Source organism: Facklamia sp. P9177 (genome assembly GCF_050409585.1).
Classification (GTDB): Bacteria; Bacillota; Bacilli; order Lactobacillales; family Aerococcaceae; genus Facklamia.
This window is the reverse complement of record NZ_JBNUPE010000005.1, coordinates 1-57671: the sequence shown is the minus strand read 5'-3', so window position 1 is coordinate 57671 and position 57671 is coordinate 1. Positions and strand designations below refer to the sequence as shown.

Annotated in this window: 60 protein-coding genes and 1 riboswitch (1 of these 61 running past the window's edge); of the genes, 17 read left to right on the top strand and 43 right to left on the bottom strand. The window is 37.2% G+C overall.

The annotated features are described in order from the left end of the window. The 26 genes from mfd to uvrA all read right to left on the bottom strand — a co-directional run. Positions 1 to 104, bottom strand: the 5' portion of a protein-coding gene (mfd, locus tag ACQV18_RS03990; RefSeq protein ID WP_428875355.1) for a transcription-repair coupling factor. The gene continues 3463 nt to the left of window position 1, outside the view; 104 of the gene's 3567 nt are visible here — the first part of the coding sequence; its start codon is at positions 102 to 104; its stop codon lies off the left edge, out of view. 60 nt (positions 105 to 164) lie between these two features. Beyond that, complete coding sequence (pth, locus tag ACQV18_RS03985; RefSeq protein ID WP_428873208.1) at positions 165 to 731, bottom strand: aminoacyl-tRNA hydrolase; 567 nt, start codon at positions 729 to 731, stop codon at positions 165 to 167. Positions 732 to 837: 106 nt separating this feature from the next. Continuing rightward, positions 838 to 1065, bottom strand: coding sequence for a Veg family protein (locus ACQV18_RS03980; protein ID WP_428873206.1), 228 nt, complete (start codon positions 1063 to 1065; stop codon positions 838 to 840). Positions 1066 to 1178: 113 nt separating this feature from the next. After that, positions 1179 to 2006 carry a 16S rRNA (adenine(1518)-N(6)/adenine(1519)-N(6))-dimethyltransferase RsmA gene (rsmA, locus tag ACQV18_RS03975; RefSeq protein ID WP_428873343.1) on the bottom strand — a complete coding sequence of 276 codons (828 nt, stop codon included), beginning with the start codon at positions 2004 to 2006 and terminating at the stop codon, positions 1179 to 1181. A 49-nt stretch (positions 2007 to 2055) separates the two neighbouring features. Continuing rightward, positions 2056 to 2631: a ribonuclease M5 gene (gene rnmV / locus ACQV18_RS03970; protein ID WP_428873205.1), complete on the bottom strand. Its 576-nt coding sequence runs from the start codon at positions 2629 to 2631 to the stop codon at positions 2056 to 2058. Continuing rightward, entirely contained in the window at positions 2631 to 3416 is a 786-nt protein-coding gene (locus ACQV18_RS03965) for a TatD family hydrolase (protein WP_428873203.1), read from the bottom strand. The genes rnmV and ACQV18_RS03965 overlap by 1 nt, the downstream gene beginning before the upstream one ends. Positions 3417 to 3525: 109 nt before the next feature. After that, complete coding sequence (metG, locus tag ACQV18_RS03960; RefSeq protein WP_428875184.1) at positions 3526 to 5562, bottom strand: methionine--tRNA ligase; 2037 nt, start codon at positions 5560 to 5562, stop codon at positions 3526 to 3528. Positions 5563 to 5681: 119 nt separating this feature from the next. Next, complete coding sequence (locus tag ACQV18_RS03955) at positions 5682 to 7106, bottom strand: NlpC/P60 family protein (protein WP_428873201.1); 1425 nt, start codon at positions 7104 to 7106, stop codon at positions 5682 to 5684. Between the two features lie 194 nt (positions 7107 to 7300). Next, positions 7301 to 8569, bottom strand: coding sequence for a tyrosine--tRNA ligase (tyrS, locus tag ACQV18_RS03950; protein ID WP_428891960.1), 1269 nt, complete (start codon positions 8567 to 8569; stop codon positions 7301 to 7303). 65 nt (positions 8570 to 8634) lie between these two features. Next, a complete protein-coding gene (locus ACQV18_RS03945) occupies positions 8635 to 8814 on the bottom strand; it encodes a hypothetical protein (protein WP_428891961.1) in 180 nt (59 codons plus the stop codon). 10 nt (positions 8815 to 8824) lie between these two features. Next, a complete protein-coding gene (locus tag ACQV18_RS03940) occupies positions 8825 to 9511 on the bottom strand; it encodes an NAD(P)H-dependent oxidoreductase (protein WP_428873197.1) in 687 nt (228 codons plus the stop codon). 128 nt (positions 9512 to 9639) lie between these two features. Continuing rightward, on the bottom strand, positions 9640 to 10728 hold the full coding sequence (locus ACQV18_RS03935) for a hypothetical protein (protein ID WP_428892614.1): 1089 nt from the start codon (positions 10726 to 10728) through the stop codon (positions 9640 to 9642). Between the two features lie 61 nt (positions 10729 to 10789). Continuing rightward, positions 10790 to 12202, bottom strand: a complete 1413-nt coding sequence (locus ACQV18_RS03930) for an ATP-binding protein (protein ID WP_428873194.1) — start codon at positions 12200 to 12202, stop codon at positions 10790 to 10792. A 2-nt stretch (positions 12203 to 12204) separates the two neighbouring features. Further along, positions 12205 to 12915 carry a response regulator transcription factor gene (locus tag ACQV18_RS03925; protein ID WP_428873193.1) on the bottom strand — a complete coding sequence of 237 codons (711 nt, stop codon included), beginning with the start codon at positions 12913 to 12915 and terminating at the stop codon, positions 12205 to 12207. A 185-nt stretch (positions 12916 to 13100) separates the two neighbouring features. Next, a complete protein-coding gene (locus tag ACQV18_RS03920) occupies positions 13101 to 13517 on the bottom strand; it encodes a single-stranded DNA-binding protein (RefSeq protein ID WP_428873191.1) in 417 nt (138 codons plus the stop codon). 72 nt (positions 13518 to 13589) lie between these two features. Next, on the bottom strand, positions 13590 to 14510 hold the full coding sequence (whiA, locus tag ACQV18_RS03915) for a DNA-binding protein WhiA (protein ID WP_428892613.1): 921 nt from the start codon (positions 14508 to 14510) through the stop codon (positions 13590 to 13592). A gap of 32 nt (positions 14511 to 14542) precedes the next feature. After that, entirely contained in the window at positions 14543 to 15577 is a 1035-nt protein-coding gene (locus ACQV18_RS03910; protein ID WP_428873189.1) for a gluconeogenesis factor YvcK family protein, read from the bottom strand. After that, positions 15549 to 16475, bottom strand: a complete 927-nt coding sequence (gene rapZ, locus ACQV18_RS03905) for an RNase adapter RapZ (protein ID WP_428873188.1) — start codon at positions 16473 to 16475, stop codon at positions 15549 to 15551. Before rapZ ends, ACQV18_RS03910 begins: the two co-directional genes overlap by 29 nt. 142 nt (positions 16476 to 16617) lie before the next feature. Beyond that, positions 16618 to 18336 carry a phospho-sugar mutase gene (locus ACQV18_RS03900; RefSeq protein ID WP_428875180.1) on the bottom strand — a complete coding sequence of 573 codons (1719 nt, stop codon included), beginning with the start codon at positions 18334 to 18336 and terminating at the stop codon, positions 16618 to 16620. A 141-nt stretch (positions 18337 to 18477) separates the two neighbouring features. Then, positions 18478 to 19422: a thioredoxin-disulfide reductase gene (gene trxB, locus ACQV18_RS03895; protein WP_428873186.1), complete on the bottom strand. Its 945-nt coding sequence runs from the start codon at positions 19420 to 19422 to the stop codon at positions 18478 to 18480. 1 nt (position 19423) lies between these two features. Continuing rightward, positions 19424 to 20476 carry an NAD(P)H-dependent glycerol-3-phosphate dehydrogenase gene (locus ACQV18_RS03890; RefSeq protein WP_428892612.1) on the bottom strand — a complete coding sequence of 351 codons (1053 nt, stop codon included), beginning with the start codon at positions 20474 to 20476 and terminating at the stop codon, positions 19424 to 19426. Positions 20477 to 20486: 10 nt separating this feature from the next. Then, positions 20487 to 21320: a prolipoprotein diacylglyceryl transferase gene (gene lgt, locus ACQV18_RS03885; RefSeq protein ID WP_428875177.1), complete on the bottom strand. Its 834-nt coding sequence runs from the start codon at positions 21318 to 21320 to the stop codon at positions 20487 to 20489. Beyond that, positions 21313 to 22254, bottom strand: coding sequence for an HPr(Ser) kinase/phosphatase (gene hprK, locus ACQV18_RS03880; protein ID WP_428873183.1), 942 nt, complete (start codon positions 22252 to 22254; stop codon positions 21313 to 21315). Before hprK ends, lgt begins: the two co-directional genes overlap by 8 nt. Before the next feature lie 122 nt (positions 22255 to 22376). Next, complete coding sequence (locus ACQV18_RS03875) at positions 22377 to 22670, bottom strand: PspC domain-containing protein (RefSeq protein WP_428892611.1); 294 nt, start codon at positions 22668 to 22670, stop codon at positions 22377 to 22379. Next, positions 22670 to 24415 carry a DUF4097 family beta strand repeat-containing protein gene (locus ACQV18_RS03870; protein WP_428892610.1) on the bottom strand — a complete coding sequence of 582 codons (1746 nt, stop codon included), beginning with the start codon at positions 24413 to 24415 and terminating at the stop codon, positions 22670 to 22672. The genes ACQV18_RS03875 and ACQV18_RS03870 overlap by 1 nt, the downstream gene beginning before the upstream one ends. A 188-nt stretch (positions 24416 to 24603) precedes the next feature. Next, a complete protein-coding gene (gene uvrA / locus ACQV18_RS03865; protein ID WP_428875175.1) occupies positions 24604 to 27450 on the bottom strand; it encodes an excinuclease ABC subunit UvrA in 2847 nt (948 codons plus the stop codon). A 196-nt stretch (positions 27451 to 27646) separates the two neighbouring features. Between uvrA and ACQV18_RS03860 the strand changes: the two genes are divergently transcribed. The 3 genes from ACQV18_RS03860 (at position 27647) to ACQV18_RS03850 (ending at position 29831) form a co-directional block, all read left to right on the top strand. Continuing rightward, positions 27647 to 28333 carry a phosphoribosylaminoimidazolesuccinocarboxamide synthase gene (locus tag ACQV18_RS03860; RefSeq protein WP_428873179.1) on the top strand — a complete coding sequence of 229 codons (687 nt, stop codon included), beginning with the start codon at positions 27647 to 27649 and terminating at the stop codon, positions 28331 to 28333. 191 nt (positions 28334 to 28524) lie between these two features. Then, a complete protein-coding gene (locus tag ACQV18_RS03855; RefSeq protein ID WP_428873178.1) occupies positions 28525 to 28851 on the top strand; it encodes a PadR family transcriptional regulator in 327 nt (108 codons plus the stop codon). Between the two features lie 2 nt (positions 28852 to 28853). Continuing rightward, a complete protein-coding gene (locus ACQV18_RS03850; RefSeq protein ID WP_428873177.1) occupies positions 28854 to 29831 on the top strand; it encodes a permease prefix domain 1-containing protein in 978 nt (325 codons plus the stop codon). 187 nt (positions 29832 to 30018) lie between these two features. On the opposite strand, the gene ACQV18_RS03845 is transcribed toward ACQV18_RS03850, so the two are convergent. The 5 genes from ACQV18_RS03845 to ACQV18_RS03825 form a co-directional block, all read right to left on the bottom strand. Then, the gene (locus ACQV18_RS03845; protein ID WP_428873176.1) at positions 30019 to 30462 is read right to left on the bottom strand and encodes a pyridoxamine 5'-phosphate oxidase family protein; all 444 of its coding nucleotides are present in this window, start codon (positions 30460 to 30462) and stop codon (positions 30019 to 30021) included. Positions 30463 to 30490: 28 nt separating this feature from the next. Beyond that, positions 30491 to 31348 carry a hypothetical protein gene (locus ACQV18_RS03840; protein WP_428875171.1) on the bottom strand — a complete coding sequence of 286 codons (858 nt, stop codon included), beginning with the start codon at positions 31346 to 31348 and terminating at the stop codon, positions 30491 to 30493. A 131-nt stretch (positions 31349 to 31479) separates the two neighbouring features. Next, positions 31480 to 31815: a PTS lactose/cellobiose transporter subunit IIA gene (locus tag ACQV18_RS03835; protein ID WP_428875170.1), complete on the bottom strand. Its 336-nt coding sequence runs from the start codon at positions 31813 to 31815 to the stop codon at positions 31480 to 31482. 1 nt (position 31816) lies between these two features. Further along, the gene (locus ACQV18_RS03830) at positions 31817 to 32134 is read right to left on the bottom strand and encodes a PTS sugar transporter subunit IIB (protein WP_428873173.1); all 318 of its coding nucleotides are present in this window, start codon (positions 32132 to 32134) and stop codon (positions 31817 to 31819) included. A gap of 243 nt (positions 32135 to 32377) precedes the next feature. Further along, entirely contained in the window at positions 32378 to 33703 is a 1326-nt protein-coding gene (locus ACQV18_RS03825; protein WP_428873172.1) for a DUF2254 domain-containing protein, read from the bottom strand. Between the two features lie 353 nt (positions 33704 to 34056). Between ACQV18_RS03825 and ACQV18_RS03820 the strand changes: the two genes are divergently transcribed. The 4 genes from ACQV18_RS03820 to ACQV18_RS03805 all read left to right on the top strand — a co-directional run bounded on the left by ACQV18_RS03820 (position 34057) and on the right by ACQV18_RS03805 (position 36919). Then, positions 34057 to 34305: a biotin/lipoyl-containing protein gene (locus ACQV18_RS03820; protein ID WP_428873171.1), complete on the top strand. Its 249-nt coding sequence runs from the start codon at positions 34057 to 34059 to the stop codon at positions 34303 to 34305. Continuing rightward, positions 34306 to 35232: a lipoyl synthase gene (lipA, locus tag ACQV18_RS03815; protein WP_428873170.1), complete on the top strand. Its 927-nt coding sequence runs from the start codon at positions 34306 to 34308 to the stop codon at positions 35230 to 35232. Between the two features lie 6 nt (positions 35233 to 35238). After that, positions 35239 to 36240: a lipoate--protein ligase gene (locus tag ACQV18_RS03810; protein ID WP_428873169.1), complete on the top strand. Its 1002-nt coding sequence runs from the start codon at positions 35239 to 35241 to the stop codon at positions 36238 to 36240. A gap of 91 nt (positions 36241 to 36331) precedes the next feature. Beyond that, positions 36332 to 36919, top strand: a complete 588-nt coding sequence (locus ACQV18_RS03805; protein WP_428892609.1) for a pyridoxamine 5'-phosphate oxidase family protein — start codon at positions 36332 to 36334, stop codon at positions 36917 to 36919. A gap of 57 nt (positions 36920 to 36976) precedes the next feature. Here the strand turns inward: ACQV18_RS03805 and ACQV18_RS03800 are convergent, their stop codons facing one another. The 5 genes from ACQV18_RS03800 to ACQV18_RS03780 form a co-directional block, all read right to left on the bottom strand. Next, entirely contained in the window at positions 36977 to 37594 is a 618-nt protein-coding gene (locus ACQV18_RS03800) for a DUF5052 family protein (RefSeq protein ID WP_428875165.1), read from the bottom strand. A gap of 84 nt (positions 37595 to 37678) precedes the next feature. Next, positions 37679 to 37897, bottom strand: a complete 219-nt coding sequence (locus tag ACQV18_RS03795; RefSeq protein ID WP_428875164.1) for an LOG family protein — start codon at positions 37895 to 37897, stop codon at positions 37679 to 37681. 146 nt (positions 37898 to 38043) lie between these two features. Next, positions 38044 to 38406 (bottom strand): TIGR02328 family protein, encoded by a 363-nt coding sequence (locus tag ACQV18_RS03790; RefSeq protein WP_428892608.1) that lies wholly within the window; start codon positions 38404 to 38406, stop codon positions 38044 to 38046. A 36-nt stretch (positions 38407 to 38442) separates the two neighbouring features. Continuing rightward, positions 38443 to 38595: a tryptophan-rich sensory protein gene (locus ACQV18_RS03785; protein WP_428892607.1), complete on the bottom strand. Its 153-nt coding sequence runs from the start codon at positions 38593 to 38595 to the stop codon at positions 38443 to 38445. A gap of 562 nt (positions 38596 to 39157) precedes the next feature. After that, positions 39158 to 39298: a hypothetical protein gene (locus ACQV18_RS03780; RefSeq protein WP_428892606.1), complete on the bottom strand. Its 141-nt coding sequence runs from the start codon at positions 39296 to 39298 to the stop codon at positions 39158 to 39160. Positions 39299 to 39850: 552 nt separating this feature from the next. Here ACQV18_RS03780 and ACQV18_RS03775 point away from each other — a divergent pair. After that, positions 39851 to 40219, top strand: a complete 369-nt coding sequence (locus tag ACQV18_RS03775; protein ID WP_428875159.1) for an ArsR/SmtB family transcription factor — start codon at positions 39851 to 39853, stop codon at positions 40217 to 40219. Then, positions 40209 to 42353, top strand: coding sequence for a heavy metal translocating P-type ATPase (locus ACQV18_RS03770; protein ID WP_428892605.1), 2145 nt, complete (start codon positions 40209 to 40211; stop codon positions 42351 to 42353). Before ACQV18_RS03775 ends, ACQV18_RS03770 begins: the two co-directional genes overlap by 11 nt. 81 nt (positions 42354 to 42434) lie before the next feature. Here the strand turns inward: ACQV18_RS03770 and pabB are convergent, their stop codons facing one another. After that, the gene (gene pabB, locus ACQV18_RS03765; protein ID WP_428892604.1) at positions 42435 to 44453 is read right to left on the bottom strand and encodes an aminodeoxychorismate synthase component I; all 2019 of its coding nucleotides are present in this window, start codon (positions 44451 to 44453) and stop codon (positions 42435 to 42437) included. Between the two features lie 174 nt (positions 44454 to 44627). Further along, a riboswitch (THF riboswitch) is annotated at positions 44628 to 44721 on the top strand. A gap of 67 nt (positions 44722 to 44788) precedes the next feature. Here pabB and aroB point away from each other — a divergent pair. The 7 genes from aroB to ACQV18_RS03730 are packed head-to-tail and all read left to right on the top strand — an operon-like array spanning position 44789 to position 51451. Beyond that, positions 44789 to 45829 (top strand): 3-dehydroquinate synthase, encoded by a 1041-nt coding sequence (aroB, locus tag ACQV18_RS03760; RefSeq protein WP_428892603.1) that lies wholly within the window; start codon positions 44789 to 44791, stop codon positions 45827 to 45829. Continuing rightward, positions 45830 to 47101 (top strand): 3-phosphoshikimate 1-carboxyvinyltransferase, encoded by a 1272-nt coding sequence (locus tag ACQV18_RS03755; RefSeq protein ID WP_428892602.1) that lies wholly within the window; start codon positions 45830 to 45832, stop codon positions 47099 to 47101. Beyond that, positions 47091 to 48203, top strand: a complete 1113-nt coding sequence (gene aroC, locus ACQV18_RS03750; protein ID WP_428874357.1) for a chorismate synthase — start codon at positions 47091 to 47093, stop codon at positions 48201 to 48203. Before ACQV18_RS03755 ends, aroC begins: the two co-directional genes overlap by 11 nt. A 26-nt stretch (positions 48204 to 48229) precedes the next feature. Next, positions 48230 to 49516, top strand: a complete 1287-nt coding sequence (locus ACQV18_RS03745; RefSeq protein ID WP_428892601.1) for a shikimate kinase — start codon at positions 48230 to 48232, stop codon at positions 49514 to 49516. Next, positions 49482 to 49940, top strand: a complete 459-nt coding sequence (gene aroQ / locus ACQV18_RS03740; RefSeq protein WP_428882207.1) for a type II 3-dehydroquinate dehydratase — start codon at positions 49482 to 49484, stop codon at positions 49938 to 49940. Before ACQV18_RS03745 ends, aroQ begins: the two co-directional genes overlap by 35 nt. Before the next feature lie 15 nt (positions 49941 to 49955). Then, the gene (gene aroF, locus ACQV18_RS03735; RefSeq protein WP_428892600.1) at positions 49956 to 50726 is read left to right on the top strand and encodes a 3-deoxy-7-phosphoheptulonate synthase; all 771 of its coding nucleotides are present in this window, start codon (positions 49956 to 49958) and stop codon (positions 50724 to 50726) included. Beyond that, positions 50708 to 51451: an aminotransferase class IV gene (locus ACQV18_RS03730; RefSeq protein WP_428882208.1), complete on the top strand. Its 744-nt coding sequence runs from the start codon at positions 50708 to 50710 to the stop codon at positions 51449 to 51451. The genes aroF and ACQV18_RS03730 overlap by 19 nt, the downstream gene beginning before the upstream one ends. A 19-nt stretch (positions 51452 to 51470) precedes the next feature. Here ACQV18_RS03730 and ACQV18_RS03725 read toward each other — a convergent pair whose 3' ends face one another. The 6 genes from ACQV18_RS03725 to ACQV18_RS03700 all read right to left on the bottom strand — a co-directional run bounded on the left by ACQV18_RS03725 (position 51471) and on the right by ACQV18_RS03700 (position 56729). Next, entirely contained in the window at positions 51471 to 51695 is a 225-nt protein-coding gene (locus tag ACQV18_RS03725) for a hypothetical protein (RefSeq protein ID WP_428874362.1), read from the bottom strand. Between the two features lie 144 nt (positions 51696 to 51839). Then, positions 51840 to 52040: an MgtC/SapB family protein gene (locus tag ACQV18_RS03720; RefSeq protein ID WP_428892599.1), complete on the bottom strand. Its 201-nt coding sequence runs from the start codon at positions 52038 to 52040 to the stop codon at positions 51840 to 51842. Next, the gene (locus ACQV18_RS03715) at positions 52022 to 52165 is read right to left on the bottom strand and encodes a hypothetical protein (protein WP_428876269.1); all 144 of its coding nucleotides are present in this window, start codon (positions 52163 to 52165) and stop codon (positions 52022 to 52024) included. Before ACQV18_RS03715 ends, ACQV18_RS03720 begins: the two co-directional genes overlap by 19 nt. A gap of 132 nt (positions 52166 to 52297) precedes the next feature. Then, positions 52298 to 52432, bottom strand: a complete 135-nt coding sequence (locus ACQV18_RS03710) for a hypothetical protein (RefSeq protein WP_428875185.1) — start codon at positions 52430 to 52432, stop codon at positions 52298 to 52300. A 1166-nt stretch (positions 52433 to 53598) separates the two neighbouring features. After that, positions 53599 to 55341, bottom strand: coding sequence for a C69 family dipeptidase (locus ACQV18_RS03705; RefSeq protein ID WP_428892598.1), 1743 nt, complete (start codon positions 55339 to 55341; stop codon positions 53599 to 53601). A 221-nt stretch (positions 55342 to 55562) separates the two neighbouring features. Next, on the bottom strand, positions 55563 to 56729 hold the full coding sequence (locus ACQV18_RS03700; RefSeq protein ID WP_428892597.1) for a polysaccharide deacetylase family protein: 1167 nt from the start codon (positions 56727 to 56729) through the stop codon (positions 55563 to 55565). Between the two features lie 261 nt (positions 56730 to 56990). On the opposite strand from ACQV18_RS03700, the gene ACQV18_RS03695 reads away from it, so the two are divergent. After that, positions 56991 to 57467, top strand: a complete 477-nt coding sequence (locus ACQV18_RS03695) for a hypothetical protein (RefSeq protein WP_428892596.1) — start codon at positions 56991 to 56993, stop codon at positions 57465 to 57467. Positions 57468 to 57671: the final 204 nt, after the last annotated feature.

Sequence of the window (57671 nt, the reverse complement as noted above, 5' to 3'; positions counted from 1 at the left end):
CTACCATCTAGACCCGTCACTAAATGAGGAAGATTAGAATTATTTGCTTTATTTATAGTATTTATACTTTGATCAAAGGCTGCCGTTTGCAACTTATCTAACATCAAATCTCTCCTTATACATCCAACACAAAAACATGAAGCAGGGATATCCTTACTCCATGATTATTTTCTATTATAAAAATTCATTACTTCACTGTAAGGTTTTCCACCAACCCAGTCTGTTAAAGCATTCGCTGCATGATCAATTGCTTGAGTAACAAGTGGTAAGCTGTCCTTATCAAAAGGAGCTAAAACATGATCAATGACCTTCCAACCTGCTTGTGGACGGCCAATCCCAACTCTTATACGCTTAAAGTCATTCGTTCCAAGCATATGAATAATCGATTTCATGCCATTATGCCCACCGGCAGAACCTTTTTCACGAAGGCGAATACGACCTGGTTCGAGATCTAAATCGTCATAGACTACTATTAAATCCTCTACCGCAATACCATAATAAGACATTAAGGGTAAAACAGCTTGTCCCGAATTATTCATATAGGTAAAGGGTTTAACTAATAAAATCTTATCTGATTGATTCCGCCAAATGGTAAAATCTGCATCAAATTTTTGATCAGTAAAGTTTAAGCCTTCTTTATCTACTAAACGATCGATTGCTTCAAAGCCAGCGTTATGTCGCGTATTGGCATAACGTTCACCTGGGTTACCGAGACCAACAATCATTTTCAAGAGCGACACCTCCATAAGATATACAATTAATTATACCATAGCTTGCATCACAAAATAAGAAAGAGCCTTACTCAATAACAAGTAAGCCTCTTTAAAACTTGAAAGTTTAAAATTCGATTTCAACCGCATTAGTTAATATGTCTCGATAAGAAAATGATACACGATCCACATTGTCTTCCTCATCTAAGTCAACAATAAAAATTGACCGATAAGTTTCAGCAAGTGTTCCACGACGCTCTCGTTTCTTCTTACGCCCCATTTGAACAGTTACAACAATCTCTTCTCCAACTCTTCCATCAAGCATTGACTTGATTTCAATCAGGTCTTTTGGCATCTTATCACCTCATACCATATTATATCACAAATTCTTAAATTTTACAATATAACATAAGTAAGAATAACTTGCAATGTATTATCGTCTAACATTATCGTCTAACAATTATTCTATCAATTTCTTTCACTTAAAATGTTAAAAAGCTTAATAAACTCATCCAAATTTAATGTTTCAGCGCGACGGCTAGGTAAAATATCCGCCTTAGCAAAGCAACTTTCTAAGTAAGTTGCTTCTTGATTGGGATAATAAACTTTTAAATTATTCCACAGGGTTTTTCTACGTTGTTTAAAGCAAGCTTGAACAAACTGTTGAAATGACCTACTGTTTTTAAAGTTGTGAGATGGATTTTCTAAGCTCGTTAATTTTAACACAGCAGAATCGACATTGGGTCTGGGCATAAAAACAGTGGGAGGGACAATAAATGCTAATTCCGCTTTCATTTGAAGCTGAATAGCCACTGTTAGTGAATTATAAGCTTTGGTTCCTACTTGCGCAGTCATGCGCTCAGCTACTTCCTTTTGCATCATCATGACTAAAGAATCAAAGGACAACTGGCTAGCTAGTAAATGCATAATGATAGGCGTCGTAATATAATAAGGTAAATTAGCGACCACCACTAAGCGTTTACTTTGGTGTAAGTAAGCATAATCTGATTGACTAAAATCAACTTTTAAAATGTCTCGATGAATAACTTCAACGTTTTCATAGGGAGATAGGGTATCTTGAAGAATATTTACAAAACGTTGATCTATTTCAAATGCCAACACTTTCTTAGCAGATAAGGCCAAAAACTCTGTCAGAGCACCTATTCCTGGACCTATTTCGATAACGGTTGTTTCTGAATCAATCTCTGCTACTTCTACTAACCTTTGTAGAATTTGAGGCTCTACTAAAAAGTTTTGCCCTAAACTTTTCTTCATTTTTATATCATACTGCTTCATAATCGAACTTGTACGACTGGGTGTTGCTATTAGTTTATGATCAATATCTTTATTCACTTTCTTCCCTCCTTTTTAAATAAGCTAGTATCTCTTGACGACTTACTTGGTACTTAGCCAATTGCTTTTGTAACTGCTTAGCGTTAACGTGTCCTAAATTAAAATGATTAGCTACTGTCTGCCTTAAAACATTGGCTTGCTCTGTTCCAGCTAGACCCATAGCCACCAGTTCTGCCATGGGTATCGGTTTTAATTCTTTTTGAGGCGACATCTTTGTTACTTTACTTAAGGCTGCTTGAATATCGGCTGCACTGGCATGTTCAATTCCCAAAGAATCTTTTTTACGATGTGAATTTGCAGCTTCTTGACTTAAAAAAGCTTCTTTAACGCTTGGAATTTGAGTACGAATAATTCTGCGAATGCGCTCGCCAGGATAATCAGGATCAGTAAAGACTATTACGCCAAATTGCTTATTAGCTTCTTCAATTCGGCTGAGGATTTCTTGATCAATGGCCGACCCATTGGTTTCAATCACTTTAATACTTGGGCCAAAAATCTGATTAAGACGTTGGGTATCAGATCGACCTTCTACTACCACCACTTCGGTGGGCACTTCTATTTCTTTCATTAAGCTTCCTCTTCTGGTTGCCAATTAAATAGCTTAAAGGCGTTTTCACTTGTTATCCGGGCAACTTCTTCGACGGAAAGGTTTCTAACTTCAGCCAACTTTTCCGCTACATACTTAACGAAAGCTGGTTCATTTTGCTTTCCTCTCATTGGAACAGGGGCTAAGTAAGGAGCATCTGTTTCGATCAATAGTTTATCTAGTGGTGTAATGGCCGCAGCTTGACGGACATCTTCCGTCTTTTTAAAAGTGACCACCCCACTAAAAGATAAGTGCATACCTAAATCTAAAAAGCGCTTCGCCTCCTCAGGTCCTTCTCCAAAAGAGTGCATAATTCCCCCAGCTGCTGGAAGCCCTTCTTCCTTAAGAATTCGGTAGCAATCTTTGGTTGCTTCGCGATTATGAATAGTAATTGGTAGATTATGTTCCTTGGCAATGGCTATTTGCCTTCTAAAGACTTTAGCTTGAATATCTTTGGGAGAGGTATCCCAATGATAATCCAAACCTATTTCACCTAACATTTTGACACGATCTAATTCTAACCACTTATGTAAATCGTCTTCAAAAGCTTGATCATAATAAATGGTTTCGGTGGGATGACAACCTACCACACTAATCAAATGCTTATGCTCTTGGCTAAGCGTTAGACTGCGCTCGATGGTAGGACGATCAAAACCAACAACTGCTAAAAAACCGACGCCTGCTTCTTTAGCTCTTTGTAAATATTCTTCTTCTTTCCCATGAAATTGGGAGACATTTAGATGAGTGTGTGTATCAAATAATTTCATTTTTTCCTCTCCAATCTTTTGTTATTTTAACATAACTCGTTCTTTTCAAACAGATAGGCTCATTAAACATAAAAAGGACAAGTGCGAATACTTGTCCTTTTTATTCTTTTTACCCAATCAGTGAACCATTTTTGGCTTGATCTGGGGCAAAAACTAAATGTAAATCTTTGCCACTTTCAGCAGATAAAATCATACCTTGACTAATATGACCCATCATCTTTCTCGGTTTAAGATTTGCCACAACCAAGACTTTTCTGCCAATTAACTCTTTGAAATCCGGATAGTATTTTTTAATACCCGATAAGATTTGACGATGACCTTGGTCACCTGCATCCAGTCTAAAGCGTAACAACTTATTGGAGCCTTCTACTTCGTCGACATCAATAACTTCTGCTACTTTAATTTCAGTTTGAATAAAATCATCAAATGCTACTTCTGCCGTTTCAGCATAGCTTAACTGAATTGCTTCCGGGTCCCAGTCAGGATCAGATACTGTTAAATTAGCTGAAGAAATATCCTTTTGACTTTCAAGAGACATGGCTTCTTGTAAATAAGTAATCTCTTCTTCCACTTCCAAACGAGGAAAGATAGGAACACCTTTTTTAATTACCTGCGCATTTTCTGCAAATTGACCAAAAACTAGATCGCTTAAATTAGCGTTTATTTCTTCCTCAACACCCAATTGTTTGAAGATTTCCAATGGAGCCTGTGTCATAAAAGGTCTTAATAAATGACCGATGATGCGTAAGCTTTCTGCCAAATGGAACATTACAATGGCTAAACGATCTGTTAATTGTGAGTCTTTTGCTAAATTCCAAGGTTCAGTTTGATCAATATACTTGTTAGATCTAGAAACAATCGCCATTAAGGCGTCAATCGCTTTATCAAAAGCCATTAATTCCATTTTTTCATGGTATGCTTCTAAATGATCTGTTAAATAATTAGTGAACTCTTTATCCAAATCATTTTGTGACTGCAAAACTTGCTTGTTAGGTACGGCACCTTGGAAGTATTTATTAATCATCGCAACAGTACGGTTGAGCAAGTTTCCTAAGTCATTGGCTAATTCAGTATTGATGCTTTTAACGAAGTCTTCTGGTGTAAATACAGAATCACTCCCCAAACTCATCCCTCTTAAAAGATAGTAACGAGTCGCATCAAGACCATATCGTTCAATCAAAATCTCTGGGTAAATCACATTCCCTTTGGATTTAGACATCTTGCCATCTTTCATGACAATCCAACCATGGGCATAAATACGTTTCGGTAAAGGAAGATCTAAAGCCATTAATAAGGCGGGCCAATAAATCATATGGAAGCGCGAAATATCTTTGCCTAAGACGTGAATATCCGCAGGCCAAAACTTTTTAAAAGCTTCATCATTATCGCTACCATAACCTAAAGAGGTGATATAATTAGATAGTGCATCAATCCATACATAAACAACATGTTTAGGATTTGTCTTCACTGGGATTCCCCAACTGAAGGAGGTCCTTGATACTGCTAAGTCTTCTAAACCAGGTTTGATAAAGTTATTAATCATTTCATTTTTTCGAAATTCAGGTAAAATCACTTGATCATCGGATTCGTAATATTCAATTAACCGATCCGTATATTTGGCTAATTTAAAGAAATAAGATTCTTCTTTTACTAGCTCTACTTCATGGCCGGAAGGAGCAATTCCTCCCACGACATTACCCTTTTCATCTTTAAAGACTTCCGCTAGCTGCGTTTCGGTAAAATACTCCTCATCACTGACTGAATACCAACCTGAATATTCACCCAAATAAATATCGCCTTGTTCTAATAATTGGTCAAAAATCTTTTGAACCGCTTGAACATGATAGTCGTCAGTAGTACGAATAAAATGATCATTGGTTATTTCTAGTTTTTGCCAAAGCTTTTGAATTTCTTCAGCCATTTCATCAACATATGCTTTGGGCTCTAAATTTAATTCCTCAGCTTTTTGTTCAATCTTTTGACCATGTTCATCAGTTCCAGTTACAAAGAAAACATCGTAACCCATTAAACGCTTATAGCGTGACATGGTATCAGCAGCAAGAGTGGAATAAGCATTTCCTATATGCAATTTACCACTGGGATAATAAATCGGTGTTGAAATATAAAAAGTTTTTTGTTCGGTCACGGATGAGTGCCCCTTTCAAATAAATTATCTCTCATATTATATCATAGATTAGAAGCAGTCTTTTGCTTAATTAAATGATTGTATAAAAAAAGAGTCAGTTTCCTGACTCTCATTAATTTTTATAAGACTCTTACCGCAAACGATGGGGTAAATGTTGAAATGTTTGAGTAACCTAAAGGTGTGCCTGGTTGAGAAGCATGAATATAATTTCCTCCACCAGTTGCTAAAGCAACGTGGTAAGTTCCTCCAGGACTACCCCAGAAGTATAAGTCACCTGCTTGTGCTTGGTCTATTGAAATTCTAGTGCCCGCATTTTCTTGAGCACCAGTCCATCCACCAATTTCCATACCATAGGTCTCTTTGAAAACATATTGAACAAATCCTGAACAGTCAAATCCTGCTGGAGATTTACCTCCCCATACATAAGGGATACCAATATATTTTTCAGCATTTCCGATTAATGATCCAGTATTATAAGACAAGTCTGGCGCTTGGACTTCTTCGATTACTTCTGCAGTGGTTGCAATCACTTCAACCGCTGTTGTTTCTAATGGCTCAAGACTCGTTTCAACAACTTGTGTTGTTTCAACTGGCGCAACAGTGGTTTCGATAGCTTGTGTTGTCTCAATTGGCTCTAAACTTGTTTCTACTGCTTGAGTTGTAACAACTGCTTCTTCACTTTCAATTGTCTCTAGTGAAGCAACTACTTCATATGAAACTTCTGCTGTTTGTGTAGTCTCTTGAGATGTTTCAATTGTTTCTAATGGTGCTACTTCTGAAGTTACAACATCTTCACTAGATTCAACAACTGCTTCTTCAACTGCTTGTGTGTTCTCAATAATTGCTACTTGAGTTGCCGCTTCAAAGGCCGCTGCTTCTGCTTCTAGAGCTAGACGGTTTTCTTCAGCTAATTCTGCTTGTCTAGTTAATTCTGCGTAAGCTAATTCTGCTGAAGCTGTTTCAACTTCTAAATCACCTTTTAATGCTTCTAAGCTGATCATTTTATCAACTTTTGTTGCTTTAGCTTTTTCAGTCGCTACTTTTTTAGCTTCAACACTTGCCATGTCTTCTTTTTGACTATTTAATAAATCCTTATTAGAAGAAACCAGCTTGATAATTACATCCATTCGTCCAACGAAATCAGAAAGTGATTCTGAAGATGCTAAAATATTTAGGTAGTTGGTAGTTCCACCTTTTTCTTGAATAGCAACCGCTTGTTCAGCAATTAACTCTTGACGCTTGTCAATCATTTCTTGTAGTTCTTCAATTTCTTGGTTTAATAATTCAATTGTTTGGTTATCGTCTGAAATCGAATTTTGAAGTTGCTCAGCCTCTTCTTTAATTGTTTCAATTTGATTGTATGAATTTACTAACTGAGCATATAGCTGAGTTTGTTCAGCATTTAAATTATTTACTTGATAATCAATGTTTGCATTAATACCCTCAATATCTTGAGCATAGATTGGTAAACTACTAACTGATGAAAGTATAATTGATGAAGTTAATAATGTCGTTAATAGCTTCTTAGAAAATTTGATTTTCATTCTTATTAGCTCCTCTTTGAACTTTTATTTAAATATATCTATTGATACTTTTCTCTTAACAAGAATGATATTAACACATTAAACATCAAAAAAGGGCGTTTTCGTTGAATCGTATAAGACTTGTAACCTTATTGAAACATTTGAACAGATAAAAACATCCTTAGAAATTTTCTAAGGATGTTTTGAACCAACCGCTATTTTAAAGTGACCAGTGTATAGTGTTTTTTCCCGCGTCTGACAATAATATAAAGTTCTCCAATGGCATCTTTTTGACTGATTTCATAATCCAAATCAGTTACTTTTGTGCCATTAATTAATATAGCACCGTTGCTAACAAATTCTCTGGCTTGTCTTCTGGACTGAACGATCCCTGTCTCCACTAGCCAGATTACAATATTCATTGCTTCTTTATTCGCTAGTGCATGCGGCATATTTTTAAATCCTGCTTCAATTTGTTGAGTAGTTAGATTACCCACATTACCGGTAAACAGAGCGTGAGTAATTTTTTCGGCTTCTTCTAATGCTTCTTGACCATGCACAAACCGTGTGATTTCCTCAGCTAAACGACGTTGTCCCTTTCTTAAATGCGGTTGTTCAGCCACTTCTTTTTCTAAAGCTTCAATTTCTGATTGCTCGAGGAAAGTGAAATATTTTAAATATTTAACAACATCATCATCTGCTTGATTAAGCCAGAATTGATAAAATTCATAAGGAGTCGTCTTTTCTGGATCTAACCAAACAGTTTCTCCTCCTGCTGATTTGCCAAATTTAGTACCGTCTGACTTAAGCATTAAAGGAATAGTTAAACCATAGGCCTCTGCTTCTGTTCCTTCCATACGACGGATAAAATCTAAACCTGCTGTAATATTTCCCCACTGGTCACCACCACCGACTTGTAATTGAACATTTTGTGTTTGGAAGAGGTAATGAAAATCAACGGATTGAAGAATTTGGTAGGAAAATTCAGTAAATGAAATTCCATTCTCAAGTCGACTGGCTACAACATCCTTAGCCAACATCGTATTAACATTAAAGTGTTTACCATAATCTCTCAGAAATTCTAATAAAGAGAGTTTACTTAACCAATCATAATTATTCATTATTTTGAAAGTATTATCAGCCGAATCCCCTTTTAAGAACAGTTTTTCCATTTGTTGTGTCAGCTTCTGAGCATTTTTTTGGACTACTTCCATTGTTTGTAAGCTTCTTTCACTGGTTCGACCTGAAGGATCGCCAATCGATCCTGTTGCCCCTCCAATCAAGACAATCGGTTGGTGACCGGCTAATTGAAACCGCTTTAAAACCATAAAAGGAATTAAATGCCCAATATGCATAGAATCCCCCGTTGGATCTACTCCGCAGTATAAGGCAATCGTTTTTTTAGATAATAGCTTCTCTAAACCCTCTGCATCTGTTTGTTGATTGATAGCGCCTCGCCACTTTAAATCTTCAATTATTGACATCACATTCACTCCCACTCGTTCTTTCGTTTTAGTATAAAGTCTATTCTACTATCTTGCAAGCCTATCTAAGACCAAGCTTTGGGACTCCATGCATTAGCATCTAATTGGTCTCTATTTTGTTCAATCCTCTTCTCTTGCTCTTTCAAAACAGCTAAAGCTACCTTTAAAACAGCACGACTTGGATAATCTTTGCAACTTTCTGCCCATTTTTCAATAGGAACTTGGAACATCTTTGCTTTTTGCATATTATCTTTACTACTCCTCATCAAAAAGTTCTAATTCTTTTAGCTCGTCTGCTTGGTCAATTAATTTCTGAATAAATTGGTCATATATATGCTGATCAAGCGGGTCTAAATTTAATTTTAGTCGATCAAGTTCTTCTAACAAAACATTCACCTTATCTTCTAGTAAATAAAGTCGACCTGTTTTTAAATAAGTCACGTAATCAATCATTAAATGATATTTTTCTTCTTCTGTTAAATAATGAAATTGTGAAATAATAAAAGGTGGACGATACTTCATAGCAAAATCGTTTGCCCAAGCATAATAAGGTGACATTAAGTCCGCTAAACTAACTCCCGCTCGTTCACCTGGTTGAAAACTTTCGAGTCTAGAACCTACCGTTAATACAATTCCAAATTCTTTATCTTGTAAAATTTTCACTGTCTGTTTAAAGTTTAATTGATCATTAAACACTTGGTCCATCCAAACCTTTAAGATAGCCGGTGCTTGATACCAATACAGAGGAAATTGAAATAAAATACGCTCATAATCAGCCATTCTTAAAAGCTCTTGTTTGGAATCAAAAAAACCTTTGTCTTGCCACTCAGCCGTTAAATCAACGTAGTCTGTTTGGGTGAGCGCTTGGCCACTAGCTAATAAAAATTGCTGGCTAGAAGAATTTGCTAGCTGATCATGGGCGATAAAGCATAAAACATCCATATCTTTCCTCCTTATTTCTTATATCCAATTATTTTAACAAAAGCACTCCAACTTCCAATAAATAACCTTTTAATAAAAGGCATGAATTGAAGGTGAAGTGCTTTTCTTAATTAAAAATCAAAGGCATATTAGTAATAATTATCGTCATTAACTTCAGATGTCTCGATTACTTGTGTCGATTCAACTGGTTCAGATGTTCCTGGTCGAACAGTTGTACTTGGAGGTGTTGGCTCTGGATTAGTCCATGAGTTTTCTGGTTCCTCGTAATAATAATCGTTAGAAGTCTCAACAGTTTCAGCTATCTTTTGAGTTGTTTCAACTACTTCAACCGTTGTTTCCTCTGATCCTTCGAAAAGTTCCTTATTATCTTCAAGAGCTTGACTTAAACGCTCAGATGGTTCCAAAGAGCTAACTAAGAGTTGATAGTATTGTGGCACATCTTTAGCTATTTTTGCCACTTCCTTAATCACTTTATGGGTATAAGTATCCGCTTTTTTATTCATTGTTTTATACAGAGAAGGAAGTGAATCTTTGACTTCTAATAATCGCTGATCGAATTTGCGCATAGCTTGTGCTATTTTACCAATATTACCATCAACGATACCAATTTTTTCTACATCTTTGAAAAGTTCTAAAAGTTCATCACCTTCAACAACACTTTCTTCCACTTGATCAATCAGAAGATTAATCGCCTTTTGAAAAGCATCTAATTCTACTTCTTGATTTGAATCCGATGTCTGCTCATCAATTCCAATTTCTTCATAGTAATATTCTTCTTTTACCTTGAGCACTTTTTCTTTAGTGAGCCCTTCGCGGATCATTAAATCTTCATTCACTTCATTTCCACGGATAGCATCTTTGGTTCCTGCAAAGAAGTCATTGACCTCATTTTGTGCTTGGAAACGTTTTTCAATTTCTTTCAACTGATCAAGATATTGATTCTTAACAGTCGTTGATTCATTCAACTTATTAATATTCTTTTTAATTGGGTCTATCATTTCCACTTGGAATGATTCTTTTAAGAAATCTTGGTTTTCATCATAATATAGCTCATCAATTTGAGATTGAATATCGTCCAAAATGTTGGTGAATTCTTGGTTAGGCTTTTGAACAAGATTAGCTTTTGAATTTGAATTTACGTAAGCGTTCAAAGTAATGACTCCTACTAAACCTAAAATAAGAGCAATAGATATTATGCCTTTTACAGTTTTCCCCACTCGATAGTCCTCCTTATCATGTCAGTTTTGTTAGTTATCATTAACAAGGGTACATTATAGCTTATTTGTTTTGACGTGGCAACGTTATTATAAAAACTGACCCTTTATTGAGTTCGCTCTCAACTTCTATTTTCCCATTATGAGCTTCAACCAAGGATTTGACAACAGCCAAACCGATGCCAGATTCCCCAAACTTTGTGTTTTTTCTTGAAACATCAACTTTATAAAACCTTTCCCATATGGAACGAATCTGATCGGTGTCAATCCCAATACCATGATCGATCACTTTTATTTGAGAACCTGCGTCTACCATTTTAGCTTCTAAAACAATCTCACTATCTTGCGAAAATTGAATGGCATTGGTTACTAAATTAATCAAAACTTGAGTAATACGATCATAGTCTGCCCATAAAGTGAAATCTGGTGCAATTTGACTAACTAATTGATCATTCTTTTCTTTAGCTTTTACTTGTAATTGGGTTTTTATATTTTCAAATAAAACTTCGGTATTGATAGAAACTTTATTTAGGCTGATTTGTTTGTTACGTATTCGTTCATAATCTAAATTTTCATTAACTAAACGTGTCAAGCGCTGCGTTTCAGAGTGGATGAGTTCCAAACTGCGATCCACTTGATTTTCAGGAATCATATCGTAACGTAAACCTTCTAATAATCCACTCATGGTTGTTAGAGGGGTTCGCATTTCGTGAGCTACATCCATCATGAATTGTTTCCTTAATGTCTCTTGTCTTTCAACTTCCGACTCATATTGAACAAGAGAATCTGCCATCTTTTGAAAATCTTTAGATAAATCAGCAAATTCATCCTGACCTTTGGTATTCACCTTAATTTCATAATTTCCAGAAGCAATTTCTTGACTGGCTTTTCGCAGCTGTTTTAACTTATTAGTCTGATAGATTGAAAAGAGAACACTCATCCCTAAGCCTGCAATACCTGCTAATAAATAAGCAAATAATACTTTTTCTTGCATGGCCGTCACTTTTTCTTCTAAATCTTCTAGTGGTGCCCCTAAACTAATAAAACCTGGAGGAAAACCTGCTACTTGATTTTCTTTCAAAGGAATGTAGACCGTTGCCATTTGTAACTGCGTGTCTGGGTCTACGTATCTTTGTGAGTAGCGTAAACCAACATTTCCACCCTTAGCAATCTGTTCCAGATCTTCTTTACTCAACTTCGAACCAAAGCGCTGATCATAAGTAGGATAAATTATTCGTCCATCGGACAAATTCACTTGGATAATTATTTTTTCACTTGACAGTAACTGGGATGCACGAACCAAATCTTCTCTCGAAAAATAATTATCAACTATATTTTCACCATAACGCAAGAGCTGCAATTCACGATCCTCATAGATCTTCTTTTCCATATAATCGGAGATACGGTATGCAGAAACCGTTAGGGCAGTCAATAATACTATTAAGAAAACAATTATTTGCTGCCATAAGAACTTCATAATTAATCACCTAGTTCTTCAAATTTATAACCAACTCCCCAAACTGTTTGAATCAACTGGGAACCATAACGCTCTATTTTTTGTCTTAATTTTTTTATGTGTGCATCTACTGTTCTTTCATCACCAAAAAAGGGATCTTCCCAAATACTCTTGAGTAATTGCTCTCTGGTAAACACTCGCTTAGGATGCTGAGCAAACATTACAAATAAATCAAATTCCTTAGGTGTTAAACTCTCTATTTTTTTATCGTGATAGTAAGCTTCACGTGTAGAAGTATTGATTTTGACAGTTTTTGTTTCAATATCAAACTCATTTTCTTCTTTAACAGCTGCATCAGCTGAAACTACTTGTGCTCTTCGATGCAGAGCTTTCATCCTCGCTAATAACGTCAAGGGACTGAAGGGTTTGGTTACATAATCATCCGCGCCCATTTCTAAACCAATCACTTGGTCGCTTTCAGAATCTTGAGCAGTTAGCATAATAATAGGCGTCTCTTTAGAAATCTGTCTAATTTTGCGACAAATGGTCATTCCATCCATAGAAGGTAGATTTAAATCCAGAATAACAATGTCCCAAATGTTAGGTTGCGTCCGATAGGCTTCAAATCCTTCTTTTCCATCACCATGAAAGCTTGCTTCAAAATTTTCTTTTTCAAAGAACATCCCCATCATTTCACAAACGGATTCATTATCCTCAATCATTAATATTTTCATTTGGCTTCCCCCTTTTTAAGAACCTACTGTTTTTTCTATTATACACAAATCTTATTATAAGAGACACTAGGTCTTCTCCACTCAGTCCAAGGTAGTATATAACAATTATAGTTTTTGGGCTTATTATTTTATAAAAACAAAAAACCGAGCAAGTATTTGCTCGGCAACTTTTTTAAAACAGCTAATCAATTTGAAATATCATTTAACACTTGCTGAATCGTTTCTTGGGACACCTGCATATCTTCCGCCTTCATCTCCATCTCTTGATTAGAAACCGCCTTAGATTTCGGCTTGTCCAAGAGAGTAATTTCGCTGGCATTACATTCAATAACATAAATTTCTTCTTTTTCAGCGTTGAGATAGCTGCGACTTTGCATCATTCCTGATAAAGCAATGCGTTGCCCCTTGCATGCATACTTGTGAATCAATTTTGCCAAACCGTTCCAAGCGACGAAAGGAATAAAGTCAGTCACTGATTCACCATTACGATCGCGAAAAGGACGTTTGATTGCAATGACATTATTAGTAACAGCCGCTGAATCGCCAACCTCTTTTAACTGTATGTCTCGACATAATCTACCAACAAAAGTTACTTGATTCATATAATTCCTCCTTAATGGTGTTAATATTAAATACCAAAAAAGAAGTTTAAAAGTGCTAAGCAAATATATTATTTAGATTTTTTCGGCCAATTCAACAATTTTTCTCAACCGATGATTAACTCCCGATTTCGAAATAGGTCCGTTAGGAATTTGCTCTCCCAACTCTCTTAAGCTCATATCTGGATTTTCAATACGAAAACGTGCCATTTCTTCTAATTTTTCCGGTAAAGAGGACAATCCTTTTTTGGCTTCAATTCGTTTAATAGCTGCAATTTGTTTTTGCGAAGCATCAATTACTTTATTAAGATTAGCGTTTTCACAATTAACTAAGCGATTAACTGAATTCCTCATATCCCTAACAATCCGCACATCTTCAAATTTTAAGACTGCTCGATTGGCTCCAATAATTACTAAAAAGTCAGCGATTTTCTCTGCCTCTTTTAAGTAGGTGATATATCCGTTTCTACGAGAAATTGTTTTTGCATTTAAATGAAAATCATTCATCATTTTACAAAGATCTTCATTATGATCCTCATAACTCGAGTATATTTCTAAATGATAAGAGTTTGACTCCGGATTATTCACCGAGCCTCCCGCTAAAAAGGCTCCTCGCAAATAAGAGCGCTTCTTTGGGTCGTTTTGCATTATTTCGGGAGCCACTCTTGAGATGAGGCTTAATTGATCAAAAATTTCTAAATCTTCTAAAATTTCTTGTACATGATAACGACAGCGCACAATATAGACATTGTTCTTTTTTAATTTCATTTTGCGCCGAACAATCAGTTCGCTTTCAGCATCAAAGTAGTCCTTGAGTAAGGTATATAACCTTCTTGCGATTGCAGCATTTTCACTTTGTACATTTAAAATTAGCTTTTGTTGATAAATAGAAACCGCACCATTCATGCGGATCAATGCCGCTAATTCTGCTTTGGCATGCTCTTTGTGAACTTCTAATAATGTACATTCTTTTTTTACTTCTGCTGCAAATGTCATCCTACTCTCTCCTTAACCAACATTTAGTCCATTTATAAAACTGAGTGCTTATTTGAATCAGAACTATTTTTATCAAGCAAACGCACACTATTCAATAAGTGCCCTAATTCTTCAACAACCTTATCCGTATCATGATAAGCGCCGCCTTCTTTCATACTTAAAAACTCACTAGATATAACCCGACATCCTAAACGACGCAAACCATTGAAATCGTGTTTTACTTGAAGCAGATACTCTTTGTTTGGTTGATTGATAATATATTCTTTGGGAACTTCTGTAGTATTAACCAAAACGGTATCGACAAATCGAACTCCCAAATGATTATGTAATACTTCAATATGATCTGCATCCGTAAAGTTTTCTGTTTCTCCTAATTGAGTCATAATATTACAAATATAAACTACCTGAGCATTGGTTTTTGATATCGCTTGTCCAATCTCATCAATCATTAAATTGGGCAAAATAGAAGTATACAAACTGCCTGGACCTAATACAATTAAGTCTGCTTCCATGATTGCTTCCACAACCCTTGAAGAAGCCTTAACGGCAGGTTTTCCTTCAATAGTCATTACATTAACTTCTTGAATGCGTTTACGATGGTGGGCTATTTTCGACTCGCCAACAGCAATCGTTCCGTCTTCAAATAAAGCTTGCAAAATTAATGGTTCAGGAGCTGCTGGTAGGATTTGACCATTAATATTCATAAATTGCGATAAGATATCAATGGCTTCCGACAGTGAGCCTTTCATTTCCTTTAAAGCGGCAATCAAAAGATTTCCAATGGCATGGCCTGCTAAAAAATCATCATCCGTGTTAAAGCGATATTGAAAGAGTTCAAGTAAGACTGGGTCTGCTTCGGAAAGAGCTGACATACAGTTACGGATATCTCCCGGTGGAACAACGTTAATATAATCACGAATAACGCCAGATGACCCTCCGTCGTCGGCAACAGTAACGATTGCTGTAATGTTGGCATCTAATTTCTTTAGCCCTCTTAAAATTACAGGCAAGCCGGTTCCCCCACCGATTACCGCAACTTTATAACGAGCTTGACGCATCTGATTCATTTCTAGCAACCTTCTTTAATACTTGGTTTTGGTTTTTTGCCATATCACGGTGATTAACATTTGTACAATAATTCATGCGAGTAAAATGTTCGCCAATTCTTTCAGCTAGGGCCACTGAACGGTGTTGCCCCCCTGTACAACCAATCGCTATCACAGCCCTACTTTTGCCTTCGCGTTTATAGCCAGGAACACAATAATTTAATAAGTCGATTAGTTTATTATAAAAAATTTGACTTTCCGGTTGACTCATAACATAATCATAAACCGCATTATCCACTCCAGTTAATCCTCTTAAATCTTGAATATAATAAGGGTTAGGTAAAAAACGCACATCCATGACAACATCTGCATCTATTGGAAGACCATACTTAAAACCAAAAGAGACTACATCTATTCTAAAGGTAACTTGCTCCTTTTCAGCAAAATGTTCCATAATATAAGCTCTTAGTTGTCTGGGTTTCATTTCAGAAGTGTCTACAATCATTTGAGCACGCGTTCTTAAATCGCGTAATAACTCTTTTTCTTTAGCAATCGCACTCAATGTTGAGACTTCATTTGCTTGTGATAATGGATGATGTCTACGTGACTCCTTATAACGAGAAACCAATTCTTGGTCATTGGCTTCTAAAAAGAGAATTCTTGAAGTAACATCTTGATTATTATCCATCGTACCGATTATATCCGATAACTCATCAAAAAACTCCCGTGTTCTTAAATCAATTACCATAGCGATTTTAGTGATTTTACCTGATTCTCGCATCAATTGCCAAAAGGTTGGCAAAAGACTTGGCGGCATATTATCGATGCAGTAATATCCAAGGTCTTCAAAACTTTGAACAGCAACGGTTTTGCCTGCACCACTCATCCCAGTGATAATGACTAATTCCAAATTTGACATGGTCTCCCTCTTTTCTTGGTGAATATTTATTACTCTCTATTATATCACAAATTAATTTCTACTCTATCTATGAATCTTTTAGCTAAAAAAGCTGCTGAAATCCACTTTCTTAAAAAGAAAAAGATTTCAGCAGAGATTTAACTTACTTAATCAATTGATTCAAAAAGGCCTCTAAACTCACTATTTTGTCATTTGCAGCCTGTTCACTTTCAGCTTTAGCGCCCATATATAATTTTATTTTTGGCTCTGTGCCACTTGGTCTTAAGGCAATCCATGATCCGTCTTTCAATTTATATTTTAAAACATTGGATTTAGGATATGAAAGACTGGATTGTTTACCATCTGCATAAATCAAATTACTATTTAAATAATCGTAGGCTTCGGCAACAGGAATACCAGCTACCTCCGTCAAGCGATTAGCCCGCGTTTCATTCATTAACGCTTCCATTTCTTGCTTTCCATCAAGTGATGTAAAAGAGATGGATAAAGTTTTTTCTTTATAATAACCATATTCTTCATAAATTGACATTAGCGCTTGTGCGAGGGTTTTGTTTTGTTTTTTATAAAAGGCTGTAATTTCAGCCAACATTACTAAGGCTTGAATAGCATCTTTATCACGTGTAAAGCTCTTCAATAAATAGCCAAAACTTTCCTCAAAGCCCATAATGAAGGTGTGCGCTTTTGATTCTTCGTACTGTTTAATTTTTTCTGCAATAAATTTAAAACCTGTTAAAACATCTACCGTCTCAACCTTATAGGCTTTAGCAATTTCTTCTGCTAGATCTGTTGAAACAATCGATTTTATGATTACACCATTTTCAGGTAATTGATCTTTGGCTTGGTATGCTTTTAACATATAGTTCAACATTAAGCAGGCGATTTGGTTTCCTGATAGCAATTGATAATTTCCTTCTTGAGTACGAATCATCGCACCTAAACGATCAGCATCCGGATCTGTTGCTAAAAGAATATCAGCTTCAATATTTCGCCCAATTTGTTCAGCCAAGTCAAATGATTCAGGCGATTCAGGATTAGGGGATTTAAGAGTTGGAAAACCTCCATCTGGTTCTGCTTGCTCTTCAACAACATGGATGTTAGAAAACCCTGCTTGTTCTAAAGCCTGCATCCCTAGATACATTCCCGTACCGTGTAGTGGAGTAAAAACAATTTTTACTTCTTCTGCCATCTCAGCAATTAGATTAGAATCAATCGTTACTTTAGCAATCTCAGCTAGATAAGCTTGATCCACACGATCACCAATAATTTCAACTTTACCTGACCCTAACAATTCCGTCTTATTTCCTACTTCAATGACTAGTGGATCTTCAATGGACCGTACAAACCGAGTTAACTTATCCGCATCTTCTGGTGGCATTTGACCGCCATCTTCACCATAGACCTTATAACCATTATATTCTGCCGGATTGTGACTAGCCGTTACCATGATACCCGCATAAGCATGTAAATAACGCACAGCGAAGGACAAGGTAGGTGTTGGACGTAGGCTTTCATATAAATAAACCTTAATTCCGTGCTTACCTAAGACTAAAGCGGCTTCCATTGAAAACTCGGGGGAATAGTGTCTCGAATCATAGGCAATAACAACACCACGCTCTTTTGCTTCTTGACCTGCTTCATTGATTAACATGGCTAAACCTTCTGTTGCTTGTCTAACTGTATAAATATTCATTCGGTTCGGGCCCGCTCCTATAATACCGCGCATCCCTGCCGTACCAAAGCTTAAAACATTATTAAAAGCATCTTTTGTTTCATCGCCAGCTTGTTCTTCTAGAGATTTCTTGACCGCTTGGTCAAGATTTTCTTTGTTTTTCCATTTTTTATATAATTCACGCCAAGGCATATTCTCGCCACCTTTCTCATTGTTATTTATTATATCATGATTGGGATAAAATAGTAGAAATTTGACTAATCTCCCACGTTTTTAGTTATTTCTTAAAAAGACTTACCTTTAAAAATAGCTAAGTCTGATTAATTATAAAAATTAGTCTGCTAAGGTTTGAATATATTGGTAAGCCATATGGCCTGCATGACTCCCGTCGCCAACAGACGTGGCAATTTGACGTAAATGTGTTTGTCGAACATCTCCTACAGCAAAAATGCCCGGAATCCGCGTTTCCATTTTTTCGTTGGTGATAATCCATCCTTCTTCATCCGTAATATCTAGATGGCTAACCAACGAAGAGTTCGGCACTAAGCCAATGTAGATAAAGACTCCCTCACAAGGATATGTGTAGCGTTCGCCGGTTTTTCTATTTCGTAAGAACACGCCTTCTACTGATTGATCACCTATAACTTCTTCAACAGTCGTATCCCAAATGAAGTCAATTTTATCATTTTTGAAAGCACGCTCTTGTAATATCTGTTGAGCTCTAAGACTGTCTCGACGGTGAACAATGGTTACTTTATCAGCAAACTGAGTGAGGTAAATTCCTTCTTCGACAGCCGAATCTCCCCCTCCTACAACCACTAAGTGGCGGTTACGGAAAAAGAAGCCATCACAAACAGCACAATAAGAAACTCCTTTACCACTTAAAAGATTTTCCCCTGGAATATCTAACTTTCTATGCTGAGATCCAGTAGCAATAATGACAACAGGTGCTACATAGATGTTCTTGCTGGTAATGACATGTTTTACTTGGTCATGTAAGTCAATTCCAACCACCGTTTCCATTGAATGCTGCGCGCCAAACTCCATAGCAGATTCAAAAAATTTATGAGCTAATTCTGGACCGGCTATTTTAGAAAAACCTGGATAGTTCTCTACATCAGCCGTATTATTAACTTCTCCTCCTGGTAGACCCTTCTCAAGAATAATTGTTTTTAAATTGGCACGTGAAGCGTATAGGGCTGCCGTCATTCCTCCAGGGCCAGCGCCTACTATCACAACATCGACATTAATCATTGTCTTTTCAATCGTATCTTCCATCTTATCTTCCTTTCTCTGAGGTGATCACTTCATTGTGTTGGGCTAAAGAGGCTTCTTGTTTGCCAGAGCGATTCATTAATTGACTAACCACTTCTTTAACATCCGCTCCTTGATAAAGAACTTGATAGAGGCCATTAGTAATTGGCATATCGACTTGATATTCTTGTGCCAACTCATAAGCTGCCAGGCAAGTAAAAATACCCTCAACCACCATCTGGACTTCTTCTGTCACTTCTTCAACGGTTAAGCCTTTAGCCAACAAATTACCAGCTTGCCAATTACGTGAATGAATGCTGGTACAAGTTACAATGAGGTCTCCAACTCCACTTAAACCAAGAAAAGTTAGCGGGTCTGCCCCTAAGCGTATACCCAAACGCGATATTTCAGCCAAGCCCCGTGTAATTAAACCGGCCTTAGCATTGTCCCCGTAGTTTAAACCATTAAGAATTCCTGCGCCTAAAGCAATAATGTTTTTCAAGGCAGCGCCTAATTCAACCCCTATCACATCCGTGTTGGTGTATACACGGAAATAATTATTCATAAAGAGCTCTTGAACAGTTTCAGCAGCTTCTAGCGATTCACTGGCTGCGGTAACGGATGTAAGATCTTCGCGTGCGACCTCTTCCGCATGGCTAGGACCGGATAAGACGACTAAAGCTCTGTAAAGATCTGTGGTCAGCTCTTCTTGAAGCACTTGAGAAATACGCAAGTGACTTTTTTGTTCAAGTCCTTTAGACACATGAATAATTAAAGGAGGTCGCTCCATTTTGACCAAAAGATTATTTACTTCTTTAGAAACCTTACGAATTGCTTGGGTGGGTACTGCAAAAAGCAAGACTTCTGCTTTCTTTAAGGCTTGTACTAAATCAAGCGTTGCTTTAACAGTCTCATTCAGCTCAAATTCTTTAAGAAAATGCGAGTTGGTATGTTGTTGATTAATCTCATCAACTACCTGAGGATCAATGCTCCAAATAGTAACACTATGTTGATTGTCTGATAAGACTTTTGCTAGAGCAGACCCCCACGAACCTGATCCTAGAATTGTAATGTTCATTTTTTTCTCCTTATCTTGCAATATCTGATTCCTTATAGAAGGGAAGTGTCAAGTGGACTCTTCGATAAATCATAATTGAAATAGCACTTACAACGATAATTAACGAAAAAACTTGTGAGACTCTAAAAGGTCCCCAATAAAGACTATCTGTTCGTAAACCTTCAATCCAAGCTCTACCTATACCGTACCAAACTGCATAAAAGCTTGCGACTTCTCCTTCTTTTAAGAAACGCTTCCTTCTTATCGTCATAATTAAAACAAGACCGATAAAGTTCCATAAAGACTCAAATAAGAAGGTGGGTTGACGATATTGCCCTTGGACTTCCATTTGATCAATGATAAAAGTAGGTAATCTTAAATTTTCTAAATAGGAGCGACTCACAATCCCTCCGTAAGCCTCCTGGTTAATAAAATTACCCCACCGCCCAACAATTTGTGCCAACATCAAGGCAGGTGCTGCCATGTCCATTTCTAATGCTGCATTTAAATTATCTTTACGAATAAAATATATTAAGGTTAGAAAGCCCGCAATAATTCCGCCATAGATTGCAATACCACCGTTCCAAATAGCAAAAACACTCAACAAATTATCTTGATAGGACTGCCAAGAAAAGGCTACATAATAAATTCTAGCCCCTATAAAACCGATGATAATTGCCCAAAAAAGGCGATCAAAGGCCTTATCTGGATCGGCCCCTTTACGTTTAACTTCCCTTATATATAAGAAATAGGCCAATAACATTCCGAAACCAATGATTAGCCCATACCAATAGACAGGCCAACTTCCAATATGAAAGGCGATGCGATCTATCTTCATAAAAATTGAGCCGAAAGAATTAATCATTAGTCACCTCACGATTAGACATGATCAAAGCATCTAATTTAGCATTAAAGGCATCTGTAGCATCAAAGCCCATACTGTTGGCTCTGAAATTCATAGCGGCTGCTTCAATAATAGCTGCTAAGTTCCGTCCTGTTTTTACCGGTATTCTCGTTCTTGGGATTTGAACATCAAAAATCCGGTCGTATTGTTGACCAGACCCTAAACGATCATATTCAATTTGTCCATCATCTAATACCATCTCGATAATTAATTCTAACTTTTTAGAACGTACAATGGCCGAGACTCCATAAAGACTCATTACATCAACAATTCCCAAGCCACGAATTTCTAATAAGTTTTGTAGAATTTCCGGCGCTTCACCAATTAGGGTTAGCTCATCCACCATAAAAAATTCTACTCGGTCATCGGCTACTAGACGGTGACCCCTTTGAATCAACTCTAAAGCGGTTTCTGATTTGCCGACTCCAGAGGTGCCTGTTAACAAGACTCCCATCCCAAATACTTCAAGAAAGACTCCATGCTTTGAAAAACGCTCTGCTAATTGTCCTTCTAAATAATTGGTTAGATTTGCCAAGACCCGGCTAGTACGAGAACGAGCTGAAAGTAGTGGCACCTGACGTTCTTTAGCTATTAAAATAAGTTCTGAAGGTATAGATATTTTTCGAGCGACTACAATAGCAGGCGTATCTTCACGACAGATAGAGCGGAATTTCTCAATACGTTCTTGGCTAGTCAAGGTATCTAAATAAGCTGTTTCTGTTCGACCGATTAATTGAATCCGATCACTCGGATAGAATTCTTTGAAGTCTGCCAGAATAAGTCCTGGTCTTGAAACTTCACTGGAAACAATTTTCTTATCGACATGTTCATGACCATAGACAATCTCCACATCTAAAGTTTCAGTTAATTTTTGGACTGTCACATATTTTCCCACGGTCCGATCCTCCATTCATTTTTCTCTAAAATGGTATCATAGAAAGAGCCTTCTGACTAGCAAATGGCGCTATCATTAAAAATGAGCCCTCACCTAATAAGATGAGGGCTCGTTTTATTTTTCTAAAAGTCACTCCAGTTATCGTCATCTTGAGGAGTAATATCTTTAATCACCTGATGAGAATTAGTTTCTGAATATTTCTTTTCTTTACGACGTAAAGAGGGTTTGCCAACTTGATAATCATAGGGTATAATAACCGCCATTAAAATGTATGGGAAAAAACCCACTCCTGCTGAAAACATAGCAATCAGAAAAATTAAACGGACTAAAGTCGAATCAATATTAAAGTATTCTGCTATACCACCACAAACACCAAAAATGCGGCGATCGGATGATGAGCGTGTTAATCGTTGCATTATTTACCTTCCTTTCCTGTCTCAGAATCTCCATCTTTTAGGTACAAATCTCCAAAGGTAATACTTGCATCAATCTGAACTTCTTTCTGATCCAGATGACCGGGACGATTGTATATAAATGATTTACCACCATCAAAAATTTCTTGTCGGTCTAAGCCAGACATTCGATGCTTAATTTGTCCTTCAGAGAGATTACCTCTTGCGGTGAAAGCCTGTTCTTTTAGTAAGCTGACTTTAAGGTCGCCATGAACAGCTGAAAGTGAAATGTTAGCTGGTTCGATATCTTTTTTAGTAATGTAACAATCTCCATTAACTGTACTGGCCTTAATATTACCAACTGGTCCAACAATTCGGAAGTCTCCATTAATATTTTTAAGACTAGTTGTTTGGATGGTTGAGTTTTTAATTTTTACATCACCATTGACTAGATTCAAACCTAATATATCAGTTGAGATGTTTTTAAGTTTAACATCTCCTAATTTTGTGTCAATATTCACTTCATCTGCCTTGGTATCAGCAAGACGGATGTCTCCTCGCTTACTAGAAATGATTAGATTGTTTACTTCCATTTGTTTGACTCTTATATCTCCATTAAGGGTATTTAAAACAACTGAATGATATAGCTTATGAGGCAAGCTGATCTTGGCATCCATAGCTAAATTCATAGCATCCACATGAAAAACCAATTTATTTTCAATGGTGGTTATAGTTACTTTTTCTTTGAACAAGTCAACCGTTAGCTTATCTTGTCCACCCATCAGCTTAATAGCAGCCTCTACTAAAATGTCGTCGCCTTCATGGAATTCTACTTGTAAATCACCATTTAATACATTAAAATCCATCGCTGTTAAAGTTGCTCCATCAAAGGAAAAAGTATGGTCTAATACTTGACTCTTAATCCAAGGCACATTGAAAGATACATTAACATCCTTAGTGGTGAAATTATTGAGTGAGGATTTTATCAGATCCTTCACTTGCTTGCCAAGGCGTTTACCTTCTCTGCTTGCTTCTTCTTTAAATTGGTGCGCTTGCTCAGTAAAAACTTGGGTGGAATTAGAAATAAACCGTTTAAATTCAGGGTCAGCTTGTTGATTTTCTTTACATTCTTCATATAGATCCTCTTGCTGATCATAAAGTCCTTCGACTTGCTGTTCTAAATGCTTAATTTCACTGTCAATCGCTCTTTCTTGTAAGGTAAAATCTTTGACCTGATCTTTCATCTCAGTGGTCAGTTCTTCAATTTCAGCCAGAATTTCTAGTTCTCTTAACCGCTGTTGGATAATAATCTTTTCTTCATTAAATTGATGAAGTCGCTCATTAACCTCTTCAATTTCTTGCTGAATGGCCTGCCCTTTTGTTTCAAAAGCTTCAGCCTTTGCTTGATAAGAAGCATGTTCTTCTTGATCACTGGTCTGTTCTTTAAAAGAAGGTCTGTCTTTTGTTTCTTTACGGTTTTCCAGTGAATCATTGACCTCTTTAACGACTTGATTGCTTGCTTGAGCTACTTCTTTCACTACACTTGTCCCTGCATTCACTGCTTGATCTACCATTGAACGAACCAGGCGGTTGAGGTCATCTTTTACCAATGTCTTGCTCTCAATTTTAGTGTCTTTTGTCTTAGCGCTATCCTCAGTAGGTTCTGATGAATCGTTTGCCATACCACCTGCTTCAAGTAATCTTAAGGCTTCATCCATAGATATAATTTTTTGTCTAACTAATTCGATAATTCTTTCTTTCTCGTTCATAATAATCCTCCTAATTTATACTGACCCTCTTCATCTTCTATTATGCTAGTTAATTACTCTTTAATCATAGGTCCCTAGGCTGATATTTGTTTTTAAAGAAATCGTTATCTGATTCCTGTTATTAGGATAGCGGTTATTATTAAAAAAGCATAGGCCGGACGTCTTAATTTCCCAGCCTATGCTCTCTATTATCGAAAACCCTTATCTTTATCGCGCTTCAAAATATCTTTTAAAAATTTGCCAGTATGACTCTTTCGTTTTCTAGCGATTTCTTCTGGAGTACCAACAGCCACTACTTGACCTCCGTGACTACCACCTTCGGGCCCCATATCAATAATATAGTCTGCCGTTTTAATTACATCAAGATTGTGTTCAATAATAACTACCGTGTTGCCAGCCTCTACTAATCGATTAATAACATTCATTAATTTAACAATATCATGAACATGTAATCCAGTAGTCGGTTCATCCAAAATATAAAGCGTTTTGCCATTGGAAACACGATGAAGTTCAGCGGCTAATTTCATTCGCTGTGCTTCGCCACCCGATAAAGTGGTTGCCGATTGTCCTAACTGGATATAGCCTAAACCTACGTCTTGCAGCGTTTTCATTTTGCGCGCTATCTTTGGATGCGCATCAAAAAATTCCACCGCTTCATCGACTGTCATATTTAAGACATCGCTTATCGATTGTCCTTTGAATTTAATTTCGAGTGTCTCTGAATTGTAACGGGCGCCATGACAGACATCGCACGGAACATAAACATCTGGGAGAAAATGCATTTCAATTTTCTTAATACCTGCTCCACCACAAGATTCACAACGTCCTCCCTTGACATTAAATGAAAATCTTCCTTTATTGTAACCGCGAATTTTAGCATCATTAGTATTCGCAAATAATGCACGAATGTCATCAAAAACAGAAGTATAGGTTGCCGGGTTAGACCTTGGAGTTCGACCAATTGGACTTTGATCAATTTCAATCACTTTTTCTAGCTCTTCAAATCCACTGATATCTTTGAATTTACCCGGTCTTTCCTGAGTAGAGGTTAACCGCTTAGCTAAGGCAACTTTTAAGATGCGATTCACTAAGGACGATTTGCCAGAACCGGAAACGCCAGTCACACAAGTTAAGCGACCAATTGGAAAAGAAACATCGATATTTTTTAAATTGTTTTCACGAGCACCCTTGACCTCAATCCAACCTAAGTCTTCCTGTCTACGTTTTTTAGGCACAACAATCCCTTTTTCGCCCCTTAGGTATTTACCAGTAAGAGAGTCAGGGTTCCCCATTACCTCTTGAGGGGTTCCAGCAGCTACAATTTTTCCTCCTTGATCGCCCGCACCAGGCCCAATATCGATTAGGTAGTCAGCTGCTAACATGGTCTCTTCATCGTGCTCAACAACAATTAGGGTGTTCCCTAAATCACGCATCTCCATTAATGAATGAATTAAGCGATCATTGTCTCGTTGATGCAAGCCAATTGAAGGTTCATCCAGTATATAAAGCACGCCGCTTAGTCGCGAGCCAATTTGGGTAGCTAAACGAATCCTTTGAGCTTCTCCTCCTGACAACGAGCCTGCAATTCGATCGAGTGTCAAATACTCCAATCCCACATTATCTAGAAAAGTCAAACGATCATTGATTTCTTTCATAATCGGTTGAGCAATCATCAAGTCATGCTCATCAAATTGTATATTTTCAAAATGTATTTTTGCCATATCAATAGACAATGCTGTCACTTGAGCAATATTTTTATCAGCCACTCTTACACTTAAAGCTTTTTCGTTCAAGCGTTGACCTCTACAAGTTGGACACTCTAACTCTTGCATATAATTACGCAAAACATCTCGCATATAATCTGAACTTGTTTGATTATAGCGTCTTTCAACATTATTAAAGATCCCTTCAAATGTCTGATCAACCGTTCGCTTCTTACCGCCGTGCATGGGTTCAAAGGTAAATTTAAAGTGAAAGTTAGGTTGGCCATATTTGAGTGCTTCTTGTTGGTCCTTGGTTAATTCTTCATAAGGAAGGTCCATTGGGATACCGTAAGCTTTAGCAAATTGTTCTAGCATAGAAGCATAGTAGCCCGAACCTTCTTTGCCCCAAGGTAAAAAGGCTCCCTCACGCAAAGTTAAGGTTGGATCAGGAATAATTAAATCTTCATCAGGAGTTAAACGAGCGCCCAAACCATCACAAGCCGGACAAGAACCGAAGGGTGCATTAAAAGAAAAAAGTCTTGGTTCTAACTCTTCAATAGAAAAATCACAGTATGGACAAGTATAATGCTCATTAAAATAAAGTTCCTCTCCATCAATTACATCTACAACTAAATAACCTTTAGAAGCATTCACTGCTGTTTCAACGGAGTCATAAAGTCGAGATCGAATCCCTTCTTTAATCACAATTCGATCGACCACAATTTCAATAGTATGACTGACTTTTTTTGAAAGTTCGGGAACTTCGGTTAAATCAAATATTTCTCCATCTACTCTTACACGAACATAACCTTCTTTAGCTACTTGCTCCAACACTCTTTTATGCTGCCCTTTTTGATTCCTTACAAGTGGTGAAAGAATTTGAATTTTACTGCGATCTGGTAATTCCAATAAGCGATCCACCATCTGTTCAACAGATTGTCTAACAATGGGTAAGTTGTGACGAGGACAGTAGGGAGTCCCTACTCTGGCATAAAGCAAACGTAAAAAATCATTAATTTCAGTAGCTGTTCCTACGGTTGAGCGCGGGTTCTTACTGGTTGTCTTTTGATCAATTGAAATGGCGGGACTCAGACCCTCAATCGAATCGACTTCCGGTTTATCCATTTGCCCTAAAAATTGACGTGCATAGGCTGACAAACTTTCTACATACCTTCTTTGGCCTTCTGCATATAGGGTATCAAAGGCAAGTGATGACTTGCCAGACCCCGATAATCCAGTCACTACAACTAATTGATCACGAGGTATTTCTATGTCTATATTTTTTAAATTGTGGGTTCTTGCACCCTTGATGGTAATTTTATCTTTAGTCAAAATAATCCCTCTCTTCTCTGTCCGTAAAAAAACTCTTCACCTCATTATAACACAGGTCACTTTCTAAACCAGAAAATTTGTTCGTATGTTTTCCCGAACGTTTAACTGGAATTTCGTTTATTCATCTAACTTTTTATACTCCTTAAGATAGGGGTGTGCTAAAATTAACTCATGTTAATAAGAAAGGGTGTTGAAATTGCAATTAGTTTATAAAGGCAAAACAAAAGACGTCTACTCCTTGGAAAATGGAAACTACCTCTTAAAATTTAAAGACGATGTCACTGGAGAAAACGGTGTCTTTGACCCTGGGGCGAACTCTGTTGGTCTATCTATCGAAGGCGTTGGTCGTGCTGGTTTAGAAATGTCTCAATTTTTCTTTGATAAAATCCATCAAGCTGGAATCTCAACACACTTTGTTAATGCAAACATGGATGAACAAACAATGGAGGTTAAGCCTGCTAAAGTGTTTGGTAAAGGTTTAGAAGTGATTTGCCGCCAAAAAGCAGTGGGTTCTTTCTTCCGTCGCTACGGTGATTATATTGAAGAAGGCAGTGATCTTCCTCAATACGTGGAGTTCACAATTAAAGATGATGATCGTCAAGATCCACCAATCACTAAAGACGGATTAGTTGTTCTTGATATTTTATCCGCTGAACAAGTAGACCGCACCGTTGAGCTCACTCGTCAAATTACAACCATTGTATCTGATGAATTAAAAGCTCATGGTCTTGATCTTTATGATATTAAGTTTGAATTTGGTACTTTACAAAACAACGATGAAGTTGTCCTAATTGATGAAATCTCTGGTGGTAATATGCGTGTCTATAAAGACGGCCAATATATTGAACCATTGAAATTACACCAATTACTATTTAAAGCTTAATTCCTATTTTAAATCTAAGCCAAATAATAAAATCAAAGCGTCTCTCGATTAAATAATCGAGAGGCGCTTGTTTTATTCCTATTTTCCTAGGACTATGGTCTGATTTTTTAAAAAACTACTTTATCTGCCGTAGTAATTGTTTTATAATTTAAATACTCCATCAGATACAGTAAAAAGAGTGAGGTGATTCATTGATAAATAGTGATATTTTTAGAGGGTATAACGACCTTTTCATCCTAGCTATTTTAGATAAGAGTGATTCCTATGGTTATGAAATTGGCAAAACAATTTCTCATTTATCCAATGAAAAATACATCATGAAAGAAACAACTCTTTACTCCATTTTTAACCGCTTAAAAAAAGATGGTTTAATCGAAGACTATCCCGGCCAGAAAACAAATGGTCGTCCAAGAACCTACTATCGATTAACGCAAAAAGGGAAAGAAGTCTTACAAGATAAAGTCAAAGAATGGACAATCGTTAAAGCAATCGTGGAAAATATTATTAAAGGAGCTTAATTATGGACGTAATAAAAACCTATCTTGATTCTATGTTTACCAAGATTGAAGTCAATGATGAAATGCTTCAACTGAAGGCAGAAATCTTGGCAAATATGGAAGACAAATACCAAGACTTAATTGATTCAGGTCTGAGTGAGCATGAAGCCGTTGGTAAAGTGATTACTGAATTTGGCAGTATTGAGGAACTGTTTGATGCTTATCAATTCAAAACACAAGATAAAAACAAACTGCCACACTATCCCTTACTCACAGAAGAAGAAATCAATGCTTTTATTACCAATAGCACCAAGTCAAATTTATTAACAGCCCTCGGCACCTTTTTAATGATTGCCTCTTCATCAGTCTTCATGACTTTAGAAAGTGTCTTAGGTGAAAACAGCACCTTAGCCGATAGCTTCGGAATTAGTATCATCATAGTGTCAATTGTAATTGCTGTTGGTTTCTATGTAACAGCTAGCCAATTTAATGGCAAACCAAAAAAAGTAGCTAAGGGAGAATATCGTTTATCTAAGAACTTAGAAAGGCAACTAAAAAACGACTTGAAACAACAAGAGAAAGTTAGCTCTTATGGATTCATTGCTGGTATCGCCTTAATTCTTCTACCCATTATACCTATCGTTATAGTTGACAGTCTAAATGTAGCAACTGGTCTAGCAGATTTGACTATTTCCGGACTCTTGATCTGTGTTGCTAGCGCAGTCTTCCTTTTCATCTATTTAGGAGGAAATCAATCAACTTATAAAAAGTTATTGGAATCTGGCCTTTCATCACAGGTTAGCCCTCAAGAAATCAACAGTCGAGAGCGTCTTAAAAAAACAGATAAAATATTTGATGATATATACTGGCCATTGGTCACTGTTATTTATTTTCTCTGGTCGTTTATCAGTAGCGCTTGGGCAATTTCTTGGGTGACCTTTATAATTGCTAGCGTGATAGAGGACCTTTTAAAACATTTGTTAGGATTAAAAACCGATTAAATAAAATCACTTCGATTACTAAATAGCTATATGAAAAAATCTTTACCTTTGAGAGATTTTGGCTTTAATAAAGTATAGCTCCACCTATCTTTGACTGAGAGCAAGATCCCTCCAGCATTCTTTCTAATTGAACAATTAGTGAAGCCCTTTGAAAATGTAACTTCTACATTTTCAAAGGGCTTTATCATTACATCTTAGATAATTTTCCACCAATTTCAAACTCATACTTATGACCTTGAGTCATTGAGTGGTAGAAGCCTTTACCTTCATATATTTGAAACACTTGGGCACCCACTTGATCTGCTTGATCAGGGTAAACTATTTCAACATAAGGATTGTTACCTAAAATTTCTGTTAATTTTTCTTTACCTAACTCTCGTACTTTCCCTTCAATCCGAATCACCTGAATCAAATAATCTTCTTCTTTCATAGCTGTCATTGCAACAGCTTTATTGTCTTGGAGTTGTTGATAAAGATTTGTTTTAGGATTGGTCATGAAAAAGATTCCTTTATCGTTTGCTAGACCAACATGAACATATCGAGCATGCGGTTTATTTTCATTGTCAACCGTTGCTAGCACAGCGACTTTCATATCATTTTGAAATATATCCATAATTTTTTCGATGTTCATCTTTTTTCTCCTTAAAAAACAATTGAAATTAATATTCTCTGTTAAAAATATGATTTAGAGTTTGAGCCATATACACTTCAACTAAAGGACCTACCCAAAAAATTAACCCAATTATTGTTAGAAGCCCTAACAACCCTACAGTAACAATCGCTCCAACTCCATCCATCATAACGAAGCCTAGAAGACCTATCAAAATAAAAAAGACAATAAAGATTAAAAGAATAACTATTAGGCTTTTTGCGATTCGGCCAAAATTATTTTTAGCTACCGTTAAACTTTTAGTAAAGGTTGCCCAGAAATTATACTTGCCTTCCACATCATATGCTATTAGATATGAAATAGGTACTAAAAACACGCTTAAGGCCAATGCCAACAGCATAAATATCAAAACAAAAACTAAGCTAGCCGTATTGCCATATTGGCTTAGTTGAAAAAATATCAAGCCAGAAACAAATAATAGTAAGAACCCGGCGATCCAACCCAAGACATTGGCAAAAAAAGACTTGATCGGAAGTGTAATGATTTTTACAGGAGAGGTATGAAAGAAAGCTGAATCTGCTATTCGCATTTCAGGAAAATTTAGCTTTTGAAAATAGGATCTTCTTTGCATAATGCGTAGGAATACTGATAGTATCATAGTGATTAAGGCTATTAAGCCTCCTACACCTGTATATTGTGCTTTAAAAAAATCTTGACTAAATTGAACTAATTGATCGGGTGTCATCGTTTCATTAACACTGGTAATAAATGTATTCAATTGATCATTAACCGGAGAGAACATATTGAGAATTCTATTGATTACGGAGGATCCTACAGTTGCAATAAGAATAGTCCCCATAAAATAACCATAATGTCTTTTTAATCTTTGAATCGAATCAGATAACATCTAACCACTCCTATCATTTTTGATATTCTTTATTTTATCAATTATCGCTGCTAGCTTCAACATAGGGCTGGTGAACTTCTCCCATGGAAAGGAAAAACCTTCTTAAAGAAAAAGAAGGTTTAAATAATTATTTATTTAAATTTTTTATGATTCGGTAGGATTAATTGATATAAATCGACGATTTCTTTTGCCATATCGTTAACAGTCATTGCGTTCATCAGGTGGTCTTGGGCATGAATCATTAATAAAGATAATTCCGAGCTATTCCCTTGAGCTTCGCCTACCAATAACTTTGTCTGCAATTGATGAGCAGTTAAGATTGACTCCTGGGCTAATGCGAACTTCTGCTGAGCCAAATCAAAATTGCCTTCTTTAGCAAAGCGGATAGCCTCCATTGATTGACTGCGCGCATCGCCACCATTGGCAATCATTAGCATGGCAATTTCTTGTACTTCTTCTACTTTCATTTTAGTCTAAAAGCGATTCGGCTTGCAACAAGACTTTTCTACCGTTTGCTAAGCCGTAATCATTTTTATCAATACTTTCAACAATGATTTGCTTTGGAGCATAGCGTTTAGACAAACCTTCTGATAAATAAGAAACTTGTGGTCCTAATAATAAGACATCGATATTTTCATTGTTTACATAATCTTCCATTTCATGGATCGAAGATGAAATAATCTCATAATCTAGTTCTTCAGTCTTTACAATATTATTCATCTTATTAACCAACATGGTTGTAGACATTCCAGTACCACACACCAACATAATTGTTTTTTTACTCATTAGTCACCCTCCATATAATAAATCACAAATAATTACTCTTATAGAATCTATATTAGCTGATTATTTAAGCGTTTTCAACGGCTTTATGCTTTTTTTTGATAAACAGTGCCATTATTTACTAACGGTGTCTTTTAATCGCACATTAAAACTGATAAAGCTGATTCGTTGTGATCGGCCTCATTAAAAAACTAAAATCTTTGCTCACACCAATAGTCTAACAAATTACAGCAATTTTTTACACCTTTATTTCTCAGTTTCTTTAGGCCTTAACCTAGCAATAGGTTCCATCACTTCGTTAAACATTCTTTGGTCATATTCAGACTCAAAATGGTCGGTTATTTTATTTGATAAGTATGATATAAACCCTTTAATAACCTCTTGATGCTTATGAGAAGAATTAAGGCCAATGAAATATAAGGCTTCATAAAGATCACGAATTAAATAGGCGTCTTGATTAATATACTGAACCAATTGACCAAAATTTTGGAATAGAATCTTCTGAAAAGGGCAGTAGTCATAACAAACGCCTACTTCTAGTGTTTGTGACGAAGGTAATTCTATTTCTTCTAAATAGACTGCATACCTGGCCGGAGCTTGCCCTAATTCACCTAATAAAATGGACTGGTAACGAAAAACATGACTAATGGTGTTGGGGTCATTTATAGAAGGTGAGGCACTCCGCAAAGCGATATCTGTTAACTTCGAAAGAGCAAAATCAGGATTGTACATAGAAGAAGGTTCGTGTTGAAAAATAAAAGACCGATTCAATTTCTCTTCAAACTTTTCCCAATCTTTTTGTTTCTTCAAAGAATAAGCCTCAGCTAAAACAGCTCCTTTACCTACAAAATCACCATTTCTAACCTTCAAAACAATCACACATTTACATTCTTTTGCTAAATCAAATAAACGATCAATATCGACAAAATCTAGATAACCTTGTTTCAAAGACTGCACACTTTGACTGGCTGCCCCTTTAATAGAAGGCAATTGGTCCACAAATGTTGCTGCTTCAAAAAAGGCTTTATTTTCCGAGATAATTTTTGAAGCTCTTTCAAATAGTCCTTTAATGACCTGATTGTGTTGAACAGATTGTGAGATATCAAAAACAAAACGAATAAAGTATAAAACACTTGTAATCCCATACATTAAAGCCACTGTCCCCGACATCACTAAATATTCGCCTTGAGATTCGCGCATGAAAAATAAGGAAACCAGGCAATAAACAAAACCACCTAAATAAATACCCAAAGTTTGAGTAGACGATTTACGAAAAAGAAAATTTTCAATTGTTCGCGGCCCAAAACTAGAAGCATAATAGGACATCACACTCAGCATGGTAGCAAAAGTAAAAGTTGCCACAGCAAAAAGGGAGCCTGCTAAAGAACTTAATATCATTTGCGCAAAGTTTTGACTGGTTAGTAACACACTCGGTAGCGCATCTAGGTCTCCCCAATAGCGCACATCCATTAACATGACAAGTACCGCTAAAAAGAAAGCAAGTATAACATTATAAACAAATACCCACCAAGATTTTTGATCTTCAAAATATAGTTTTAAGCTTTCTATCATATGCACCTTTCCTCATTTCACTCTATCTTCCATTAAGAATAGAACATTCTTACCCATTCCACAAGTAGACATTCACAAAATAAATTCTTACCTCTCTTTATGATGATTAATCAAGACCTAGTTCTTGAATTTTTATCACAATCTTTCGGACTTTTCTTATTATTTTTTTTCACGAACTTAAGTGTATTTGATATAAAAATGCCTGTACGCTAGGTTTTATGAACTTGGGTGGGAAGGCAAGAACTGGATTAAATTTTTGTGAAAAGTATTGAACATTTATAGCGGAATGTCTACAATGGAGCGTAGAGATTTCCTAGGAAATAACTTTAAATTAATTGATTGGAGGAGTCATTTTGAAAAAAGAAATTGTATTTCCAAAATTAAGTTCAAAAGTATTGTCAGGGGTCATTATTGAATGGACCACAGAGGTTGGCCAAAGCATTCAAAAAGGTGAAGTATTATATTCAGTCGAAACCGATAAAGCTGTTCATGAGATTGAGTCGCCTTTTTCTGGAAAGCTAATAGCTATCCATCAAGAGCTAGGTGACAAAGTGACTGCTGGTGATTTAATTGCGACCATTGAAGAAAGTGAGGAAGCTTAAATGAAAATCACTGCCTCTTCATCAACCCAAGTAAAACCACGTATCCGTTTTGACAATGAATCCGTCGATCAAGTTAATAACTTACTTTCTAGCCTACAACTTAATACCGTTTGTGCCGAAGCTACCTGTCCTAACCTAGGTGAGTGCTACAAAAATGGTACAGCCACCTTCATGATCCTTGGTAGCCATTGCTCAAGAGCTTGTCGTTTTTGTGATATTCTGACAGGCAATATGGAAGAAGTGAATGACAAGGAGCCTGAAAATTTAGCCGATGCTTGTAAAACACTGGGGCTTCGCCATGTGGTAGTGACCAGTGTGGCACGTGATGATTTAGAAGATGGTGGAGCTGAACAATTTGCTCGCACAATTCGTGCTGTTAAAGAAAAATGCCCAGACACAACGATCGAGGTGCTTATACCAGATTTCCTAGGTAACAAAGAAAGTATTGACCTTGTTATTGAAGCAAATCCTGAAATTATTAATCATAATATCGAAACGGTAGAGCGTTTATCTCCAAGAATTCGTCACCGCGCTACCTATGAACGTTCTCTTGACGTTTTAAAATATATTAAAAAACAAGCACCCCATATCTATACAAAGACAGGGATAATGCTAGGCTTAGGTGAAACTGAAGAAGAGGTTGCTCAAGCTATGGATGATAGTTTAGCGGTAGGCGTAGATTTCTTTACAATTGGACAATACCTTCAGCCTTCCCCTAAGCATTACAAACTAGAAGAATATATTTCGCTTGAACAATTTGGTAGATACAATAAAATGGGGATGAAAAAGGGCTTCAAGTTCGTAGCCTCTGGACCTCAAGTAAGAAGCTCCTACAAGGCTCATGAATCCTTGGATGCCGTCGGTGTTGACCATAACTTTGATGCTGAAAATAGCTTAGTGGCTCAATTAGCCAAAGAAGAAGCATAAAGACCCATGTTATATTTACCGACTGATTCACTTGATCCTAACTATTACTTTGCCTTAGAAGAATACTTAATGACCCAAAAAGCTTTAAAAGAAGACCTTTTCATGATCTGGCAAACCGATTTTACAGTCATGCTGGGTAATTACCAGAATGCATATGTTGAACTGAACTTACCAGAACTAGAAAAAGATCAAGTCACTATTACACGACGTAATACAGGGGGCGGTACTATCTTCACCGACCAAGGTGGCTGGCAATATAGCTTTATTTCACCTCGACCTCAAGGAAATAAACGACACGAAGCTATTGATTTTCAACGCTTTATGCAGTCCATCATTCACTCCTTGAATAATTTAGAGATTCCAGCTGAAATGAACAGTCGCAATGACTTAGCCATACACGGTAAAAAAATTTCCGGCAATGCTCAATGTTTTAAAGGAGACTACACCCTGCATCATGGTTCCTTGTTATTTGATAGCGACTTGTCTGCTATGGCCTGTTATTTAAACCCCGCTAAACACAAGATTATCTCCAAAGGAATCAAGTCTGTTAAAGATCGGACAACTAATATTAAGAATTACTGCCCAGACGATTGGGATGCTAAGACCTTTAAAAACGCTTTAGTCAAAGAAATTATAGGCGAGCAGCCAAGCTACTTCCACCTAAGTGAAGAAGATGAAAAAGCCGTCCAAAAACTTAAAAAAGAAAAATTTGAGTCCTGGGAGTGGGTCTTCGGCCGTAATCCAGCGTTTTCTTTAGTTAACGAAGCGGTATTACCCGGAGGTCTCCTCAAACTTCATTGCAAAGTGGAAAAAGGTGTCATTCAATCACTCCTTTTTGAAGGAGACTTCTTTAGCACGCACGATTTAAGGGATTTTGAGCATTCTGTAAAAGGGATTAGCTTTAATAAAAAAACCATGCAAGACCATTTTAATGATAACTATCCGCAAGATTTAATTCACAACATCAGTAATCAACAAATTATTGACACTCTATTCAAAGACTTATAAGCTATCAATAGAAAACATCAGGTCTAAACCCCCTGATGTTTTCTTTTAGAAGTCGCTTTTATCCTCTACCTCCATAGAAAGAAGGTCTCAAATGTCTGATATCCATCAAGCCATGCGCCGTCAAGACCGTGCCATGCCCAATGATTTTGCTGAAAAAGTTATCGATCAAGCTCAATACGGTGTACTAAGTATGCCCGATCAACCCTATCCTTATGCAATTCCTTTGTCAATGATACGTCACAATCAAACCCTCTATTTTCATAGTGCAAGAGCCGGTAAAAAGGTTGATTTACTTGAAGACGGTATGGCTGTCTGTGTCACTTTTGTCGGTAAAGTTCAAGTTCCTAATTTATATAGTGAAAGTGAAATCGCAAGGATAGCTGCTGATCCAAAATCATGGGGCACTTTAGCCCGTACTGTTTTTACTACTGAATTTGAGTCGGCCATTATCTATGGTAAAATTCGCAAAGTTACTAACGAAAAAGAATTGCTCAAGGCCTTACGTCTGATCGCCAAAAAATATGTCCCTAAACATTATTCACTAGTTGATAAAGCCATTGACACAGCTTTCGATTATGTTCAAGTCTATGCTATCGAAATAGAGCACCTTTCGAGCAAAAGAAAGAAATATGATGATCAAGGGCAAGAAATGAAACATGCCCGAGGATGGAAAGTTTAAAAAGAGGCTGTGACTGACGTCCGCATCTTTTTTATTTTCAAAAATCGCTTTAAATAACTAACTATTTTCGAGTAACTCATTGTCATAGATCGTGTAATCACAACGGTAAATAAAGAGATACTTGCCATCTATTATGAGTCCTGTCGACTTAGGTACATCCGTTTTAAAATAGGAGACCTTATTTCCTGAATAAACGGCTAAAGGTGTTCCGTTTTGGCTTCGCACCATAATCGTCTTCTTTTTACCAAAAAAGGTTTGGCCTAAATTGTCCTGTAAGCGCGAAATGAATGGAAGGTTCGATCTCGTATCATAAAGTTCAACGCGATTATCTACCTCCATCGTCAAGTCATTTAACCCCTTCTCAGCAGCAATCAAAGATGATCCTACATGAGTCATCGTGTGCCCACCAATTTGAATATCTAAAACCTGTGAGTCAGCTTTGGTTGAGCCTTCAGCTGTTTGTGAATCGAACTCTTCATCTCGTTCAATTGAAACTGATTTTCCCGTCATAGAATCAATGATCTGGGCTTGCTCATCATAAGTTTGGACGGTCATAGTCAAACCAATAAAATCTTGTTTAAAGCCAGAAACAAATTCACTTATAGCCTGACAGCCAGTCAAAGCTAAAACCATTATTAATAGGATAGATAATTTAAAAGTGTGTTTGTTTTTCATTTTAGTCTCCTTTTCTTAATAGTATATCTATTCTACCAGAATCAATTACTAAGCGACTTGTACTAGAGGCTGATTTTCACTTATTTACAATCGTGATTCGTTTTTAATGAATCCTTCAATTTGCTTATAATCTTCCGTTAAGAGAAATCCTTCTTCAACCATTTGTTGGTAAACTTTTTGTAGTCCATTGTAATAACCATTAACATTCATGAATATACAAGGATTCGTGTTTTGACCCACCCGACTCCAAGAGACGGCTTCCACTACTTCATCCGATATCCCTGTTCCATTAGGAAGCACCACAATAAACCACTATTTTAATAGTCTACCTCCTCTTTTTCAATTTACTATTATAACTAATTTTTTGTCAATAAATAGTTATTCTTAGCCCATTAAACAAAATTATTCTCAAAAGAAAATTTTTTGCAACAGTCTTAATTGTTTTTTATTTAAATAGCAATCCCCTTATCCTTTAAATTCATCAAACAAGCTTGAAGATAAACTTCATCATGTTCTGGATAGATGGGACAATCTAATGAGAGGGCTTCTAAATCCTGATAAGACGGAGCTGATTTGCCACGGTATTTGGGATCTAGCCAAAGGCTATCCGGCTGATAGCCTCTGGCTATCATTTCTTCCATTACTAAAACATGGTATTGGTATAATTTATAGGGATGATAACTAAAAACATAGTTTACAGTAGAATGTGGCTTGCCCCACCCCTTCCCTCTTAAGGCACAACATTCTCGATGTTGTCCTAAAAGTTGTTGTCGAGGTAATAATGAAATTAAATCTTGATGCCATAAACGCATTGTTTCCCTCCTAATTTATTCATTGCAATAAGACACTTAATCTCGATTTAAGAACCAAGTAGCTCCATTAAGATAAGAAGCAAAAGCCGACCAAATTACATAGGGCAATAAGAGTAATACCGCCCAAGTGTTCTTTTGATAAAATTTAATGGCTGTGACTAGAACAGCTATGAAAAACAAAACTTTCATTTAAAGTAATGCCGTGGTATTTTTACTTAAAATATAGCAGTGACCCAAGACCATTAAGACCTAATTGGGTTCGATAGCTTATAACGGCTTCGTCTTTCTCTTTACTTTCCTCGATGATTATTCGAGCAATCCCCAGCATGGTATATCATAATGGTCAAACAATGCAAAAAGTTTGTTTGAGTGGTGTAAATAGGGGCTGTTTGTACTTTTCATCGTCTGCTTTAGCATTATCAGCCGTCAACCAATCAATAATTATCCCACCCCTCAATGAAGCTCCAATAAGTAATCAGTTTTTACTATTCATCACACCACTTCCTTTTCTATTATAAGCCAAAAGCCATTCGTCTTTGACTAAAATGCTTTAGCATCGATCATAAAAACGCTCTAACTATTTCTTCACCTCTCCAGCTATCCGTTCCATCCTAACAGGATCCTTTAAATCCTTTTTACTAAATTCATCAATCAGTCCATGCAGGTCCAAAGCTTGAAGCTCAGTGAATGATTCAGACATTTGCACAACTGTGTTTATTTGCTGATAGCTTTGATAATCGTTTTGATCAATTTAGGATCGGAAAATTTTTTTGAACGTATCCATCTGAATTAAAGGCGACTTGCTCAAAATATAGCCTAAGAAGACAGTGGCCGTTTCTTGGCCGACAATTCCATGCTTGAGCACTTCTTGTCTTAATTCCCATTCGTACATTCGTATTTCGCTGCTATACTGTTGTAGTTCCAATGGTGTTCTAAGAACCAATCCAAAACGACTTGGATAGCTAGAACTTTGTTTTTATAAAAACTCGCTGAATAAACCAGCTGTTCTAACTGACTTCTTTTCGACCACTTTTAAGTTTAGTTTTTGCATTACCCTTTTATGTTGTTTAGCAATTAGGACTACGTCATTATCAGTCAACCGGCTCTTAATCAAATGATCTCATTCACAAAAATGGATAGAAGGGGTCAATGAGATAATTCCTCTCTTTTCAGCTTCCTTTATATCAGTCAATCTGACGTACTGATGTCCTCTTTGGGACTTTCAATTCGCCTTCAATTTTACTTATTTTAAATTCTCCTTTTTTTAACTGATTTCTATTCATTTAGAGGTCAGTTTATTATAGTTTAGCAAGCCGTTTATCAACCATTAGTATTCATTTGACAAAAATAATAGTGCGTGGTATATTTAAGTTGTAAAGGTTGAACGGCTGTTCAACTATAAATGATAATTTTTACTGTTTATAAACAGAAAGTAGGTCATGCCATGGATAGCTGTCAAGAGAATGCAATTCATCCTGAAGCGATTAAGAAAGCTCAAGAAGTGCCTCTCAATCCAGAACATTTTAAAATTCTAATCAAACTCTTTAAAGCATTAGCAGAACCCTCTCGAGCAAAAATTTTATGGTATTTGCTTAAGACAGAATTGTGTGTTTGCGATTTAGGCCATCTAATAGGCATGTCCAAATCTGCCACTTCTCATCAACTCGCTTATCTATTTAAATTAAATTTAGTTAAAAAGCGCAAAGAAGGACGTATTGTTTATTATTCAATTGCTGATGACCATGTGCGTATTTTATATCACAATGCATTGGAACATGCAGCAGAAGGAGGAAATGATAATAATGACTTATAAATTTAAAATGCAGGGTTTGTCTTGTGCTAACTGTGCTCAAAAAATTGAAACTCGCTTAAACAATTCGGATCAAGTTGAAGCGACCGTTAATTTCGCACAAGGACAATTAACAATCGACACGGACCAAGTGATGGAGTCTAATCTCATTCAAAGCTTGGAACAAAATGTACAAGAAGTCGAACAAGGGATAAAATTGGTTCCGCTCTTTGAGCTAGAAGAAAAATCAAATCTAAACCTTGATAAAAATAAAGACAGTCAAGGCTTACTTGATAGCGAAGGCTGGCGTATTTTAATTACCATTCCTTTATTTATCTTAGGATTCTTTTTAACAAATTATATTTCTTCTGAATGGCTTCTAGTGGGTTATTTTGGTCTGACCTATCTGTTCATAGGTCAGAATGTACTTAAAACTACTTGGAATAAAATTAAAAATAAGGACTGGTTAGAAGAAAATTTCTTAATGACGATTGCTACCTTAGGTGCCTTTGTGATTGGTGAGTACCCTGAAGCAGTTGCCGTTATGCTGTTCTATTCTATCGGAGAATGGTTTCAAGACCGTGCCGTTAACCAATCTCGCCAATCAATTCAATCCTTGATGGCAATTCGTCCTGACTTTGCCCGTATTCAACAAACTGATGGTACATTAACCAAAATTGACCCCCGCGAGTTAGTTGAAGGTCAAGAGTTTATCGTAGCTGTCGGAGACAAGGTCCCTCTAGATGGACAAATTATCCAAGGTCAATCTCAAGTAGACCACTCAGCTATTACTGGAGAATCTCTTCCTCAGAGTTTAAAAGAAGGCGACACCCTCTACTCAGGTTCGATCAACTTAAGTTCTCAGCTGAAAGTTAAAGTCACTAAGACCTTCCAAAATTCAACGGTCAGCCAAATTATCGACTTAGTTGAAAATGCTTCTTCCAAAAAGGCAGCTACTGAGAAATTTATTACTCGGTTCGCACGCGTTTATACACCGGTTGTAGTTGCCTTAGCAGTTCTTTTGGCTACTTTGCCTCCTATCTTTTTTAGTGACATTTCTTGGTCAACAAGCTTTTACCGTGCGTTACAATTTTTAGTTATCTCTTGTCCTTGTGCCTTAGTTGTCTCTGTTCCTATGAGTTTTTATGGTGGAATTGGTGCAGCAGCACGTGAAGGTATCATGGTTAAAGGCGGAAATTTCCTCGAAACCCTAACAAAGATTAAGACCTTAGTTTTAGATAAAACCGGAACAATCACTCAAGGTAACTTTGCGATTGACAAAGTAGAGGCCTTATATTTAAGCAAAAATGAGTTTTTAGAAGCACTGGCTCACTTGGAGAGCCAATCCCACCATCCTATTGCACTCTCCATTCAAGAAGCCTATAATCAGCCCTTAGATCCTCATCGTGTGCAAGAAGTAGAAACAATCACCGGTAAAGGTCTTAAAGGAATTGTGGACGGTAAAAGTTTACTTGCTGGAAACAAGGACTTGATGGATCAATTCAAGATCGAAGTGCCAGAATTAAAGACTGCTGCCACTGTCGTTTATCTCAGTATTAATCAAGCATATCAAGGCTATGTCCTCATTAAAGACCAGATCAAACCAGATTCTCAGTCCGCGCTGACAGAATTACATCAATTAGGTATTTCCTCTGCCATCTTACTTTCTGGTGACAATCAAGCAACCGTCGACGAAATCGCTCAACTTGTTGGGATTGATCAAGCAAAAGGTGACTTGCTTCCACAAGAAAAGATGATCGAACTGGAGAAAATTTTAACTAACATTAAGCAATCAACGTCTAATAAAAAATCCTCTAATGTAGCCTTTATCGGTGATGGCATCAATGATGCCCCGGCTCTTGCCCGTGCAGATATTGGAATTGCCATGGGAGGAATGGGATCTGACGCAGCTATTGAATCAGCAGACATTGTCATTATGAATGATTCTTTAGCTAAACTCCCTCAAGCTATTAAAATTGCTCAAAAAACTTTACGCATTGCTCAAGAAAATATAGCCTTTGCACTTGGAATTAAGGTGCTCTTCCTAAGCCTCGCCGCTTTAGGCTTCTCATCCATGTGGATGGCTATTGTCGCCGATGTTGGTGTGACCATCCTTGCAGTTCTTAATAGTTTGCGAACACTTGGGAAAGTTAAATAATAAAAAAACCAGCAAGCATAATAATGGTATGCTTGCTGGTTTTCTTCGTTTAACAAACTCATTTATCTTTAATGAATCCTTTTAGGCCCCTTCAATTTTAAATTCGTAAGTTGAAGGTAGATGGTAATAGGCTTTTAAGGCATTAAGAGCTCCTTGGGCTTTGACTAAAGTTTCTTGGTACTCTTCTTCTGGATCTGAAAGGGCAATAATTGCTCCCCCTAGACCGAGACTAGTCTTTTCTTCTTCAATAACCGCCGTGCGTATAACAATATTTAAATCCATACAACCATTATTAGCAATATAGCCAATAGCCCCTGAGTAGATACCTCGTGGACGTCCTTCTAATTGATCAATTAATTCGAGGGTACGATACTTCGGCGCTCCAGTCATTGAACCACCAGGGAAGCAAGCTTTAAACAGATCAATAGCTGAAACATTTTTTGCAAGAAAGCCTTGAACGGTAGTCACTAATTGATGAAGGGTTGAATAACTCTCAACAGCCATCAACTTGGGAACCGTTACTGTTCCAATCTGACAGACCTTACCTAAATCATTTCGCAATAGGTCTACGATCATCAAGTTTTCAGCCATGGTCTTTTCCTCGGTTGCTAAAGCATGAATAATCGCTTGATCTTCTGCTGGGTTTTGACCCCTTTTAGCCGTTCCTTTGATGGGCTTGGTTTGAACTCTACCATCACGATTCAAAGTTAAGAATTTTTCCATAGAAGAACACGCAACAGCAAAATGATCAAAAGTTAAAAAGGCTGCGTAAGGGGCTGGACTGGCTTGGCGTAAGGTTTGGTAATATATATAGGCATCTAGCTGGTCTTTGATATCCAAGCGGTTGGTCAAACATATTTCATAGGACTCTCCTTTTCGAATGTAGTCTTGACATTGGTGGATAGCTTTCAAATAGTCACTGCGAGCCATAGCCCAAGCAATAGTTGGTTGATCGAAGGCCTCCATGATAAGCTCTTCTTTTTCACCTACTGAAATATAAGCCTGTGAAAAATCTAAATCTTTGATCCAGTCTTTGTCATCTTTATAGGATAGTAAATAAAGTTGGTTTTCGTGATGATCGATAACAGCCGCTCGATCAATATAATCTAATATAACATCAGGATACGATGACTGATGCTGATTAGGCCCTTCCGTTAAACTTTTGAGCTCATAACCAAAATAACCAATATAACCTAATTGGAAATCACATGGTAAATCTTGATGGATTGGCCATTGAGGTTGATGTTTTTCTAAATAAGTGAATATATCTTGATGAATTCTTTCTTCTCTTCCCTTTATATCTGTCTTGATAACCACATTATCCGTAATATCATAGGTCAGACGATGGCCATGGCGAGGACCCGCTTGTCCAATTATAGAAAAACGAGACAAAGCTTTTGTCACTTGACTAGAGTCTAACCATTGCGTTTGTTTATTAATTTGATAAAGCTGATTAAACAACGCTTGTGCATTGCCTTGATAAGGAACTTTTGTAACACGCAAAGGATTTGTCTGTATTTGGAAGGTGTGGATCAAGTCTACAAAATTCTCAATTAGACGCTCACCTTCTTGTGAAGCAATTGACTCTGGATGAAACTGAACGGCGTATTGAGGTTTGCTACGATGAGAAATCCCCATAATTAAGCCATCGTGCGTTCTCGCATCCACTTGAATGTTCTCCAATTTCTCTTCTTTACAGACTAAAGAATGGTAACGGGTCACTTTAAAATCTTGCGGTAGTCCTTTAAAAAGTCCTTGATTATTATGTCTGATTTCACTCAGCCGCCCATGAACAGGCTGAGGAGCCAATATAATTTCTCCTCCATTCAGATAATAAATTCCTTGCTGACCCAAACAGATGCCCAATATGGGACGTTCTTCTTTTTCGATTACTTCACGGCAAAGACCAAAATCTTCAGGATTTTCAGGACTTCCAGGACCTGGTGAAATAACCACCGCATCAAAATCTAACAATTTGAATTCTTCATATGACATTTGATCATTCTTAATAACCAACGGAACTTCTTGCGTCACTTTGGCTATTAATTGAAACAGATTATAAGTATAGGAATCATAATTATCAATGATAACAAACTTCATAATGGTTTCTCCTAACATTTTTTTCAACGATATCTATGCAACTGGTTATTGTCCTATTTTATCACAATTTGTAGTTAGTAAAAATACCTGAAAAGTAATTTAAAAAGAATAGCATTTAATCCTTGTCAATGATTGACAAGTGCTATCATTCACCTATAATGAAGGAGAACTTTGAACAGAGTATAAAAGGTGCGTAAAGTATTTACAGATGGGAAGTTGCTGTAAAACGAAATGAACAATCATGCGATGCCTTTTATCTTCCGCTGTTTTATTATCCATCTTTAGCGGAGCTCTGAATTTTTCAGAGCTCCTATTTTTGTTTAGGAGGGTACATTTTGGACATCCAATTGAATGTTTTTCCTTATCCAATCTATCTAGAACACCATCATTTTAGTCAATTAAAAAAACGCTTAAGCCAAATGAGCGGAAAAAAGTTTCTACTAACGGATCAAAATGTGGCGACCCTTTACCAAGAACAAATTGATCAACTTGGTCAGTTAGCATCCTTTTCTTACCATATTGTTCCTGCCGGTGAAGCGTCAAAGTCATTAGCTTGTTATCAAGAAGTGATGAATCGTATGGTAGAAGAAAAACTTACTCGGTCTGATTGCCTAATCGCCTTTGGTGGTGGCGTCATTGGTGACTTAGGGGGCTTTTTAGCCGCCACATATTTAAGAGGAATCAACTTTATACAAGTTCCGACGACTCTTTTAGCTATGGTTGACTCTGCCATTGGGGGTAAAAATGGCATTAATTTTGGTGCCTATAAAAATCAAGTGGGTACTTTCTATCATCCCGCTTGGGTTCATATCGATATTGCCTATTTAGACACCTTAGATATCAGACAAATTAACAATGGGTTAGCAGAAATTATAAAATATGCGATCCTTACTGACCCCGCTTTATTGGAGGACATCAGACGAGATAAAAGTCAACTCAACTACTTGAATCTAATTAAACGGTCTTTAGAAATAAAACACGCCTATGTTGCTAATGATTTTCACGATCAAGGTAAAAGACAATTCCTTAATTTAGGTCATACTTTCGCCCATGCCATTGAAAGTATTAGCAACCACCAAGTGAACCATGGTGAAGCAGTCGCAATCGGCCTATTATGGATGGCTCGTGCTAGTTTTAAATTGGGTTGGGCCCGCCAATCATTTGTTCCTCTTCTTGAAGATTTATACCAAAAACAAGGACTATTCCAGACTTATTACTGTGATAACCAAGATTTACTGAACGCCATTAATCACGACAAGAAAAAACAAGACCAAACGATTCACTTAATTATTCCTGTTGAAATAGGAAATTGTGTCCGACAAGCCATTCCTATTCATGAATTAGGCCAATGGATTGAAGCAGGGAGTCGATTGTAGATGGATATTCAAATTATGCCTCACTCTTTAAAAGGCAGTATTTCTGCAATTCCTTCTAAATCAGACGCTCATCGAGCACTCTTTGCAGCCAGCTTAGCCAATGGTCCCTCTACCATCTATTTAGACCGTCTTTCAAAAGATTTAGAAGCAACATTGACTTGTATTGAAGGACTAGGTTGCCTGGTTCACCATGATTCAGATCAAAAAGCATACCATATCCTGCCAGATGCTCATTCTATGAAGCGCCACTTCAATGTGGGCGAGTCGGGAACAAGCTTACGCTTTCTAATTCCTATCTTAGCTAGTCGGTTAGAAAAGAACCAACAGGTCGAAATCCTTCGCCAAGGGAGTTTGATCAATCGAACCAACCAACCTTATTGGGACTTGTTTGACCAATTAGGTATTTATTGGCAAGAAGAAGGCCCTAGTATCTGGCTTTCAGGCAAGTTAGAAGCAGGAAATTACCAACTTCCAGGTAATGTTTCTTCTCAATTTATTTCAGGATTAGCTTTGGCTCTCGCTCATTTAAATAAAGCAAGTCAGATAAAATTAACTTCGCCTTTGGAATCCGCTGCCTATGTCGACATGACCTTAGCTAGTTTAAAAGAATTTAGTAAAAGGATTGATTTTTCTCATCAAACTCAAGCCTATCACTTACTCGATGGACCTATACAAGCAGCGCCCTACCAAGTAGAAGGCGATTGGTCCAACGCCCTTTTCTTCTTAGTAGCAGGCGTCCAGGTCTTAAATCTTACTTTTGACAGTCTCCAAGCAGACCGTCAGGCTTTGTCCTATTTGGATAAATTGGGCTATCCCATCCCCGAGCCGGCAAGACAATCCACTGACTATCATCCCAGTAAGACTTCAACTGCAAGTAATCAAATAGTGGAAATCGATGCCCGTCAATTGCCCGATGCCATTCCTATCCTTACCCTAGCAGCCGCTAGAAAAGCTGGGATTACTCGCATCGTTAACGGCCAACGCCTCCGCTTAAAAGAAAGTGACCGAATAGAATCTACCGTAGCTCTTATGCAAGCTTTAGGTGTCTACATACAAGCTGAAGCTGATGGGTTCAGCTTGCAAGGAGGGCAAGGCTTTCATGGCGGAATTGTGGATACTTTTCAAGACCACCGTATTGCAATGACAGCTGCCATTGCCGGTAGTTTTGCCCAAGAACCTGTGATTATTAAAGGGGCGGACTGTGTTTCTAAATCTTATCCCCACTTCTTCGATGATTTTCAAAAATTAGGAGGTATCTATCATGTCCTTTAGTCTCGGTCAAAATTTTCGTCTCACTGTTTACGGACAATCCCATGCTAAAGCGATTGGGGTAGTCATTGATGGCCTTCCTGCCGGTTTAGATTTCCCTTATGCAGCCATTCAAACAGCTCTCGAACGTCGTCGTCCTGGTAAAAAGGTTTGGTCAACTAACCGTAACGAGACTGATTTATTTGAAGTCAAAGCAGGCATTGTAGACGGTAAAACCTGTGGGGCGCCCCTTTGCTTAGAAATTAGGAATCAAGACATGCAGTCCAAGGATTATGCCCAACATCACTATCTCCCTCGCCCCTCACATGCTGATTATCCTGCTTTCATTAAATATGAGGGACACCATGACATTCGTGGGGGCGGACACTTTTCAGGGCGCATGACTGCTCCAATTGTAATGGCTGGTAGTATTGCCCGCTATTTATTAGAAACAAGCGACATCCAAATTTATAGCCACATTCATTCAATCGCTGGTATAAAAGACCGGTTAGTTGATTTTGCGCAACCTGATTTTAAAGCCTTAAGTGAATTAGTTAATAAAGAATTTGCCGTAATTGATGACCTGCAAGGCCAAGCCATGAAGGAAGCTATCCTAGCCGCTAAAGAAGATAAAGACTCTGTAGGAGGGCAAATCGAAGTAATCGTTGACGGCTTACCAGTTGGTATCGGTCAACCCCTCTATGATTCGTGTGAAGCTAAATTAGCCCATGCCATGTTTGGCATTCCCGCCACTCGCGGCGTAGAATTCGGAACGGGCTTTGCTGGAGCAAACTTACGCGGCAGCCAGCACAACGATCCTTATTATTTGGATAATAACCTGATGGTTAAAACGCTGACCAACCATCACGGCGGTATTATCGGTGGTTTGACCACTGGCATGCCCTTGATTATGCGAGTAGCAATTAAGCCTACTTCTTCTATCGGTCAACCCCAAGCAAGTGTCAACCTTGATAAACAAGTTAATCAAGAATTGACGATTGAGGGCCGGCATGATCCTTGTATCGTCCCTCGGGTTGTTCCCGTTATTGAAGCAATGACCGCTATTTGCCTTTTAGACCTAATGATGATGGACGGTCAATGGCCAACTATTTCAACAAAAAATTAATTGCCGCCTTTAGAAAGTAGGTTCTTATGTTACAGACATCTCAAAAAAATAAAAAACCCACTCTTTGTGGCTTAATCGGACGTAAATTAGGTCATAGTTATTCCCAATCTATTCACCAACGAATTGGGAACTATCCCTATCACTTAATTGAATTAGAACCCAATCAGTTGAAAGACTTTCTTTTAGAGAAAAACTACCTCGGACTCAATGTGACTATTCCTTATAAAGAAGCGGCCTTACCTTATTTAGACAACCTAGACCCCTTGGCTAAAGTCATCGGATCGGTCAATACAATTGTGAATGAAGAGGGAAAACTCAAAGGCTATAATACTGACTACGCTGGCTTAGACTTTTTATTAAAAAATAATCATCTGACCTTAACAGGCAAAAATGTGCTTATTCTTGGATCCGGTGGCTCTGCCAAAATGATCGCTGTTTATGCTAAAAACCATGACTGTCACCGAGTTAGCCATTTAAGCATTCGCCAAGCTTTCCCACCATTAAAGGCTGACAATCAGGCGGCTCAAGTTATTTTCAATGCGACACCGGTTGGTATGTACCCTAATAACCAGGATTTAAGATTAAACTTGACCTCATTCCCTCAACTAGAAGCGGTCGTTGATCTCATCTATAATCCCTTACGCTCTTCTTTAGTCCTCCAAGCCAAAAGCCAAGGCATTCAAGCTATAGGTGGACTCGACATGTTAATTGCTCAAGCTTTTTTTGCCAGTCAACTTTTTACCGGTAAGTCTTATCCGACAGACTTCATCCATCAAATTTGCCAATCCTATTGGCAGGGAATCGAAAACTTAGTTTTCATCGGAATGCCAGGTGTTGGCAAGACCACTCTCGGAAAAAAACTGGCTGATCAACTAGGCCGCCCCTTTTTAGACACCGATCAATTGATCGAAGCTGTCATCCATCAACCGATCTCTGAATATATTTCCAAGGTGGGCGAAAAACCTTTTCGCGACCTAGAAGAAAAAATCATTCATCAAGTGGCTAAGGGAAATGGGCAAGTAATTGCCACGGGCGGAGGTGCCATTTTAAGGGCAAGGAACCGACAAGCTCTAACTCAGAATGGTCGATTGATTCTATTGGAGCGCCCCTTAGAAGAACTGTCTCGAAAGGGCCGACCACTTTCAGCTTCACTAGACCAAGTTAAGCGTTTATGGAATGAACGAAAAACACTCTACCAAGAGTGTGCAGACCTCATTATTCCCGTCAAGTCTTCTATCCCAACTAGCTATCAAGAAATGCAAGAAAGGCTGATCAAACATGCGATTATTAGTCCTCAACGGACCCAACCTTAACTTATTAGGCATCCGTCAACCAGAAATATACGGTCAAACCTCATACTCTGACTTAACAAACTCTTTAAAAAAATGGGCAAATGAATATGCTGTAGACCTTGATATCTTTCAATCCAACCACGAAGGAGCCTTAGTCGATAAAATTCAAAATGCTTATCAAAAGGTGGATGGCATAGTAATAAACCCAGCTGCCTACACCCATACATCCATCGCTATTCGCGATGCTTTAGCAGCCGTTGCCATTCCTTTTGTAGAAGTCCATCTAAGTCCTATTAGTCAAAGAGAAAGTTACCGACAAGTCTCATATATCAAAGATTTAGCCTTAATAACAATTGAAGGACAAGGCCCTGCAGGCTACCTTCAAGCTCTGGATTTTATCAAAAATTACCTCTTTAATCCTAATAATCCATCACCTATCACATAGAAAGAGAAGATATAAATGACAATGAATTCTGTATCTGTAAAGCAAGTCACTTTTGGCAAACAACCAGCTATTGTTATCGCTGGACCCTGCTCTATTGAATCTGAAGAACATATTTTTAAAGAAGCTCAAGCCTTGAAGGCGGCGGGAGTCGACATGATTCGAGCGGGTGCTTATAAACCAAGAACCAGCCCTCATGCTTTTCAAGGTTTAGGCTTTGAAGGTGTAAAGTACTTAAGAGCCGCCGCTGATTCAGTTCACCTCCCGATGGTCACAGAAGTTTTAAGTGAATATGATGTCGAAAAGCTGATCGATCTTGTGGACATGTTTCAAGTAGGTTCTCGAAATATGTATAATTACCAACTGCTGAAGTTGTTAGGTCAAGCCGGTAAACCTGTCCTATTAAAAAGAGGCTTTTCAGCAACTCTTAAAGAATGGGAAATGTCCGGTCAGTATTTAATGAGCGAAGGAAAAGCTTCGGTTGTATACTGCGAACGCGGCATACGTAGCTTTCAAGATGAAACACGCAACACCCTTGATTTAGCAGGTGCTATTCTCCTCCAAGCCAAAACGAAACAACCTGTCGTTATTGATCCTAGCCATGCCAGTGGTAGACGCGACCTCATCCTCCCTTTAAGTAAAGCCGCTTTAGCCGCTGATATTTCGGGGATTATGGTCGAAGTCCATCACAATCCCGACCAGGCCTGGACCGATGCCGCTCAGACTATTGATTATTCTATGTTGGATCAACTAATGAAGGAGTGCCAACCATGGCTTACATCAAATTAGATGAAGGCTTTCTTTTTGGACAAGGTGTTTTTACCACCCTTAAAGTCATCAATGGACAAGCGCTCTTCTTAGACCAACATCTTAGCCGTTTGTGTCAATCAGCCAAAGCTTTAGGTTTCAAAAGTTCTATAACCAAAAACGTTATTGTCAACTCTATTAACGAGAAAGAAATGGTGGATGGGGCTTTAAAAATCATCCTCTCACCAGGTAATCTTGTTCTACAAGAACGATCGGATCCCTATGGTAAGAGATTCTTGCCTGCAAAGCCATTAAAATTAGCCAAGTGGCAGCGCCATTCCTCTAACACACTCTTGCAACATAAGTCCACTATGTACTTAGCGAACAAAATTAATTTAAAGCAGATAAGAGAAAAAGGGGCTTTTGAATGCATCTTTTTAAATGAAAAAGACCAGATCACTGAGGGAAGCTTTACGAATCTCTTTTTTGTTAAAGACCAAGAGCTTATCACTGCTCCAACAAGCGCAGGTCTTCTTCCAGGTATTATGCGTCAATGGGTGCTTGACCATTTCCCTGTGACTATTCGCCCCATAGACTGGCAAGAAAGACAAACTTTCCAAGCTGGTTTTATGACCAACTGTTTGATGGGGATTACTCCAATTAAAACACTTGAATCAACCCATTACCAAGATCATCATCCTCTAATTGATTACATCCAAGAGGAATATTCTATAAAAATATATAAGCAAAAAGCTAGCCAATGGTGATAACATTTGACTAGCTTTTTTATTCATTATATTCATCTTCCGATTCATAAATACTCACGCCTGCAAGCTGATTGATATCTTGAAAGAACTTTTCAGCATGAACTTCTTTAGGAATTACTAGACGGACTAAATAATCAAGTTGGTCACTATTATTCACTAAGGGTTTGATAAAAGTGACGGTAACTAATGACACTTCAATAAAATGAAGGACCTCATTAAAAGATTGAACATCATTTGCTTGCACAAAAACCGTTACCCAAGGTGTTTTCTTCCTTAATGAGCTTTCAAGTCTTTGTAAGAAGGTCAAAGTGATTAGGAGTATAAAGCCTACAACAATTGCTACTTCGTAGAAGCCGATCCCAATTGCTAAGCCAATACAAGCCGAAGACTACAAGCCCGCAGCCGTGGTTAACCCTTTAATTTTGTCACGATTAGTGACTAAAATCATACCGGCACCTAAAAAGCCAATCCCACTCACAACTTGCGACCCCATCCGTGTAGGATCAACCCCTTCAAAAAATTCGGCTGCAAACTGATTGGTCATCATTACCATGGCTGAAGTTACACAGACTAAAATATAAGTACGCATACCGGCTGGATGATTTTCAATCCACGTCCAAAACCAATCATACCATTAATCAACATAGCTAAAAGGGGCCTTAAGAGTATGGTAAAGAAATTTACTTCTTCAAAATTAATCGTTGGTAACTTCATTGATGACCTCCCTAAAGTTAATTTCTTTTTCTTTGTTTAATAAGTATAACAGCTCATCATTTTTCCCTACTTATTCTCTTTAAATTTTAACTTTATTTATATAAAAGCACTTCGCATAGAAGTGACTTAGATTTATAATTCAATCACTTGGCTCTTGTTTAATTCCATAGCTTTTTCATAAATCGCTTTTCCAACTATAATATCTAAAACAGCAGAGCCTATCGTCTTAAAGACAGTGAGTTCGTCTTCTGATTGACGCCCGGCTATTTTACCTGAATCTAATTGACCTAATTCACCTGTGATGGACTTTTTTGTATAATACCTTTTTTGAGCGGATTGATTAAATCGCCTGATTCATTTAAGACTCCATCTTTGGTATCTAAATAGATCTTACCTGCTTGAGCAAAAATTGCTTCAGGAAGTTCTTGCATGTCTGGCGTGTATGAGCCTACGCCATTAATATGGGCTCCTGGTTTAAGATTTTCACTATCAAAAACAGCTTTTGTAATGTGGTAACAATTGTGATAACGTCGTCCCCACCGATTGTTTCTTTTGGAGAAGCAACAGCTTTAATTTCAACGTCAAACTTTTTAGCGAATAAATCCATCTTTTTTTTAAGCGAATGCGCTAGCACGCTCTTGGTCACTATCAAAGGCACACTCTTCTTTAATTGGTTGCGCTGATAACATCGCTTCTAATTGATGTTGAGCGTGTCCCCCTGTTTTAAACATGGATATTATTCGGATAGACAGAAACTATTTTAAACCCTGTCGCCGAGCCAGCTAAACTTGGCATGGATAAATTTTGACCTCCGAATTCTTCTAAATCAATGTTTGTTCTTAAGGGATTATCTGTTTTATCTTCAGAATATAATTTTAAAGCTTTTTTACCGCTTGAATAGTTCTTTCATGGTCATAACTTCCTTTATATCTGCTTCATTCAACACTCTTATTTCCACGGAAACACTCTCTTTAACTTTATCAAGTTTTATCCTCTTATTAAGAGTAACAAAAGAGAAGCCTTAGATTAAGCAATAATTCTTAGCTTCTTGAGCCTATTTATTAATAGTTTTTGATATCATAAATTATTACATCAACATAGTGAAATGTTTTGCTGTTAATTATTGAAACAATATCTATATCAAACAATACTAACCTATTCTATCCTTATTTGTTCGATATATAATGGGCATCAAACCATTATTAAAAATAGAACTTATTCCTCCCTCCTCAAATCAATGAACCAATTAAAGGAATCAACCATAAGATTAAACTTCTCAACAGATATGCTGATGGCTATCAATACTACACACACTTCCGAGCAAGTGGTTTAGTCATTTCATAACGCTTTACGTCAGGAAAAAAAGATCAAGCAACAAAAACATGCTGCTTGATCTCTTGAAAAATATTATCACTCCGATTGAACAATGAGCCTTATTTCTCTACATACTCTGCTTCTAAATCTTTAATTTGGTCAAAGGCATCTTGAGCTAATTGCATGGTTTGTTCAGTAATCCATTCTGCAGCTGCTTGGGGATCTTCCGCATACATCGTGATAAGTTCTTGACGTAATTCTTCGTATTTATCTTTACCAGCTTTTTCAATGGCTAAGATCTTTTCTCTCATTTCTGGTTTTAAGTTCTCTTCATCTTCTAACATAATGGTTAGTAGATTATCTACTGCCCAATAGAATGATTCTGGATCATATTCATTGGCTTCCACTTGGTAAGCAGATAGTGTGTCATTGATATTTCCAAAGTATGGTAAGTAAGGTGAAACGGTAGGTGATCCCATCGCTAACCACATCACACCTGGTACTTTTTCAGGCATATCTTCATAAATTTGGAAGATATGAGCTTCCATTGTATTTTTGTTACCAATGGGATATAAAGCATTCTCAGGCTTTTCTGGTTCTTGCTTTTCAGTCGTTTCAGTTTCTTCGCCCTCTGTTGCTTCAGCTTCTTCGCCTTCTGTTGCTTCAGCTTCTTCGCCTTCTGTTGCTTCAGCCTCTTCACCCTCTGTTGCTTCAGCCTCTTCGCTTTCTTCTACTTCGGTTTCTGTTGCTTCAGTTTCTTCGCTTTCTTCTACTTCGGTTTCTTCGGTTTCTGTTGCTTTGGTTTCTTCACCTTCTGTTGCCTCAGCCTCTTCGCTTTCTGTTGCTTTGGTTTCTTCACCTTCTGTTGTTTCAGTTTCTTTAACAACTTGTCCACCGGTAGCAGATGCGATGTTATCCGCTGGAATATAATCTGTATCTTCTAAACGATTTCGTTGTAAGCTCATGACTTGATCTAATGTGATTGTTTTATCCGTAGAATGTAAGAATGGAAACTCTGTGTCATCTAAAGAAACTTCTGCATCTGGATCTAAGGTTTTTACTCCAGACCAATACCTAGACACAGACCCGGGATCTATTTCAGCTGCATAAGAATCAGCAACCCGAATCATCCCCTCTTCCTCGACATAAGTACCCGCTTCTTCTGCAATGTTAATTAAATCGGCAGAGGCAATCACATTTTCAGTATCGTTCACATCGATTGTTTCTAAGAAGAACGAGTTGGGGAATACGGCAAACATATCATCTGGCAACTTCATCGCAGCATATTGGTGACCAGATAAAATTTCCATATACCAAGTTTCATTTTTATCAGCAATAATCAATCCGTTGCCTTCGGAAGAGCCTTTCTCATCGATAATCGATGCTAACAACTCCACGCCCTCACGCGCTGTTTTAACGTGACCTAAAACGACGGTCGTCATGATTCCTTCTGAAAGACCATTTTCAACTAAAGGGTCAACCGCTAAAACTTCATCATTAGTATAAGTAGTAGTGGTCGCATCCATCGCTACACCATACTCATTATAACCTGCTTCATAATACAAGCCCCACTCAGGGGTGGTATCTGGCACAGCAAAATACTTATAAGATTGAGCTGGTAGTTCAAATTCGAACTTAGTATATTCATCCACTAACTTTGCGCCTTCTTCATTTTCCGTCGCTTCAATTACTACAAAAGTCTTATTATGGCTTTGTTCTAAGTCTTCTGTTCGGCCAAAAATAACTGACCCATCTTCTGTAAGGCCCTTACCAACATATACGCCTGTACAGGCAGCTACTGGTTGAGCCAGTAACATTCCTGCCGATAACATGGCAACAATGCTTGCGAAAAACTTCTTCATAAAATACCTCCTAAATTTTTGTGTAAACGCTTCATGATTTAATTATAACACTTGGTTATTACTTAATCAGTTTATATAGCATATTATTTTTATAAATAGATTATGGCTCATTAGTTATAATCTAAAATTGTAAAAAACTATTAAACAAAAGAAAAAATAATGCCCAACTAGACTTGAATGCTAGCTAGGCATTTATACTTATGATAATGAGGTTTGAATAATTACATCATTTCATCCAGTCGCACAAACTGATACCCATTGGCTTGGACGCTTTCAATGACTGCTCCTAATGAGTTAGCCGATTCTTGATAGATGTCGTGCATTAAAATTACTGGACTAGGTAATAGGGTTGCTACTACACGGTTGATAATGGCTTGTTCATTTCGACTCTTCCAATCTTCCGAATCAACGTTCCATAGAACAGGAGTCATTTCCGTTAAATTCATTTCACGTTTGCCACCTGCTCCATATGGCATTCGATAGTAGTTGACAGGGGCATTAGTCACCCTTTCAATAATTTCGTTAGTGTGATTCAGTTCATATAGAACATCAGCATCACTAATTATTGTATAATTTCGATGACTGTAGGAATGGTTGCCCACCAAGTGCCCTTCATCATGCATGCGTTGAATGATTTCGGGATACTTTTCTGCATTTTGACCCAATACAAAAAAGGTTGCTTTCACATCATGTGCTTTAAGAATATCTAGGATTTGTGGCGTAGTGACTGGGTTGGGCCCGTCATCAAACGTTAAGACTGCAAATTTAGCAGAGTGCATTTGAGTATTAGTATTTTCATCTGGCTGGGCTGATATGTTTATAAACTTCCCTAGGTCTGGGTCAGCATAGACTTTACGAGGGACTGGAATAGAATGTTCATAAATTGCCTTTCCCCAACTTTGATAACAGTGACTCAAGTCTTTGTATGTTCTTGTTAAGTTGTTTGCTTCTAATTTACGATCAATTTCTTTCACTTTAATTAAAAAACCTGGAGAATATTTGTTAGGATTTTCCATATTCTTTTTAAGATTACGAACCTCTTGATTTAATTCGACTAGCGGCCGATCTCTCTCGGCTAAAGAATGGATGGATTCTTTGAGTGGTTGATCAGTTATTTCAGCTAAAATGGTCTCTATTTTTATATTATACTCATTGAGACTAATATCTCTTAATTCTCTTTCTTCAACCACACCCTCTCCGGTTAAGGGTTGCGTTTCATATAATTCCAATAGTTCTTTGCGATAAGCTTCAGGCGATTTGTTCTTTCGAGCACTCAATTCGATTTTTGAAAAGGTCGATTCATTCTGATTGTTAGCATTAAATGTCATATAAATGATTAACAGTAAAATTGAACACACTGCTAGGCTGGCTGCTATTTTCTTATACATTTGATCACCTTATTTTATTCACAATTTTTTTCCAGCTTTTTTTACATCTTTTTAAGCATACTCCATCTAATAGATAAATTCTAGGGAAAAAGATAAAGAAATTAACTTTATTTACAATTGTTCCAATTAGAAATTTTAATTATCTTTAATTATTCTAAAACTATATTGTTATAAAAATTCAAAAAGTTTTTAAGTCCTTTTGGTTTTCTATTTATTATTCTCTAAGGCAATAAGCTATCTAATTGAATGCCTTCTTCTTCAATGTTATGGTTAATATATAGACAAGAAATAAAACTGTTAAAATCAAAAGGAGGAGTCATTGATGAAAAAAATATAGTGCTATTGGCAAGTATGATGATGTTGGGGGGAGTGACTGTCTCCGCTCAAGATGAAGAAAAGATTGAAGAATTGAAAATCGAAATTAAAGTTCTCAAAGTGGAGCTGAAAGACAAGAAAGCCAAGTTAAAAGAATTAACAGGTGGAGATGAAGAATATATTATTACGGATGACAAAGACTTCTTCATTAAATATGTCGAAGTAAATGAAAAAGATGATGAAGAATTAGGGTATTATTATGAGTTCGTCTTTGAAGTAGAAAATAAGACAGATAGAACCATGAATATCATGGCAGAAGATGTTACTATCGATGATGATTTAATCGATGAAAAAATGGTTTTTCTTTCAGAAGAAATTGAAACAAACGCTAAAGGCGAAGTCATCTTAAAATTCAAAGCTTAGAAGAAGATGAAGAGGCACCTGAATTAGATGATGATTTAGAAATGACGCTAAAATTAGTGAACGAAGAAGATCCTGACTTAAATATTGATTACCCTGTTTCGATTGATATAGATTAAAACACCCAGTTTATAAACTAGGCGTTTTTTCTTTTGACGAATTGTCCAATCAAATGCAACACCGATAGTAAGAAACTAAAAAGTTCTT

Coding starts and splice junctions, on each gene's coding strand:
- rnmV (WP_428873205.1), bottom strand. CDS start 2,631: ATGAAAGAAATAGAAGTGCCCACCGAAGTGGTGGTAGTAGAAGGTCGA.
- lipA (WP_428873170.1), top strand. CDS start 34,306: ATGAAAATCACTGCCTCTTCATCAACCCAAGTAAAACCACGTATCCGT.
- ACQV18_RS03715 (WP_428876269.1), bottom strand. CDS start 52,165: ATGAAGTTACCAACGATTAATTTTGAAGAAGTAAATTTCTTTACCATA.
- ACQV18_RS03910 (WP_428873189.1), bottom strand. CDS start 15,577: ATGAATCAGATGCGTCAAGCTCGTTATAAAGTTGCGGTAATCGGTGGG.
- ACQV18_RS03900 (WP_428875180.1), bottom strand. CDS start 18,336: ATGCCTTGGCGTGAATTATATAAAAAATGGAAAAACAAAGAAAATCTT.
- ACQV18_RS03745 (WP_428892601.1), top strand. CDS start 48,230: ATGTTACAGACATCTCAAAAAAATAAAAAACCCACTCTTTGTGGCTTA.
- ACQV18_RS03945 (WP_428891961.1), bottom strand. CDS start 8,814: ATGCAAAAAGCAAAGATGTTCCAAGTTCCTATTGAAAAATGGGCAGAA.
- ACQV18_RS03850 (WP_428873177.1), top strand. CDS start 28,854: ATGGACGTAATAAAAACCTATCTTGATTCTATGTTTACCAAGATTGAA.
- ACQV18_RS03875 (WP_428892611.1), bottom strand. CDS start 22,670: ATGCAACGATTAACACGCTCATCATCCGATCGCCGCATTTTTGGTGTT.
- ACQV18_RS03700 (WP_428892597.1), bottom strand. CDS start 56,729: ATGTATAAGAAAATAGCAGCCAGCCTAGCAGTGTGTTCAATTTTACTG.
- ACQV18_RS03775 (WP_428875159.1), top strand. CDS start 39,851: ATGGATAGCTGTCAAGAGAATGCAATTCATCCTGAAGCGATTAAGAAA.
- ACQV18_RS03920 (WP_428873191.1), bottom strand. CDS start 13,517: ATGAATCAAGTAACTTTTGTTGGTAGATTATGTCGAGACATACAGTTA.
- ACQV18_RS03830 (WP_428873173.1), bottom strand. CDS start 32,134: ATGAGTAAAAAAACAATTATGTTGGTGTGTGGTACTGGAATGTCTACA.
- ACQV18_RS03720 (WP_428892599.1), bottom strand. CDS start 52,040: ATGCGTACTTATATTTTAGTCTGTGTAACTTCAGCCATGGTAATGATG.
- ACQV18_RS03780 (WP_428892606.1), bottom strand. CDS start 39,298: ATGTACGAATGGGAATTAAGACAAGAAGTGCTCAAGCATGGAATTGTC.
- ACQV18_RS03810 (WP_428873169.1), top strand. CDS start 35,239: ATGTTATATTTACCGACTGATTCACTTGATCCTAACTATTACTTTGCC.
- ACQV18_RS03755 (WP_428892602.1), top strand. CDS start 45,830: ATGGATATTCAAATTATGCCTCACTCTTTAAAAGGCAGTATTTCTGCA.
- tyrS (WP_428891960.1), bottom strand. CDS start 8,569: ATGTCAATAATTGAAGATTTAAAGTGGCGAGGCGCTATCAATCAACAA.
- ACQV18_RS03800 (WP_428875165.1), bottom strand. CDS start 37,594: ATGAAAAACAAACACACTTTTAAATTATCTATCCTATTAATAATGGTT.
- rapZ (WP_428873188.1), bottom strand. CDS start 16,475: ATGTCAAATTTGGAATTAGTCATTATCACTGGGATGAGTGGTGCAGGC.
- ACQV18_RS03940 (WP_428873197.1), bottom strand. CDS start 9,511: ATGGATGTTTTATGCTTTATCGCCCATGATCAGCTAGCAAATTCTTCT.
- whiA (WP_428892613.1), bottom strand. CDS start 14,510: ATGACATTTGCAGCAGAAGTAAAAAAAGAATGTACATTATTAGAAGTT.
- ACQV18_RS03930 (WP_428873194.1), bottom strand. CDS start 12,202: ATGAAGTTCTTATGGCAGCAAATAATTGTTTTCTTAATAGTATTATTG.
- ACQV18_RS03870 (WP_428892610.1), bottom strand. CDS start 24,415: ATGAACGAGAAAGAAAGAATTATCGAATTAGTTAGACAAAAAATTATA.
- ACQV18_RS03980 (WP_428873206.1), bottom strand. CDS start 1,065: ATGCCAAAAGACCTGATTGAAATCAAGTCAATGCTTGATGGAAGAGTT.
- ACQV18_RS03845 (WP_428873176.1), bottom strand. CDS start 30,462: ATGAACATCGAAAAAATTATGGATATATTTCAAAATGATATGAAAGTC.
- ACQV18_RS03790 (WP_428892608.1), bottom strand. CDS start 38,406: ATGCGTTTATGGCATCAAGATTTAATTTCATTATTACCTCGACAACAA.
- trxB (WP_428873186.1), bottom strand. CDS start 19,422: ATGGAAGATACGATTGAAAAGACAATGATTAATGTCGATGTTGTGATA.
- lgt (WP_428875177.1), bottom strand. CDS start 21,320: ATGATTAATTCTTTCGGCTCAATTTTTATGAAGATAGATCGCATCGCC.
- pabB (WP_428892604.1), bottom strand. CDS start 44,453: ATGAAGTTTGTTATCATTGATAATTATGATTCCTATACTTATAATCTG.
- ACQV18_RS03825 (WP_428873172.1), bottom strand. CDS start 33,703: ATGATAGAAAGCTTAAAACTATATTTTGAAGATCAAAAATCTTGGTGG.
- aroQ (WP_428882207.1), top strand. CDS start 49,482: ATGCGATTATTAGTCCTCAACGGACCCAACCTTAACTTATTAGGCATC.
- ACQV18_RS03770 (WP_428892605.1), top strand. CDS start 40,209: ATGACTTATAAATTTAAAATGCAGGGTTTGTCTTGTGCTAACTGTGCT.
- ACQV18_RS03955 (WP_428873201.1), bottom strand. CDS start 7,106: ATGAAAATCAAATTTTCTAAGAAGCTATTAACGACATTATTAACTTCA.
- aroC (WP_428874357.1), top strand. CDS start 47,091: ATGTCCTTTAGTCTCGGTCAAAATTTTCGTCTCACTGTTTACGGACAA.
- ACQV18_RS03730 (WP_428882208.1), top strand. CDS start 50,708: ATGGCTTACATCAAATTAGATGAAGGCTTTCTTTTTGGACAAGGTGTT.
- ACQV18_RS03840 (WP_428875171.1), bottom strand. CDS start 31,348: ATGTTATCTGATTCGATTCAAAGATTAAAAAGACATTATGGTTATTTT.
- rsmA (WP_428873343.1), bottom strand. CDS start 2,006: ATGAAGCAGTATGATATAAAAATGAAGAAAAGTTTAGGGCAAAACTTT.
- ACQV18_RS03805 (WP_428892609.1), top strand. CDS start 36,332: ATGTCTGATATCCATCAAGCCATGCGCCGTCAAGACCGTGCCATGCCC.
- ACQV18_RS03835 (WP_428875170.1), bottom strand. CDS start 31,815: ATGAAAGTAGAAGAAGTACAAGAAATTGCCATGCTAATGATTGCCAAT.
- ACQV18_RS03965 (WP_428873203.1), bottom strand. CDS start 3,416: ATGAAATTATTTGATACACACACTCATCTAAATGTCTCCCAATTTCAT.
- ACQV18_RS03925 (WP_428873193.1), bottom strand. CDS start 12,915: ATGAAAATATTAATGATTGAGGATAATGAATCCGTTTGTGAAATGATG.
- ACQV18_RS03695 (WP_428892596.1), top strand. CDS start 56,991: ATGTTATGGTTAATATATAGACAAGAAATAAAACTGTTAAAATCAAAA.
- ACQV18_RS03705 (WP_428892598.1), bottom strand. CDS start 55,341: ATGAAGAAGTTTTTCGCAAGCATTGTTGCCATGTTATCGGCAGGAATG.
- aroF (WP_428892600.1), top strand. CDS start 49,956: ATGACAATGAATTCTGTATCTGTAAAGCAAGTCACTTTTGGCAAACAA.
- ACQV18_RS03890 (WP_428892612.1), bottom strand. CDS start 20,476: ATGAACATTACAATTCTAGGATCAGGTTCGTGGGGGTCTGCTCTAGCA.
- ACQV18_RS03785 (WP_428892607.1), bottom strand. CDS start 38,595: ATGAAAGTTTTGTTTTTCATAGCTGTTCTAGTCACAGCCATTAAATTT.